Source organism: Paenibacillus shenyangensis, from assembly GCF_000346635.1.
GTDB lineage: Bacteria > Bacillota > Bacilli > Paenibacillales > Paenibacillaceae > Saccharibacillus > Saccharibacillus dauci.
In genome coordinates this window covers 115,344-173,014 of sequence record NZ_AOIG01000002.1, presented here as the reverse complement: position 1 = coordinate 173,014, position 57,671 = coordinate 115,344, and the positions used below count along the sequence as shown (strand labels likewise).

The following is a 57,671-nucleotide window of genomic DNA, read 5'->3' as shown; positions in this document are numbered from 1 at the left end:
CCATTGGCGGCAAGTTCGGAATGAACAGCCGCATGATCACCTTGTATATTCATGAGATTGAAGAACAGTGCTTTAATATGTTCGGTTCCCTTAGTCATGTGAATGACTATTTTGCGATTATTATGGCTCACGAACTGGGTCACGCCCAAGATCCAATGCTCGAACAGCTGGCAGACGATCTCGATGACTGTACGGATTCGCTGCTGCGCGCACGAATTGCGCTGCGAATTGAGGAAAATGCATGGGAATTCGCCCGCGCCCTTATTCCGGAAGTGAGCAGCTTTGTATTCGAACAGATTGTAGACCGTTCGCTGGAAGGCTATCATAATGCGATCAGCCGTGCGGCGGCACAGGGTACCGGTCTTGAAGTGATCGCCTGATGCATCACCCAGTCTATTTCTTTGCAGAAGCCGGCAGGACTATCCTACCTTATACGGAGTACAGAACCATGAAGATGATCCATTAGAAAACAGATTGCCTCGGAGACGATAAGGCAGTCTGTTTTTTGTTTTGGCGATATAAGTAAAAGGACTCATGGATTCGCACTTGGTGAACGGTACTGAATAGAGTATGGTAAAGGTACGAATAATGATGTAAAAATTATACAGATAATATGATCCATACAAGCAGACGAGAGGAGCATGGACATTATGGCAAACTATATCGGCTGGATTCGTTCACAAGTAGGCCAGGAGCACATCATTACTAATTTTGCCGGAGCGATTATTACCAATGACAAAGGTGAGATCCTACTGCAAAAGCGCCGGGATAACGGACAATGGGGATTTCCCGGCGGAGCGATGGAGCTGGGCGAATCGGCAGAGGATACGGTAAAACGCGAAGTCATGGAGGAGACCGGACATACGATCGAGATCCATTATCTTCAGGGAGTATACACCAAGTACGATTATACGTATCCGAATGGAGACCGGTCGCAGACGATGCTGGTTGCTTTTGTATGCCGGATTACCGGCGGAGAGCGGCTGCAGGAGAATGAAGAGACCCGGGAGCTGCGCTTTTTTGCACCGGAGTCGGCGCCGCCGCTGTTTAACCGGCAGAACGTGGATATGCTGGCCGATTTCCGCGAGGGCCGCAAAGGGGTATATCGTTAACGGATTCTTGTCAAAGTGACTGCAAAGTGAAATCGACCTGCTTGATAATATGATTATTTTTCTCAAAGCATACGGCATAGTCTCCTGATGGCCAGCTGCTGTTGTGAAGAGGAATCTCCTCGGCTGCGGTATCACTGCTTTCTTTCAAGGATTGCTCCTGTATAATGCGGCTGGTTGCTTTGGCAATAACATAGACTCTGGACATGGCAGCAGGCATTTTATCGTCGTTATCCGGATAAATGACAACAGCCCACAGCTGTTTATTATTCGGATAAATGGATTGTTGATCCAGAATGCCGGGATGCTCGAAGCTGCGTTCTTGCCCAACCTGCAGATCATAGGCAGGTGCATTTGTATGATGATACAGATAGGTAATCGGAATAGACAAAAGGACTCCGGCGCAGAGGAGTATGGCGGCGAGTTTTACTTTTATATTCAACAGGGAATCCTCCCAACCGGATATTTCGAATCACTGAATTATAAATGATGGTCTGGCAGGTAGAACACAGGTATATGGTTAGCGTAGCATAGATGGTATTTTTTGCAATATGTACATGGAAAGCAGTATTTCCAGGCTGTTAGAAAGCGATAACGATAGATGATGAACAAGAAAAGGACATTTCCGGTATGCCGAAATGTCCTTTTCTTGTTAGTTATTTTTCCAGCGATTCGATCAATAGTTGGGACTATTCGATGTCTGTATTCACAGAGCAGACAAAGCAGGTAGCATGGCACCTGAATCGGTCGGAGTCTGCCCCGAGTAGATCATCAGACCTGACTAGCTGAAATCGCCTGCTCCAGATCCTGAATCAGATCGCGGATATTCTCTGTACCGACAGAGAGACGGATCAACTCCGGATTCACACCGGCGGCGAGCTGCTGTTCTTCATTCAGCTGCTGATGGGTGGTACTCGCCGGGTGGATAATGAGCGACTTGGAATCGCCCACATTCGCCAGATGGGAGAACAGCTTTACATTACCGATCAGCTTCTGTCCGGCTGCTGCACCACCACGGATACCGAAGGTAAGAATCGCGCCCTTGCCGCGGGTGAGATACTTGTCTGCCAGCTTATAAGACGCATGACTGCTCAGACCGGGATAACTGACCCATTCCACATCAGGATGCTGTTCCAGGTATTCGGCGACCTGCTGGGCATTCTCGCTGTGACGTTCCATCCGCAGATGCAGCGTCTCCAGCCCCTGCAGCAGCAGCCACGCATTAAATGGGGAGATTGGTGCGCCCAGATCGCGCATCAGCTGCACACGGGCTTTGGTAATATAGGCAAGCGGACCGAGTGCATCGCTGTATACCAGTCCATGATAGCTCGGGTCCGGCTGGGTCAGGCCAGGGAACTTGTCATTCGCTGTCCAGTCGAACTTGCCGCCGTCGACGATTACACCACCGATCGATGTACCATGACCACCGATAAATTTGGTGGCGGAGTGTACGACTACATCTGCACCATGTTCAATCGGACGCAGCAAATACGGACTCGGGAATGTGTTATCCACGATCAGCGGAATTCCGTGCTCATGCGCAATCGCAGCGACCGCTTCGATATCCAGCACATTGCCGAGTGGATTGCCGACTGTCTCGGCATAAAGTGCTTTGGTACGCTCGTTGATCGCAGCGCGGAAGTTCTCCGGATCATCGGAATTCACGAATTGTACTTCAATGCCCAGCTTGGGAAGTGTATTGGCAAACAGATTATATGTACCGCCATACAGACTGGCTGCCGAGACGATATGGTCACCCGCTCCGGCAATATTCAGAATAGAAAAGGTAATCGCTGCCTGCCCCGATGCTGTCGCCAGTGCGCCGACTCCACCTTCCAGCGTAGCAATGCGCTTTTCGAATACATCGGTGGTCGGGTTCATGAGGCGAGTGTAGATATTACCGAATTCCTTGAGTGCGAACAGATTGGCGGCATGTTCGCTATCGCGGAATCCATACGAGGAGGTCTGGTACAGCGGTACCGCACGAGAGAAGGTAGTTGGATCAATCTCCTGTCCGGCATGAATCGCAAGCGTTTCCAATAGATAAGGGTTAGGTTCAGTCATGGTCAGTCTCCTTTGAACAAGATGAGATTGCGGTATAGCGGTCGTTCAATCCATCGTTAGACAAGTAATACCATGGTGTGTGAGAAATTGATTTGTATTATTCTCGCACGGGGCTGTTCAATATTCAAGCAGCAAACTACATTTCGTAAATATTCTATACTCTATAGAAAAAATGAATACCAAAACAGCCGCAGCGATGTAGGGCTGCGGCTGTAAAGCAGAATCTATTGTTCTTTTTTGGCAGGCTTGGCGTACTGTGCGTAGGCTTCCTGCAGAATAGGATAGCTTTTCTTCGGACGTTCGTGGGAGACCGGTTCGTTCCATGGTTCCCACGTATAGCTGCCAAACGCCGGTGCATTGACCGCTGCCTGGCTGTTTTTCGGTACAAGTACAGGAGAAGCTTTGATACCATCGGTTTTTTGCGGTGCTACACCTTTGGCTTGATATGGATTTTCCCAGACTGTCAGGGAACTTGGGTCCATAAATCCAAGCAGCATCCATGGAATCGCGAACTCGATCACATTATCCTTGGCATACCAGTCGGACAGATTATTGAACTCCGGACTGCTTGGATCGTTGATACCATGATGCAGCTTGCCGACTTCCAACTCTTCAAATGGCATAGTGACCTTGGTCTGCGGCAAATACAGTTCCCGGTTCAATGCCAGCTTCCATGGGAGGAAGTAACCGGCCGAGCCATCCGCATATTTGGGATCATACGGAATCTCTTTGCGGGAAGCGCCATACAGATACGTATGCTGGTCGTAGCCGCTGTTAATGTAGATATGACCGTCTTTGTCTGTATTGCCCTGAATACTGACCAGAAACTCAATCGGCTGGTTAAAAGTAACACCAGGCGCTTTGTCCGACTTGAGGCTGCCTTCACCATTCGTATCAAAGCCGATATACAAATTATTTTGGCTGAAATCCCAGTTTCCGTTTTTCTTTTCCAGTTTGACGTACAGATTGGCGGCATCATGTGTCATCTGCATCGTCATATCCGGATAGTCCTGGGTAATCGCGGTCTGATTCTTGGCCCAGTCTTCTGTCTTGCCATCCAGATGAATCATATCGTCCACACTGGCTTCCGGCTCGACAGCGATCACGCCAAAGTGCTCTTCATTGGTCAGCCGGTTGCGCCACATTGCTCGGCGGTCTGCCGGCTCCAGGTCAATCGTATTCCAGGTGAACTTGAACCATTCATCCTGCCATTCGAACAGCAGGGCGCCATCAAGGCCTTCATCGTAAATATCCTTGACCAGTCCGGCATCGAGCTTGCCCTGCTCCTCTTCGGTATGCATTCCTTGATTGCGTCCCAGCGGCCCGTAGTGAGCCATTCCGCGTGAACTTGGCATACCGAACTCGGCAACTACCAGCGGAATGCCCTTATGGTGTTCACGCATAGCATGCAGATAACCGGCATACGGATTTATGGTACCGTCCGCTTTTTTATACTTTTTGTATTCCGGTTGCTGACGCAGCAGATCCGGGTAGTACGGATAGATATGATAGGAAGAAAAATAGCCGGCTTGCCAGACGTTGGCTACAGGCTTGATATTCATCGGATCGACCGATACCAGATCTTCCTGTTCCAGCGGTTCATTCGGATGCTTGAGCGGATCGGTAGTCACCCAGTTGGTAAAAGACATCGGGTGCTGCCATCCATATTTCATATCGGCTTCTGCAGTTACATCGAGCATGCTGGCGACCCAGCTCTCAAAAGCCGTCGCATCCGCATCCGCGCTGAAATATTTGCCTTTGTAAGGTGGCTGATTCGGATGTGCCTTATCCGTTACATCCACTGCATAAGGAAACCACTCGGTTCCTACCACCCAGCCTAGCAAATACGGAGATACATCCGCTGTATACTGTCCATGCGCATGTCCGGGAGTCTCGTCAATCGTGATCTGTCCGTGAATCGCTCCGACGGCTTCCTGAATCTCCTTGGTAAAGGATTGGGTAATCTCCGGCGTATAGGCATCGCGGCCTCTGGAATCTTTGCCGATCAGCTCTTCCTCCGGCGACCACACCCCTTGCATCAGATATAGCGGCTCTTTTTGCGTCTCATTGTACTCCTTGAGCGCTTCATAGAAAAAAGGAGGCAGGATCGTATAAATCCGCAGTACCCGGATATTCATCGCTTTCATTTGCGGGAACCAGCGTAAATAATCTTCCTTGGTTGGACTCAGCTCTCCGGGATAATGACCCGGTGTAGTTGCCCCCAGGTTAATCCCTGCCCAGAAAGAAGGCTGCCATGTACTGCCATCATAGACAGCCAGCTGCTCGCCGACGACGGTGGAGGTACGCTTGATCCCATCCTTGTCGACAACAGGTACAGTATAGGAGCCGCCTTTGTCGGTGGGCGTATTATTGGCAGCAGGAGCACCTGCCGGACTTCCGCGCAGCAGCCAGAAGGAGAAAGCGGCGATAACGATAACCGCCGCTACAACAGTGACGATCAATGGACGTTTTAGACGTTGATGTGTTTTTTTTCGGGATCGCATATTGTCATCCTTTACTTCATAATGAGTTGCCTGTATTCATACAGTACCACAAAGGAACCATAATATATCATTAAAACCATTACCTTACATAAAAGTGTGTCTTATTGACCGTAAATCTGACAATTTTATTCAAATTAAGGCCAAACTGTTGTCACTGCAATTATAGAGGGTAAGTGCAACAGAGGAGGCGATACATCATGCGCAAACATCGTATTCACCGTTCCATAAAAGCACCGGTCAAAAGTCGCCGGATGCGGATACACAAGCCGGATTCTTACAAGCTGGCTGTGGAATTCAAAAAACGCCGTCTGGTTGCCGAGAACCGCTATGAGCTGATCAGTCTGCTGAATGATATGATTACGACGATTTGTTTTCTGGTGGGCAGTTATTTTTTCTTTACGAGTCAGACCAAAACAGGGACAATCATGTTTGTTATCGGTAATGCCAACACATTATTTAGAGCCATTCTCTCACTGGTACGCAAAATTCATGTGGAATGGATGACTGAACAGGGCCAGACTGCCGAGAAATAGCAGCTTTACCGCATTTCGGCATATATGTTTCAATAAATATGTATATATATAAAATATGTATATATAAAAACCCCGGCTGCAGCAGCCAGGGTTCATTTTTTATGTGCAGATTGCATTGGTTGATAGGAGAAGTCAGGACTTAATCTGCTTCAGCGGCTCGGTTGGCGGGCCTTCCAGTACTTCACCAGTGTAGCTGAATCGTCCGCCATGACAAGGACAATCCCAAGAACGTTCGGCTTCATTCCAGCCGACTTCGCAGCCCATATGGGTACATGTCGTGTCCACTACATGCAGCTTGCCTTCCGGGTCCCGATACGCTCCGGTCCGTTTGCCATGATGCCAGATAACGGCACCTTGATCCGGCTCCAGATCATCCGCTTTGCGCCGGTTGAAATCAAGCTTGCCGGTGACCAGTTCCTTGGCGACCGTCGCATTATGACTGACCGCAGTTTTGATCCGTTCCAGCAGCGGCATTTTGCGGGAAGGGGAGAACAGATCGGTATACCGGTTCTCCCGGCCCATGATCATATCGGTCATCATGATCGCTGCCAGTGTACCGGATGTCATTCCCCATTTGGCATAAGCGGTACCAACCAGAATATTGGGCTTGTCGCTGGTTACATAGCCAATACAGGGCATCCGATCCAGCGAATACAGATCCTGCGCCGACCAGCGATACGGAATATCCTTGATCCCCAGCAGCATACCGGAGAAGGTCTCCAGATCGGCGTAATGCATCGTTGTCTCTTCTTCCTGACCGGTACGGTGTCCTTTGCCGCCGACAATCACGTACTGCTGTCCATCAAAGGTAGCCGAGCGCAGGGAGTGCTTGGGCTCGTCGGCACTGAGATACATGCCACCCTCGAACGGTGTCTCCGCACGAATCGCCAGTGTATACGACCGCTCGGGCTGCAGGCGGGCAAAATAAAATCCGTTCTGATCGGTCACCGGATAATGCGAACCGGATACGACCTTGTCACAGGTTACGCCAAATTCCTGATCCTGGATCAGCAGCCGCGGACGATCGCCGTCTTCCACTTCCTCGATCATCGTATTCTCATACACCTGTCCGCCCATCACCCGGAATTCCATCAGCAGGAATTTCAGATACTGCACCGGATGGAAGCGAGCCTGTCCGGGCAGGGCTATAGCGCCTTTGACGCGCAACGGGATTGGCAGGGACTCTACCCATTCGCCGGGAATTCCCAGTTCACGATACGCTTCCATTTCCTTTTCCAGATTCTTGAACTCGTCATCATCCGATTCCACATAGACATACGCAGTCTCTTCCTGCCAATCACAGTCGATCTGGTTATCTTCTACAAGCTTCTGCATAAATCGCTTGGCTTCTTCGGCAGCTTCATAGTACAGAATTGCACTCTGGTCATCGGTATGCTTGCGCAAATGATCGTAGATCAGCCCGTGCTGGGATGTTACTTTGGCGGTGGTGTAACCAGTTGTGCCGTCCAGCACTTTGCCGGCATCGAACAGGGCAACCTGTTTGCCTTCCTTGGCCAGCAGGTAGGCAGCAGTGATCCCGGTAATGCCGGCACCTACTACAGCAATCTCTACATCCAATTCTTCACGCAGCGGGGGGAAAGAAGGCAGCTCTGTGGTGGCACGCCAAAAAGAGTGGGATTGATCCGGCAGTTCCGTTTCGGCAGCTTTGCGGGTGATATCCTTGTTCGTATCGTCTTTCATAAAGTCCCTCCTGTCAGATCGTAAGTTATAGGGTAACCAAACATACCCTTTCATTACCACTGGCAGCAGGGCGCTAATCGAAGAGATCAAATAGAGGAATTATCGGCGCAGCTCTGCTAGTGTCTCTTCCCAGCGGGAGAGTACATCATCCGGCTGAAGCAGACGAATCGTAATACCCGATGTCAGCTCCGCATACTTGGCGGTATCTTCCCGTACATGCTCCACAACAGCCTCGAAGCGTGCCCGTGGATAGACAGCATCTGTCAGCTCCGGCAGAGGAGTGCAGGAGAGTCGAAGTGCATAGGATACACCTTCCCACACAAAAGTAAGCAGTCCCTTGCCGCTGCGCAGTAGATTGCCTGTCGTCGTTGTTCCCTGCCAGAGCGCGAGTCGTACATGCTGTTCATCCAGCATTAGTACTTCGCCTGCACTCACCATCGCCTGATGGGGATAAAAGTCTTCTCCGATAGTTAACAGTGGCATTGCCAGATGCTGCTTGCTGTGCAGTTCCTGTCCATTCAGCAGCTGCATCAAAGAGGGTGTAAGTGTAGTATGTTCCATTGTTATTCACTCCATTTCCAGTCTTGTGATCGTATATGCACAGATATATAGCATAGTCTGTCTGTGATCCCGCCGATATGGCATTTTGCATAGAGGCAGGAGAAGCAGTTAAAATCATAATACCCATATATATCATATCACTGATGTATCGTATGGATGATGAACAGGCAGGAGGAATGATATGCTGATATTTGATATTCGATTCTGGATCGGTGGATTGATCCTGATTGCTTTGGTGCTCTTTGTTCTGCACCGTATATATCGCAAGGACGGGATGTATCTGCTGATTGCAGGCATTTTCGGGATATATATGCTGAATGTGATCCGCTATACCTTTTTCCCTTTTCCGGTAGACCCACAGCTGCTGACACTGATGCGCATGGCTGGCAGCGAACCGGGCATGGTGCGGTTCAACTGGATTCCTTTTCATTCCCAGTTTTACGATTCCATTCTGGATGACAAATCCAATTATCTCAATATTCTGATGACGGTTCCGTATGGACTGATGGTGCCATTTCTGATTCCCGTTCGGGAGAACCGGGCGAGAATGGTCTGGCTGGGATTGGGGATCGGACTGGTGATTGAGACGTTGCAGGGGATACTGAATCTGCTGCTTGGTTACACGTATCGCACTGTAGATATCAACGATATTATTTTTAATTTTACCGGAGCGATGCTGGGCTGGGGACTGCTGAGCCTGCTGCTGCATACATCAATCGGGCAGAAAAAGCTTGCCATCTGGCTGCCCGATGTGTTAAAAAGTAAATAATCACAACGAATCAGCGAATCCACCGCTCCCGGGAAGGAGCATGGGTCATTCCTGATCCGTTACAACCAAGGAGGTGAGGCAGGATGTTAACTTTCCCATTATTTATTACGCTGGAGCGCAGACCGCTGGGCAGCTGTAGTATTGTACATTCATTTCGTGAAGACGGGAGAAGTCTGTCCAAAAATGAATACTCGTACAATGGCGAAATGCCGCTCCTGCCTTCAGCCTCGGTCGGACATGTAGCATGATGATCAGCAGCCTGTGAGGGGTGTCTGTAATAGAGCATAAAGCTCTCTGCAGATAATTCTCTACAGCATGCTTGTTTCATGCGATCTACATCTCTGTGATCCGTATCGGCGCATGAAGCGTCTGTATCCAGAGATTCCCTTTAATCCGGGATTATCTTTTAACGTACAGCCGCAGGGACGTTTCCCTGCGGTTTTTTCTTATGTTCATATATCGGATGGATACATGAACATAGGGGTTTCCGGCAATTCCGCCGGGCTGACAGGCAGCAGCGCATTTCTCCTTCAAAAATACACACAGCTGCAGAAGCGAACAGATGGGTGAACAGAATAACAGGTATATCGAACAAACAGCCTATTATTCGTAAATATGCGTATGAAACAGGATTTTACCTCTTCCAATAGAGGAGAGCCATCATTACAATTCCGCTGATCGCTGGAAACGCCAATGAATATAATCTGGTTTCTGCAAACGAATGATGCAGTTCCTGTTCGTACCGTTCATCTTGATCTTCTCTGCAGCCTATAGAGGAGAATATACAATATGTCTATTATGATTGCCTGTCAGCAGGTTGAGCAATATTACGGGGCCCAGCAGGTCCTGTCCAGCGTCACCCTCGAAATTCACAGCGGCCGCAAAACCGGCCTGATCGGCCTCAATGGTGCAGGCAAAACCACCCTGTTCCGAATGCTGTCCGGCCAGGAACGTCCATATCAGGGCAGTCTGCACATCCAGAAAGGCGCTCGTGTAGGCTATCTGGCTCAGGTTCCTGCCTACGAAGAAGATACGACGATTCTGGATGTACTGCGCGGCAGCTTCCGGGAACTGCTCGCTCTACAGCAGCGGATGGAAGAGCTAACCGTACAGATGGCAGATAACAATCTGTCCGAACAAGATATGGAAAAAGTACTTCGTCAATACGGCGAAGCGATGGATCAATTTGAAGAAGCAGGTGGCTATGCCATGTCTGCCCGGATCGATGCCGTTGCCAATGGTCTTGGTATCGGAACGGATCGTTACGACCGTCTGTTCAACGGCCTGTCCGGCGGCGAGAAGACCAAGGTCTGCCTGGCTGCGCTTCTGCTCACCGACCCGGATATCTTGCTGCTGGATGAGCCGACCAACCACCTGGATATGGAAGCCGTGGTCTGGTTGGAGCAATTCATTACCGGATCACCTGCGACCGTCATCGTCATCTCGCATGATCGCTATTTCCTCGATCGGGTGGTGCAGGAAATTATTGAACTGGAAGATGGCGAAGCAGTTACCTACCCAATGAATTATTCCGCCTACAGGGAAGAAAAGCAGCGCCGACTTGTTCGCCAGTTCGAAGACTATCAGGAACAGCAAAAAGAGATTAAACGCATCCAGGAATCGATTAAGCGCCTGATTGAATGGGGTAATCGCTCCAATCCGCCCAACCCTGGATTCCACCGCCGAGCCGCTTCCATGCAAAAAGCATTGGATCGTATGCAAAAGGTCAAACGCCCGATAATGGACCGTGCCCAGATGGATCTGGACTGGCGCCAGCGCAACCGCTCGGGAGATCGGGTGCTGGTACTGGATCAGGTATGGAAAGCCTACGGTGACAAGATCCTGCTGCAGGAAGCCTCTGCGCTACTGCGTTATGGCGAACATGCTGCGATTATCGGTGGTAATGGAGCAGGCAAAACAACCCTGCTGCGCATGGTGCTCGGACAAGAAGATCCGGATGCCGGTAGCCTAACGCTTGGCTCCCGTACCGATGTCGGTTACCTGGCTCAGGAGGCAGCTCCGCCAGATCGCGGCGAGACCGTATTGGAATGGTTCAAGCTGGAAGCTCGAATGGAAGAAGGCCAGGCAAGAGGGCAGCTGGCGAAGTTCCTGTTTTATGGAGCAGATGTATTCAAGAAAGTATCGGGATTGTCTGGTGGCGAATGGAGCCGCCTGCGTCTGGCGATACTGATGCACCAGCGTCCGAATCTGCTGATTCTGGATGAACCGACGAATCATTTGGATATTTCCTCAAGAGAAGCATTGGAAGAGGCTTTAGAGGAATTCCCAGGGACGATTTTGACAGTTTCGCATGATCGGTATTTTATTAACCGGATTGCGGGCCAAATTTGGAGTCTGGAGGATGGGGAGTTGAAGGTGAGTTTAGGGAATTATGAGGATTATGTAGTTGAGAAAAGTATTAAGTTAAGAGTTTTGTGAAATAATTAAAATTACAGAAAAACTGCTGCTTTCTTTAATAACTTTAAAGAAAGCAGCAGTTTACAAAATGAATATTAAGTATTAACTCCATGTTCGAGAGTATTAACATCATTTATTCCAATGTTACCTTGAGTCGATGCAATTCCTCCATTAACTAACATAAGTAGTGCCATTACTACCAAAAATCTTTTCATTTTTATTAACTCCTCTCAAAATAGTTTCATATGCTTCAATTTGTTGCATTGAAGCATAACTTTTGAAATTCTCAAACAAGGAAATACAATCTAATATTCTATTTTTATTAAATGCCTTTACTGCAAGAGCAAGGCTTTGTAAAAGAATATCAGCGCCTGAATTATAGACTTTGTTTTTGAAAAAGTAAATTGATAATTGATAATAAAGCACCATATAACGACTAGTATAAACATCTGGATATAAATTTTTATCCAGATGTTTTTTTTGATAAATTACATCTTCAAACTTTTCAATAATAGAATCGATATTAAAATTATATTGGCTAGCTGCTTTAGTAATGATAAGCATACTAGGTAAAATTTCCTTGGGATTTTTTTCGATAAATTCTACATATTCTGTTAGATTTTCTATATTACCCATTAATAAATTAATACTATGAAGATTGGCATAGGCATATAATTTGAATTTTTCAACCTCTTGTTTACCAGTCTCGTTTAATCCTTCAAACCAACTGAGATCTGCGTACTCCATTATAAACTTTTTAGCTTCTTCATAGCGTCCAAGATGCTCTAAAGCTACAGCTTTGATCAATCTTCCTTGCCCATAATAGACTACTAACTCACGTTTAGTATCTAAAGATTGATATGGTTTACTATTATTCATTTTTTCTTTTTCCACATTGTAAATAGAAGTGCTTAAGGTAATTAATTCATCTGCACAATTTTCGAGAAGATTCCAGTCTTGAAAATTGTAATATACATTAACAAGTTGCAATAAGGCGTCTAAGATTAAATTTTCTGGTAATCTGTTACGATAAGGTTCAAAACGTATTACAGCTCTTAGGCTTTTTTCAGTATCATCACTAATAGAAGCCCTAAATACACGATAATGCGCAATAGCAAGTCTTTCAGAATGCTGGTGCTTTTCATTTTCTATTACACACTCATAAAAAGGTAGAGACTCTTGCGTCTTTCCCTCTTCATACAATTCTTCAGCCAAACCAAATACAGAAACTGTATTCGATAAATCCTCCATTAAGCGATCTAATACCGCCTGAATACAGTCATATCTACCAATTTCCGTACATCTTAACAAAAATGCTTTAATCCGCCGCCAGTCAGCCTTTTCATTGATAAAGCATTCATCCACATAATACTCATACATCCAGCCTTCAGGGTGGCCCAGTGCTTCGGCCATTAGATCCAGTTGGCGGATGGAAATCGATTTGGGCGGATTACCATTCAAAATTCCGCTGATAATCCCGCGGTTAATTCCAGCCAGCTTACCAAAACTGCTGAGTGAATGGCCCTTTTGTCGAATACCTTTTTCAATCTCAAGTCGTATGGTTGTGGTGTTGGTAATCATAACCGAACACACCCCTTTATTCCGAAAGTTTCCCGTTTGTTGCGCCCCAGTAAACCCATGATCTTCAAATTTATTACATTATATATTACGGTTTGAACTGCGGTCAATTACTTTTAATGGATTGATCCAAATTTAGGTATCATAAATGAAAAGCTGTCCTATCACGGAGGATAGACAGCTAGCATTAAATTGGCTATTTGGTTTCCATTTTAGGAATCGTACGCAGCTTGTGAAGTAGTGCAAGACAATCGACGATTCTGGAGTTGTTAAAGTTCTGAATAGTTGTTTCCAGTGCTGATAAAATAACATCCAACTGCTCCAGTGATTTATTGCGATTTAGATGATACAGAGCCAGCTGGTAGTAAATATGAACGTGACGATTCAAGTTGGCCTGAGCAGAATAAGATTGATATCCATTGATGCTCTCCAGCATATTAGCAGGATAGATGATATCTTTATAGGTATCCAGAATATCATCGATATTCCAGCAATGAATGTTGCTTGCTTTGAGCAAGATAAATAGGCTAGGAAGAATTTCAACAGGATACTTTTCCATCAACTTTATATAGCGTGGCAAAACATCCCGGTTACCTTGCAATAGGTCAATATTGCATTCATTAAATTCGGCATAAATGCTAAATTTCTGTACTTCTTTTTTCCCTTGTTCATCCAAACCGCGGAACCAATTCAAGTCTTTGAAAAATGCCAAATACTCTCGGGCTTCTTCGTATTTTCCTTCACGTTCAAAAGCACCAAAACGCAGCAGATAGCTCTGCGCATAATATGTCACCAGAGGACTGAGTAAGGAAGCGAGAAAATTTGTATCAGAGACGGGTTTCTGACAATAGTATTTATTATAGATGGCGGATGATAATTGATTCAGTTCAGATGCATACTTTTTAACGCGTTCCCAGTCCTCTAATATGTAGGAATGAAAAGCCAGTTTCAGTAGCGCGTCCAGCTTATAATGCTCAGGTAGCTTCTCGTAATGAGATTCAAATTGGATAGCTGCCCGATAATTATTTTCCAAATCGAGTCCAATCTCCATAAGAAAAATGCGGTAATGGCTGATGGCCAACTTCTCGGAATGATGGTCTTTTTCATGCCGGATAATGGTCTGATACAAGTCACGAACAGTTGTATAAGCGGACTCCTCATGCGCCATTTCCTCAGCTAGCTCAAATATATGATTGAGCTGACCTGGGATCGGAGCCAAACGCTGTAATATGCAATGAATATTATCGATTCTGTTCAGCTGTATACAGCGAATCAGAAAAGGCTTTAGTTTACGCCAGTTTATTTTAGCTTTGGTTAAAAAGTATTCTTCCAGAAATTCATCGTATAGCCAACCTGAAGGCTTTTTCAATGCGATACTCATTTGATCCAACTGCTGAATCGACATGGGCTTTGGTGAATGATCATTTAGCGTGGCACTGAGTACCCCTCTGTTAATTCCGGATATTTTGCTGAACTCGCTTATGGAAGAGAAGCCTTGTTGACGGATTTCCTTTTCAAGTACAGTTGCCAGACAATGCAAATGCTGCACAGTTCTCACCTCTGATCAATTCATTCTCTTTACTCCAAAGAAGAGCGTATGAACTCTTGTAGTAAAGATGTGATGTCCATCGTGCGTTTCATATTACATTTATTCAGCGAAGTTTCAAAATGGCTCAGCGTATACTTCAGTTGTTGGTTGGGCTTATTATGTTTGGCTTGGTAAAGTGCCAATTGATAGATAGTATTTGTATAATAAGCGTTTAATGCAAACTCCCTGTAGTGTTCATTAGGCTGAAGAAGGGAGTCAATATCCGAAGCAAATTGATCCAATACGTTATCGATATTGAACTCATATTTATTGGCAACCGTAAGAATGACGAGCAAACCAGGAATAATTTCGGATGTATGATTCTCCAGATAATTAACATACTGCTCTAACACTTCAAAATGCCCCAGATGCAAATTCATTCCATATATATTGCCCTCTGCAAATATCCGCAGCTTCTGAACTTCTTGTTGGCCTTCTGTATCCAATCCTTTCAAGTAAGAGAGATCATAGTATTTATGCGCATATTCCAATGCCTTGACATAATTGCCAGTATATTCATAAAATGTCCCTTTGATCAGGAGCGCTTGACCATAATAAACGACGAAAGATCTTTCTGTACCGATCGACAGCATAGCAGGAGGATTTTTTATTTCTGTATATTCCTGATATATGCGCTGCGTCATTTCAATTAGTCGATCAGCACAATACTCCATTTTATCCCAATGCTCTACCCAGTAATAGCTATTGGCACATCGATGGTAAGCCTCCAGTTGAAGAGGTAGAGGAAGATATTCAATAAAATCATGCAGTTTGAGTGCATAGACATAGCTATTTTCAGCATCCGAGCCGACGATATCTATAAACAGCCGATAGTGACTGATTGCCATGCGCTCGGAATGCGCACTACGTTCATATTTGATAATGTATTTATAGAGCATCATAACCAAGGGCTCTTTGGTCTGTCGCAGGCTCTCCGCTAATTGAAATAATTCATCGGTATACGATGGTGCTTCTAGAAGCAGATAAAGTGTACGCTCTAAATAATCGTTACGCTGTAATTCTACACAGCGTATAATGAGCGGACGAATACGACGCCAGTTGATCTTCTCATCGGCAGAGAAGCATTCTTCTATAAATAATTCGTACAGCCAACCTTCAGGTCTACCAAGAGCTGCGGTCATCTGATCCAGCTGGTTTACCGATATGGGCTTCGGTGGAGCGCTGTTTAGCGTAGCACTCAAGACGCCGCGATTTACACCGGAGATTCGGCTAAAACTACTAAGATTGTATCCCTGTTCAGCAATTTCTTTTTCCAGTTCGTGACGGACGGTTTTTAACTTTGTCATGGTGGCACCTCCTGCCGTCGCATATTGCAAAGTTTTCAGGTTTATTAGGCTTGATGGGTAAGTTCCCGCAGCTTCCTAAGGAGTTTTAGACAGTCCATAATGCGAGACTGATTATGTTTTTCAATGGTAACTTCCAGAGCTGATAATATATTAGCCAATTCATCACTATAGCGATTACGGTTGCAATGGTACAAGGCAAGTTCGTAATAGATATTGATATATCTACTAATAGAAGACTGCAGACTGTAGTATTGATTAGATAATATGTTGTCAATCATATCAGGAGGATAAATGACTGCAGTGTATTGTTGTAATAGATGATCAATATTCCAATCATGTATATTACTGGCCTTTAAGGCAATCAGGATAGTCGGTAATACTTCATCAGGGTATTGCTCCAATAGTTGAAAATATTCAGGCAGTAGCTTTTCATTTCCTTTTAATAAGTTCAGATTATAACGGTTGAACATCGCATATTTTTTTAACTTGCTTACTTCTTTCCAACCCTGTTCATCCAGGCCTTCAAACCAGCTGAGATCCGTAAAGCCCTCCAGATATTTCTCTGCTTCCTCGTACTGCTTTTGATGCTCCAATGAAATACATCTCATAAGATAGCTTTGTCCATAATAAGCGACCAGAGGGCGTTCGGTTTTGATCGGTGTACAGGCAGGATTTATTGTTCTTTTACGACATTCCTCTGCATAGATAGCCGTTACTAGCTGATGTAATGTTGTGCCATAATTTTGGATACGCGTCCAGTCTTGCATTACATAAGCATTACTCGCCAAATGCATAAGAGCTTCCATAACCAGAGGGGGAGGAAGATGCTGAAGAAAGGGTTCAAAACAGAAAGCGAGCTTCAAATTTTGCTCCAGATTATCCCCTATGGCAAATCGATACATCCGATAATGACTAATAGCGAGTCTTTCGGATTGGTAGTCTTTCTCATGCTCGATAATATGTGCGTAGAGAAGAGCAGAGCGGCTATTTGCAATATTTTCACTCAAGTCTTCAGCCAGTTTGAATATAGACGATAGGGAGGAAGAGTCTGCTGTCAGAATAGAAAGAATATGTTGAACCTGTTTTATATGATTTAATTCCAGACAGCGAACCAATAACGGTTTGACCCGTCGCCAATTGGGATTACCATGTTTGGGAAAGCAATTTTGTATAAAAGAATCGTATAACCAACCTTCTGGCTTTCCTAATGTTCGGGTCATCTGATCGAGTTGATTAATGGACATTTTTCTTGATGGATGACCGTTAAGGGTGGCACTAAGTACACCTCTGTTAATGCCTGAAGCTTGACTGAATGTATTTAAAGTATAGCCTTGACGGGTGATTTCCTGATTGATCGGTGTAATTAGTGTGAGTGCAGTCTCCAATTGTCATCCCCGCTTTTCTTCAAAATTCATTGTAAGTAGGCTTCAAATGAACTGAAAACTAAGTCCCTAAAGTTTTTAGTTCGTTTGTGTAGTAATTGATTAAAGTATATATTTCTAAAGAATAAGCCGTTTTCTTACTACGGCTGTATTCCTGGTTTGGATAACATCCATACAATAATTTAAATTATCGTAATTCACGTAATTTTTTGAACAGGTTCAAGCAGTCCATGATCCGTCCACGATTATATTTTTCAACGGTGGATTCCAGAGCATACAATACTTTTTCTAGTTTTTGATCATATACTTTACGATCACAATGATAAATCGCTAACTGATAATACAGATTGACATAACGGCTGATTCCGATAGGTACATCCTGATAATTATGTTTGGTATTCCGACCTTCAATCAAATAATCCATAATATCATCAGGATAGATAATATCATCATAATAAGTAAGAAAATGGTCAATGTCGTAACCATGTTTATTGGCAGCCTCTGTAATCATTAGCAGGCTTGGTAAAGCTTCTTTGGGATATTGTTTAAGAAGTTTAAAATAATCATTTAATTTTTGTTCGTTACCCATTAATATTTCCAGATTTAATGCATTAAACATGCCAAAAAAACTGAAAAAATCGATGTAATTCTGATTCTCCGGATGATCATCTTCAAACCACTGCAGATTAGCGAACTGTTCCAGATATATACGTGCTCGCTCATATTTTTCCTGATATTCATCAGCTACAAATTGCATTAGCAGGCTTTGCCCATAATAAAGAAGAAGAGGACGTTCTGGGGCAGGTAGCTTAAACGATTTATTACTCTTTTGAGCTTGCAGCTTTTGCTGATGAATATGACTGGATAAACGATATAATTCTATAGCCAAACTACGTGCGTTATCCCAGCTTTGGACAGTGTAGTTTATATTGATCAGCTTAAGCAGCGCATCCAGCTTCAAATAATCCGGCAACCGATGTCGAAACGGCTCAAAAGCCAGGGCGGCTTTCAGATTCTCTTCAATATTATGTCCCAGCGAAGCACGGAAAACCCGGTACTGGCTAACTGCCAGACGCTCCGACTGGTAATTACGCTCATTCTCAATTACACATTTATAAAAAGGAACCGTTTCCACTGTGGCGCCAGCTTGGACCTGTTCTTCAGCCAGCTCGAAGACGTGTCCAACATGATTGGGATCTTCCATCAGCAGATACAGGGTACGTTCAATCAAATCGTTTCGACGAATCTCCATACATCGCAGTAGCAGTGGCCGTATACGGCGCCAGTTGGCCTTGCCATGCTCGCTAAAGCTCTCTTCGATAAACTGTTCATACAACCAGCCTTCCGGCTTGCCAAGCGTAATAGACATCCTGTCCAGCTGGTTGATCGACATCGGCTTGGGGGGATTACCATTCAGGGTAGCGCTCAGAATCCCTCGGTTGATCCCCGAAGCTTTACTGAAGCTGCTTAGAGAATAACCCTGCCGGGCAATCTCCTGCTCCAGTTCGGTTCGTAATGTGACCAGATTATCCATACGGATCACCTCTTCTCCTGAATTAACGTAGATGTTTGTATATAAGAGCTGCCATTTATTGTACGGCCTATATGACCTTTTACGTAGTGACCGATCTAATACGTTCCAAAAATTATTTACCGAATTGGGTAATCTGTATATATTATGCTTTTATGTACAACCATGCATTGAAGCACAGATGCGTTATTAGCAGAGATATCCAGAGGTATTTCCCCCTGACTTTACCAAAAAAAGATAATTTTTATTATTATACAGGTTACTTAAAAGCTGCCGAGTTCGTTTTTGGTAACGTTACATAATCATGCAAATATCATGCGAATTAATTCCAGAATAGAATCATTACATGAAAAAAAAGGGAGTGATTACAAAAAAAATAAGTCGGTTTTTTGTAAACTGCTGCAATAATAGACATACAGGCGATCGTAATCAGGCAGCATACAGATAGAATTCTGATACTTTCGACTTGTCACTCTGTTTGCCGTAACGTTTCACCTGCCACTATGATTTCACCGCATTGGATCGATACCGCGGGGGCGGCAGAGGATGAACCACACAAGAACGCAGCTTTTTGACATAGCGGTGAAATTAGATTGTAGAGCAGTACTTAGCAAGTAGCAGCAAGACCATAGCAAGTATAGCAACTAAGCAGTACAAGTAGACTTACCACATAAGTAGTTCAGCAATTTATATCATAGAATACCAATAACATTTCCTGAATAATAGAGCAGTACCGAGTGAAGCCTGATCCTTGCGATCGGGCCTTTTCTTTTATATGGAAGAGGTTTCCTTCTTAACTGTATAGACGAACAGGCAGGAATAAACGTTTTTATTTTTTGTATAAACGCTGCCGTATGATAAAACTTATAAAAAATAGCAGATGAGGTACAACTGATATATGCAACTTTGCTTGTCTGGTAACATTTGCTCAGCAACAGCAACAGCAACAGCAACAGCAACAGCAACAGCAACAGCAACAGCAACAGCAACAGCAACAGCAACAGCAACAGCAACAGCAACAGCAACAGCAACAGCAACAGCAACAGCAACAGCAACAGCAACAGCAACAGCAACAGCAACAGCAACAGCAACAGCAACAGCAACAGCAACAGCAACAGCAACAGCAACAGCAACAGCAACAGCAACAGCAACAGCAACAGCAACAGCAACAGCAACAGCAACAGCAACAGCAACAGCAACAGCAACAGCAACAGCAACAGCAACAGCAACAGCAACAGCAACAGCAACAGCAACAGCAACAGCAACAGCAACAGCAACAGCAACAGCAACAGCAACAGCAACAGCAACAGCAACAGCAACAGCAACAGCAACAGCAACAGCAACAGCAACAGCAACAGCAACAGCAACAGCAACAGCAACAGCAACAGCAACAGCACACTATAAAAATAATAGCTGTTGATAAAATTTAAAAAACCGTTTTTTTGAAAACATCTGGCATAATCTTCTACAAGAGTAATTCCACGGAATAAGGCTCTGCCCGGTTACGCGCCCCAGTTTAACTGTGCATGCTTGTTTTCGTTGATAATAACCAAGCTTGTTTTTTGTCGTGACGTCCGTTCCCAGGCACTGCTGTGCCTTCATACAGTATCATTAGATATTACAAAAATAGGCTGTCGCCAGTTGCTGGAGCACTGGAGAGGGCCTGTTTGGTGTATCCCGCTTTTTTTCTGCTTAGATAGCTAAATTTCGACAGAAATTCAGTTGCGATTTGGTAAAATATACACTGTTTTTACAGGTTGAAATACATAATAATGAGGTTCTGCTACAAATATGCAGACGGCGATGGAATACCATTGCAAGCCCGGTGTACTGCGATGATCAAGAGAAGCGTAAAGAGTCAAACAAGTACGTAACAGCTGATTTAATATTTATTTTACATTTCCCTGTAAAAACCATTTTTTACTGTTTATACATTCATTATCCGGGGTAAATTAGATTCTGGAGCACATTACATCTTATGGAGGGTTCACCATGAATAGGCTGTTCATAGCCTTTGTTGCATTTTTGAAAAAGCGTCTGATTGGCAATGTCATTCCGGCGGTAGTTATCCTTTTATTCTGGTTTTACGGACTGCAAGCCAGTATGGAAGATTCGATTGGTACAGCGATTGTTGCTTTTATCCTGTTGTCGATCGGAGATATGGTGTCCCTATACTTTTTCGAAAATTCAGCCAAACACAAAAAGCATGTAGGTTAACAACCCGATTACCCGATACCGAATCATTACATGTCATCAGTCACACGGGCTGATTACCATACAGGAATACAACAAAAAGCACCTGCCTCTTATGGACAGGTGCTTTTTGTGTAGCTGCATAGATGCATAGCCATGCAGCTACGTAAATTAGATATAGCTGCTGCTTAGACCAAGCGAGCTGGAATAGGTGGAACATGGGCAGCATGCGGAATATCTGCCTGGTTCACTTTAAAAGCAGGCAGATATTTGTCCGGGTTGGTAATATGTTCCGGTTCCGTTGAGCGCCAGGTGAAAATACAGGTAGAGCACATATGCACAGTCCATACGCCAGCTACCGGAGAGGCAGCAACCTGTTCTGTATGCTGCGAGCCGCATCGTGGGCAAATATTCATGAGAATACACTCCTTGTTCGTAAAAGTAGTTGAATGGATATCAGGGATTACATAGATATTAATAGGAGCACGAGTGTGCTCCGTGGTAAACATCAGTGATCAGGACTGCTGACGGTTCAGCAGGTCGATAATTTTCTTTTCCCACTGTTCAACACCTGGAGGAGAATCCAGTGGTTGGGAATAGTGACCACGCTGCTCGGGTGCGAGCGGTGTAGTCGCGTCGAGAATCATCTTGTGTGTGATACCGGCGGGGTTGGAGCCAGGGTCCAGCGGCAGTACGGATAGATCCGGAATAATCACGGCATCATGTTTTGGATGCAGCTTGGTCGAGATAGCCCACATGACCTGTGGCAGGTTAAATGGATCGACATCTTCGTCGACGACGATAACCACTTTGCAGTATCCGAGACCGTGCGGCGTTGTCATTGCGCGCATACCGACAGCCTTGGCAAAGCCACCATACCGGCGTTTGGTCGAGATAATCGCGACCAGACCATGCGTATACATGGCATTGACAGCCACCACTTCGTTAGGGAAAGCTTCTTTGAGCTGCTGGTAGAGTGGCACACTGGTATTTACACCGATCATATAGTCGGTCTCGGTCCAAGGCATACCGATATACAAATGTTCAAAAATCGGGTTCTGACGGTGATATACACGATTGATCTGAATAACCGGCATACTGCGACCACCGGAATAGTGTCCGGTAAATTCGCCAAAAGGTCCTTCAAATTCACGTTCGCCGCACAAAATCTCGCCTTCCAGTACAACTTCAGCACCCCATGGAATATCGAGGTTGGCATCTTTGGCTTTGACGATCCGGTAGGGTTCGCCCTGGATAGCACCGGCCATTTCATATTCGGATTGATCATATTTGAGGGGAGTAGCGGCTGCCGTCGTAATCACAGGCTCGCAGCCCAGCGCGATAACGACAGGTAGATTGTGACCACGTTCTTCAGCCTGACGCAGATGAACCGCGATATCGTGCTGTGGCACCGGCTGGATACCGAGACGGTCTTTGCCTTTGACCTGCAGTCGATAGATACCTACATTTTGCTTGCCAAAATGCACGGGATCTTCCTGATCCCGTGAGATTACGCAGGCTTTGTCGATATAGAAGCCACCGTCTCCCTGATTAAGACGGAATAGAGGAAGGATATCGAACAGGTTAATATTCTCGGTCAGCTCCACTTCATGGAAGGGAGCCGTCTCTTCACGCTGTACCGGTACAGGAAACTGATCATACCGCCGGGCAAATTCGAAAAATTGCTCTTTGAGCGGTGTATTTTTGGGCATGCCCATCATAAGCGCATGATTCGGCCAGGAACCGATCACGTTCATGGCGATCTGTGTTTTATTTTTCTCGTAACCGTTGATATTGTTGAACAGCAGGGCAGGGGATTTATCTCCCAGATTGTTCAGTGCCCGTGTTGCTGCGGAAATATCGGGTTCCAGATTAACCTGCTCATCGACGTTTAGCAGTTGTCCTTCTTTTTGCAGTGTATTTAGAAAATCACGAAAGTCCTGGTAAGCCATTATGCATTGCTCCTTTGTATAGATGATATGGATGAAGATGAATTCCGTAAGTAGAACAGGGGTATGGAGTACCATCCCTGTATGATCCGTATTGGCCTTTTTATTTGGTAATCCCGTTCCAGCGCTTGGCTTCGTCCCGGTGAATGCCGAATTGATCCAGTGCGCGGTAGGCGATATGATCGACCAGCTCATCAATACTGGCTGGCAGATTATAAAAGGCGGGCATGGGTGGCATAATGATCGTACCCATGCGCGACAGTTCCAGCATATTTTCCAGATGAATATTGTTGAGTGGTGTTTCCCGTGTCAGAAGGAGCAGCTTTTTGCGTTCCTTGAGTACAACATCAGCCGATCGGGTCAGCAGATTGTCTGCCAACCCCATCCGGATCGAGGCGAGCGACTTCATACTGCAGGGAGCCACGATCATCCCGTCTGTCCGAAACGAACCGCTGGAGATCAAGGCTGCCTGATCTTTATAAGAATAATGGTGATCCGCCATCTGTTCGACGTCTTTGACCGAATAAGGTGTTTCCAGTTGAATAGTGGCAGCAGCCCAGGAGGACATTACCAGATGTGTTTCCACACCGGCTTCCTTGAGCATTTGCAGGATGCGTACGCCGAAGATGGCACCGGTCGCACCGGTAATGCCGACAATTATCTTCATTTTTGCATCTCCTTGTGTCATTGTTGTCATATTAATAGTGTAGGTTGAAGTGATATATATGTAAAATATATATAAGGTATAAAATGCATATCTTTTACATATGAATAATCTGTTCATATCCAAAAGGTATACTGTAGAGCATCCTAAGGTAGGCTTTAGAATAGTTAGGAAGTAGATAGAGGTTTACAGTTATATATAACTAATTGATGGGTAAATAAACATTTTAAGGAAGTAGGCGGAATGATGGATATTCGTCAGCTGCATTATTACTGCACTATTATAGAAGAAGGGCAAATTACCAGAGCTGCGCGAACCCTTCATATGGCGCAGCCGCCGCTTAGTCAGCAGCTGCGGCTGATGGAAGAGGAATTGGGCGTAGTATTGATTCACCGGGAAGGCAAGCGCTGGGAAGTGACACAGGCCGGACAGCGTCTATATGAGCGTGCCCGTCACTTACTGCGGGAGATGGAGAATATACAGCAGGAGATCAGTGATGTGGATCAGGGGCTGACCGGTTCGATTACGATCGGTACATCCTCAATCTGTATCTCGCGTGTATCCCGGCACATCAGTGAATTTCATCGGGATTACCCGGAGGTCTATCACAAAATTCTGTATGGAGATACTTCTCATCTTGAAGAGCTGCTGCATCAGCACAAGATCGATTTTGCTCTGCTGCTGCTGCCGGTAGAGGACGAGCGGGATTATGAGATCATGCCGCTGAGCGACGACCCTTTTGTGGCTGTCGTTCCGAGAGAGTGGACCGAATTATGCCAGACTGAATCGCTGACCCTGGAACAGATTGCCGAATATCCACTGCTGCTGGCTCGCAGGATGTCGGGAGAGGGTGCTTACGAGAACATTATCGGAGAATTTGAACAGCGTCAGCTGCAGCCGAGAGTCGTTCTGGATTGTCCGGATATATCAGCATTATTTTCCTTTGCTGCTGCCGGAATGGGGCTGACCCTGATACCCGAATCGGAAATACAGCAGGTGTATGCCGATCGTCTGTGTGTGATCCCCCTGCAGCAGGCGATCATCCGTACTCGTCCCGCGCTGGTCTGGCTTAAAAGCCGGTATATGAGCAAGGCAGCCAGGCAGTTGATCCAGCGTATAATTACCAGTTAATCCAGATGATGTATACTCAAAAGTCCATGATCTTCTTTTTACTAACGTGTGTGAAAATGGACTTGGTAATCCGCTGCGCGTTATAATACTAATGACCTAATAAATAAAGTTGGTCTCTATAAACTGAACCCTAATTAAGGTCATTTGAGTACAGCAAGGATCATAACAAGTAGAAAAATCAAAATTGATGAAACGTTCCGCACGCAAGCATAGTATTACATAGAAACACGAAGAGGAGGCTCTAATCCATTTATGAGTATTAATCTGGTCAAAGGACAAAAGATCGACCTGACAAAAGGCAGAAGTGGTCTTACCAAACTGACAGTTGGTCTGGGCTGGGACCCGGTAGAGACGAAGTCCCGCGGATTGTTCGGCATGAAAAAAGCCAAGGCGGATATCGACTGTGATGCTTCTGCTCTGATGCTGAATGAAAATGACAAACTTACCAAAAAAGGCAATCTGGTCTGCTTCTACAATCTGCGCAGCGAGTGCGGATCGGTAGAACACAGCGGTGATAACCGGACAGGTGAGGGAGATGGCGATGATGAACAAATCGCTATTGATCTGTCCAGAATCCCGGCAGATGTTCATAAAGTATTGGTTGTGGTTAACATTTATCAGGCAGAGCAACGCAAGCAGGATTTCGGCATGATTGCGTCCGCCTATATCCGGGTAGCCAATGCACAAAATGGTGAAGAGCTGGTACGCTTCAATCTGACAGATAATTATTCGGGCATGACCGCACTGATTACCGGTGAGATCTACCGCAATGGTTCCGAATGGAAATTCAATGCAATTGGTCAAGGCAAACAGGCAGCCCATGTTGATATCCTCGCGAATCAATATGTATAAGCCGGCATCCGGGAGGCAGTTACTGTCATCTCCGGGAGTCGAATAGATAACTCTAACCTATACTTATAACGAAAGAGGGAATTCACAATGGCAATTAACTTAAGCAAAGGTCAAAAAGTAGATCTGACAAAAACAAATCCGGGGCTGACCAAAGTAATCGTCGGTCTGGGCTGGGATACCAATAAATACGATGGCGGCGGAGACTTTGACCTCGACGTATCCATTTTCTGTGCCAATGCTGCAGGTAAAGTAGCAAGCGACAAAGACTTTATTTATTTCAACAACCCACAGAACGCCAATGGTTCTGTTGTGCATAGTGGTGACAACCGTACAGGCGCCGGTGATGGCGATGATGAGCAGGTAAAAGTAGATCTGCCATCCGTACCTGCTGAAGTAGAGAAAATTGCTTTTACAATTACTATCTATGAAGCTGATACCAGAAACCAGAACTTTGGGCAGGTATCCAACGCTTATGTGCGTATTCTGAGCGAGCTGAGTGGCGAAGAGCTGATTCGTTTTGACCTGGGAGAAGACTTCTCTATCGAGACAGGCGTAGTTGTCGGCGAACTGTACCGTCATGCGGGCGAATGGAAATTCAGCGCAATCGGTAATGGATACAAAGATGGTCTGGCAGGTCTGGTACGCGATTACGGCCTGCAAGCCTAATCGAAACTCAAACCGCATTTGACTATCATTTTTCCAAGCAGGAGGCGAACTTTTCATGACGATCAACCTGGCCAAGGGACAGCGTATCGATCTAACCAAAACCAATCCTGGACTGACCAAAGTCGTCGTCGGTCTGGGCTGGGATACTAACAAATACAGCGGCGGCACCGATTTTGATCTGGATGCCTGTGCTTTCCTGCTGCACGAGGATGGCAAAGCCAAATCCGAAGAAGACTTCGTATTTTACAATCATCTGATTGCTTATGGCGGAGGGGTTGCGCACACGGGTGACAACCGTACCGGCGAGGGCGATGGAGATGATGAGCAGATCATCGTTGACTTCAATCTGGTCCCACCGAATATTTCACGGGTAGGCATTACGGTGACTATTCATGAAGGAGATAGCCGCGGTCAGAATTTTGGTCAGGTCAGCTCTGCGTTCGTTCGGGTCGCCAATGAAGCAGACAGCAGGGAACTGCTGCGCTTTGATCTGGGCGAGGATTTCTCGACAGAAACTGCTGTTGTATTTTGCGAATTCTACCGGCATGGAAGCGACTGGAAATTCCAGGCGATTGGTAGTGGATTTACAGGCGGTCTGGCTGCACTTTGCCGCAATTATGGATTGGACGTTTAAGACTGAATAGAACGATGCAATGGAATACAGGGTGCATACCAGCCCTGTATTCCATTTTACAATCTGCCGATATTATGGTAGTTCCATGACAGATTCCAGGGAAGAGGTCCAAGGATGAGCGTATCCATAGTCAAAGGGCAAAAAACAGATGTTACCAAACTACATCCGGAATTAAGTCAGCTGAATATTGTGCTGGGCTGGCAGGCGCCGGCAGCGCTGGAGCTGGATACTTCCGCATTTCTGCTGCAGCAGGATGGACGGGTAAGTAGTGACAATGATCTGATCTTTTATGGTAATCCCCGCAATGCATTTATTACATACCAGGAGAACCCTGCAGGCCCGGATCAGCGTCAGTTTCAGGTTACGATGAGCGCGCTGCCGCAGAGCGTTCATAAAATCGCGGTCACCCTGACCATTTATAACAGTGATACCGGCAATTATACGTTCAGTCAGGCCAGCGGGATGTACCTGCGTGCTGTAGACGGGCGTACCGGGGCGGAGATTTTCCGCTATAATCTCGACAATCATTTCTCCAATGAGACGGCTATTGTTATTGGGGAATTCTATAGATATCAATCCGAATGGAAATTTTCTGCTGTAGGAGCTGGTTATTTTGGCGGTCTCAAAGAGCTGTGCGGAAGTTACGGCGTAGACGTGGAAGATACATCTTCGGCTGCCCCTTCACCATCTCCGCCGATATCGTCGCCACCCGTACAGCAGGCTCCTGTTCGGCAAGTTCCACCTTCAACGCCTGCTCCATCATCAGCGCCACCTGCTCCAGCTCCGCAGTCAGCACCGCTGAATCTGCGCAAAATCGAGCTTAAGAAAAAAGGCGATGTGATCAACCTACAGAAAAAGGCTGCGGGTACCCTGGGCGAGCTGCTGATCAATCTGAATTGGAACCGTGTACAAAAGAAAGGCTTCTTCAATCGGGGCAGCGGCGGCACGGATCTGGATCTGGGCTGTCTGTACGAGCTCAAGGATGGTACAAAGGGCGTCGTGCAAGCGCTGGGCAATAGATTTGGACATATGGACTACGAGCCGTATGTGGCGCTTGACGCGGATGACCGTACAGGCGCGCGCGCAGGCGGTGAGAATATGCGGATCAATGGCAACAAAATTGCACAGATTCAGCGTATTCTGGTCTTTTCCTTTATCTACGAAGGCATTTCGCGCTGGACAGAAGCGGATGGAGTCGTCACCATTTATCAAAAGGATGGCCCGGATATTATCGTGCGTCTGGATGAACATGATAACGGCAAGCCGATGTGTGCGATTGCCATGATTCAAAATGTAGGCAATGAGACATTTAGCATTGAGCGAATCGTGCAGTACTTTGCCGGTCATCGTCAGATGGATGAAGCGTTCCGCTGGGGAATGCGCTGGACAGCCGGAAGAAAGTAAACCGAAAAGCATGTGATTCACCTCTGTTATTGTGTGCGGTTCTAGAGCACCATTGTCGTCCCTCCTGCTGATTGATACAGGAGGGGCTTATTTTATCTGTAAGGTTAGCCGGATGATAACATCAGGCAGCCGGGGCATGGCCTATTCAGGAGGGGTGTTATGCGTTACTTTAATTATTTATCACAAGCGGAAGAAGAGGAATTGTTCTACTCCGTCCCGGTTCACTATGATAATTCTTCCGAGCGGGAGCTGCTGGCTTATGCGATCGGCCCGGCGCTGTACTGTCCGGCTACCCGGCCGACGATTGCCCGCGATATTCTGACGCAGCGGCACCGTGGCCTGACCTCCTGGGTATTCGATCTGGAGGATGCTATTGGAGATCAACAGGTGGAAGCCGCTGAACATTCGCTGGTGGAGCAGGTGCACTATTTGCAGGAAGTGATGGATAAGGACTCTTCTGTTCGGTCCCGTATTCCGCTGTTATTTATCCGGGTGAGAAGTGTGGAGCAATTGCAGCGAATTATCCGGTATATGGGAGATGGAATGCAACAAATCACTGGTATTATGCTGCCCAAGTTCAACGCTGTCATTGGCGAACAGTATCTGCAAGTCATAGTGGAATATAATCATGCCCGGCATGAAGGTGCTCCCATACTATATGGTCTGCCGATTCTGGAGACCGCTGCGGTCATTTACCGGGAGAGCCGTCTGGATGAACTGCTCTCGATTAAGCGGGTATTGGATGCCTATCAGGACTATGTGCTGAATGTTCGTATCGGAGCGACGGACTTCTCCAGCCTGTTCGGATTGCGACGCAGCTCGGATATGACAATCTATGATATTACGACGATCCGGGATTGTATCTCGGATATCATTAATCTATTTGGCCGGATGGAATCACCGTATGTGATCTCGGGTCCAGTCTGGGAATACTTTTCCAGCGGGGAACGGGTATTGAAGCCGCAGATTCGTCAGTCTCCATTCGAGGAAGCGCTGGGAGCCGATGGCCGCAAGCTGCGTAATGAATATATCAATCGTCATGTGGACGGGCTGATCCGCGAAGTCATCATGGACAAGGAAAACGGCATGATCGGCAAAACTATTATCCATCCGTCCCATATCGGGCTGGTTCAGTCGCTGTATACAGTCCGTCAGGAAGAGTATGAAGATGCACAGGGGATTATCGCCAACAATACGGGCGAGCTCGGCGTCTTCAAAAGCGGATATGCCAACAAAATGAACGAGATCAAACCACATCTTAACTGGGCCCGTCGCATTATGGCCCGATCACAAATATACGGGGTGCTGCATGAACAACAACATTTCATCTCTTTACTCTCAGAGCAAGAACGGCACGTATACGTATAACATTCTGGATGGATTGACGGTACATGTACAAGTGGACCATAATCCGTTCGGACTTCCCATGGAGCAGCTGTTTGAAATGGCTGCTCGTGTGAATCCCAAGCGCTCTTTTCTGTTTGTCAGTAAAGTGCTGGGCAAGCATCTGGCAGTTCGTCCATATCAGTCGCTGCTGAGCGGTGCAGCATTATCGCTGCTGCTGTATCGTGAAATGCAGACCGAGACCGATCCTGCCGTAGAGCAGCTGCTGCCGGAGATCATCGCAGCGCTGTCCTCGGGCGAGAACGTAGATCAAGCCTATCAACAGCTGATGAAGCTAAAGCTGACTACCCCTGTGCCGCTGGCTTTTATCGGATTTGCCGAGACAGCAACAGCACTCGGACACAGCATGTATGAGGCATTTAACCGGGGAGCTACCTATGTACATACAACCCGGCACCAGATTGTCGGACAGGAACCATTTATCCAGTTTGAAGAGGAACACTCCCATGCTGTCTCTCACCGCTGCTATGCGAGAGAAGCGCGGATGATTGCCGGAGAGCATCCGATTGTACTCGTAGATGACGAGATTACGACAGGCAAAACGGCGCTGAATATTATTCGCGCGATTCATGAACAGCATCCACGGCATGTCTATTATGTGGCTTCGCTGCTGGATTGGCGGAGTGAGGAGAATGTACGCCGATATGCGGAACTGGAGCTGGAGCTGGGAATTACCATCACGCCCATTTCGCTGGTAAAAGGTCAGATTGAGGTGGAAGGCAAGCCGGATCTCTCTCATCCCGCAGCCGTTCCTGCTGGTCTGACAGCCGAGACGCCGGTGAACCGGATCGAACTGGGACATTTGTTCGAACTACTGGAAGATCGTCATTCGGTCGATGGATCGGGAACCTTACATACCGCTCCATTTATTATGGGAACCGGCCGATTCGGTGTAGACGAGCAAGATAATCTTCGAAACACACACAGTATCCACCAGGCGGCAACATTGTTGCGTGAACAGCGGCAGGGCACACGTACGCTCTGTCTCGGAACGGAAGAATTTATGTATATCCCCATGAGGATCAGTGCAGAGCTGGGCGAGGGTGTCTTTTACCATTCCACTACGCGCAGCCCGGTATACCGGTCCAATGTACCGAATTATCCGATTCGTACGGGGCATTCCTTTGATTCGCCGGAAGATAGCAGTGTGACCAATTATGTATACAATCTCGTGCCAGGTGCCTATGATGAAGTATTCGTATTTCTGGAACGGCAGGTACCGGCAGGAGACCTGGATTCATTAATTCGCAGTCTGCAGGGCGGGTTGTTTGGACAGATTCATATCGTGATCTGTGGTCCGGAACAGGGAGGAACATCCATATGACAACCGAGATGCATCAGGCCTGGCAGAAGCCGAGGCTGGCTGATCCGGAGCCGCTGGGAAGCTACGCTCCTGCCGATGCCGTCTTTCTGCTGAAAGATCTGAGCGATGTGGATCTGGAGCGAGGAACGGAAGAGCGGGAAGAAGCGATTCAGACGGGTACCCATTATTCCGAAATGCTGCCGCAGGAATACCAGCCGACTGCCGAGTATGTCGATCTGTTCCAGCATACGCTGGCTGATTCCGCCGAAAAGGTCGCGCTGGCTGCAGGTGTCGTCAGTGAACTTATTCTGCGCAAGCGCGGCTCTCAGACGGTGCTGTTGTCTCTAGCCAGAGCCGGTACACCGGTTGGGGTACTGATCAAGCGCTATTTGCTGCACAAATACAAGCTGGATTTGCCGCATTACAGCATTTCGATTATCCGGGGCAAAGGGATCGATAATAATGCCCTTAAATATATTTTGCAAAAGCATGGCGTAGAGCAGCAGATCCAGTTTATTGATGGCTGGACAGGCAAAGGGGCTATTCGTAACGTATTGATCCAGTCCTGCCGCGAGTTCAACGAGCGATACGGGACTAATCTGCAGGATGATCTGGCAGTACTGGCCGATCCGGCAGGTTCTTCGGATACGTACGGTACCCGGGAAGACTTTCTGATTCCAAGTGCCTGTCTGAATTCAACGGTATCGGGGCTGATGAGCCGTACTGTACTGCGGGACGATCTGATCGGCGAAGATGATTTCCATGGATCAAAGTTCTATAGACATTGGCTGGATCAGGATCTGTCGAATACGTTTGTAGATCAGGTCAGCCGCTATTTCCCGGCAGTGGCGCAGCAAGCCGAGCTGCGTGCACAGGAACTGCTGGAGCATCCCGAGCCGGCAAACTGGCAGGGGATCGAAGATATCCGCTGGATTCAACAGGAATACCAGATTCATGACATTAATCTGATCAAGCCAGGTGTAGGCGAGACGACGCGGGTACTGCTGCGCCGTGTACCCTGGAAAATACTGATCGATCGGGAAGACAATCCAAATCTGCGTCATATTCTGCTGTTGGCCCGTGAGCGCCAGGCCCAGATTGAAGTATGTCCGCAGCTGACCTATTCCTGCTGCGGTATTATCAAGCCGAGAGAGGAGCATGCCTGATGCTGATCTATGCAAGTGATCTGGACCAGACCCTGATTTATTCGGAGCGTTCCCGCGGCATGGATGTGGACGATCGAATTATGATACCGGCTGAACAGGTAGATGGACGCGTAATTTCCCATATTTCTATTCGGGCTTTGGAACAGTTGAAGCAGATAGCCGGGGCGATTCCATTTGTACCGGTAACGACGCGAGTACTGGATCTGTATCATCGTATTCATATTTTCCGTGAACAGATTGTTCCCAAATATGCGATTACAAGCAATGGAGCACATATTCTGATCGATGGTCAGGTGAACAGGGAATGGCATGAACTGGTTATGCAGGATGTTCGTGATCAGGCAGCACCGCCGATTGAAGCAATAGCGGCTTTTCATCGGGTCTCCGATCCGTCATGGATTATCCGGGAAAGCTACTGGGAAGATACATTCTTCTCGGTACTGGTTGACCGGGATAGGATGCCGGATGAGCAGGTAATGGCAATCCAGCCGGAGCTGGAGCAGCTGGGCTGGGGATTGTCTATTCAGGGCAGAAAGGTATATCTGGTGCCTTTTCCGGTTAGCAAGAATCGGGCGATCGAGCATGTGAAGCTTCTGGCAGGAGCCGATCAGGTAATTGCTTCCGGTGATTCCCTGCTTGACCGCGGACTGCTGGATCAGGCAGATTACGCGATTGCTCCGGCACATGGAGAGTTGTACCGCGGATTCCGAAGCGGCGAGCTGCAGGGCAATTATGGATTTACGGCACAATCGGGCATTCAGGCAGCGGAAAATATTTTGCGATTTGTAATGGATATCATGAACAGGGAAGGAATCATGGACTATGAGCGGACGGAAAGTTAGAATCTGGTTCAACCGTAGCTTTGCGGTAGGATATCATTACATTAATGCAGTACGCCATAATGAAGACGGCATGGAATTCGAAATTTACGGTACACATCGCGATCCGGAGCATGTCTCGCTGCGTGCCTGCGACCATACGGAGGTGGAACCCGTATTAACAGGAGAAGCCTATGCAGAGTACTGTCTGGACTTTTGCCGTCGTCATCAGATTGAGGTGTTTGTACCGCGCTGGGGCATGCGTTATGTGGTAGCGGCGGCGGATGCTTTTGCGGAAATGGGTGTGAAGCTTGTCTGCTGCACAGATCGAGAGCTGCTTGACCAGGTAGAGGACAAAGGAAACTTCTTCCTGTCTGCAGAGGAAAACAATCTGATGATCGTACCGGAGTATCGTCTGGTGCATACGGCGGAAGAGTTCAAAGAGGCCTACGAAGAGCTGCGGGATATGGGGCTGAGCGTATGTTTCAAGCCGACACGTATGGAAGGCGGAGTAGGCTTCCGGATTATCGATCCCCATTACGATCCGCTAACGGCACTATTCGATAGCGTGAGCGCCAAGATGTCCTATGAACAGGCTTATCATGCACTGTCACAGACCGATACTTTTCCGGAAATTATGGTCATGGAACTGCTGGAAGGGTATGAATACAGTATCGACTGTCTGGCGACGCCGGAAGGCGAACTGCTGGCAGCCGTTCCAAGGCGCAAAGCCGGAGGGCGTTCCCGTCTTTTGGAAGAAGTACCTGAATTGCTGGAAATCGCCCGAAAAGTGGCACAGTTTTACAAGATTCCGTATAATTATAATCTACAATTGATTTATCAGGGGAATGTTCCCAAGGCGCTGGAGATCAATCCGCGTATGTCAGGTGGTCTGCATATGACCTGTCTGAGCGGAGTGAATTTCCCTTATCTGGCTGTCAAAATGGCGCTGGGTTACCCTGTAGCCCCGCAAACACCGGAATATGGATTATTAACCAGTTATGTTGAGCAGCCTGTTCTGATGCAAGGCCAGACTGCACAGTAAATAGATTCAGCTGGAAAGGCAGGTGAATATGGATGAGTAAAGGCAAAATGATCGGCAGAACGTTACTGGCTGGCGGTGCAGGTTATCTCGTCGGATGTGTGCTGGGTATATGGGATGTGCCTGAATATATTACGCTGTTGTTCCCGCTGGCAGGCTCTATCTACGGGATTGCACGGTCAGATCACAAAGCACGTCCGACTATGGAATTTACACAGCCAGAACCGCAGATTCGTCCGGAACGCAGCAATCCGCTGCCTGAACCCGGAAGAAACACGGTACCGGAACGTCCTGCCCGAAATGCTGCCCCGCCAACTCCTCAGCCTGCAGCAGCAGCTTCCGCCGCCGGCGTACCGGCTCAGGAACTGACGGACATTCCGCCGGTATTCCAGCCGGTGCTGGAGTATCTGAATGTGCTGGAAGAAATGATCATTTCGGAAGGGCAGAAGCATAATCTTGATAACGAAATCGTGGAGAAATCCTGCTCGTTGTTCCTGCGTCTGCAGCGTGTTATTCCAATGCTTGCTGAGATGCACAATGATGATATCAACCATACCGTCAAACGATTGGTGCTAAAAGATCTGAACAGCGTGATCAATCCGTTCCTGCGTCTAAGCGGCGAAGCCAAAACCAAAAACCGCCGTATCCTGCTCGACGGAATCAAAGATGTTGATAAACGTATTACTCAGATCGTTAAAACGATTGAACATAAAGACCTGATTGAACTTCAGTCCCGAGCGGAAATTATCCATCAGCGGTATTCCTGATATCTGAAATAAGTACCAGGAGTACTGTATGCGATGAATTGCTGAAATCGATGAAAGGGGAGAATGCGATGGCAACTCCACCGTTAAGTCTCAAAAAAGAAGATGAACAAAAGCTTACCCAGGAGGCAAGCGTCATTATCCAGAAAGTCGCACAGGCTGACAGCATAAGTCTGGACGTACTGATGGACGAAGTCGGCAAGCTCGGCATGCAGACGCAGGAACGTGCGACACAGACCCTGCAGATGCTGGATCGTCCGGTTAATGATCTGATGTCAGGCAAGTCCAAGCAGGTATCCAACCTGATCCTGTCCTTGCGTGATGAGTGCGAAGCGCTGCAGCAGAGCAAAAATGTTAGTCTGTTCGGCAAACTGCTGCGCAAGTCTCCGATCAAAAACTATGTCTACAAATATCAGTCTGTCAGCAAGAACGTAGACGCGATTGTACAGGGACTGCGTGACGGTAAGGACACACTGGAAGAGAATATGATCAGCATGCGTACGCTCAAACGCAATTCCCTGCAGGAGATCTATAATCTCCAGTACAAAATCGCTATGGGTGGCGAGCTGAAAACCCTTTTCGAAGCGGAGATCCAAAAGCCCGAAAATGAGCATCGCAAAGTATATCTGGAGCGTGGCCTGCGCAAAGTCGTTACCCGTATCCAGTCGATGACTGAAAATATTATGCTGTTCAACCAGGCGATTGCCGCAACTGATATCGTCAATGATACGAATGATAAACTGATTGATTCAGTCAATGACTCGGTCTACAAAGCAGCCAATCTGATCAAGATCTCGGCCATGATCGCACTGGCGATCGAAGATCAGGATCGGGTAGCCAATGCGGTAGAGAGTGTCAACCAGACGATCGAAGATCAGTTCAAGCGCAATGCCGAGATGCTGAAAACCAACAGCGAACGCTCTGCCGAACTGCTCAAAAAGCCGACCATGTCACTGGAATCGGTCAATCAGGCGATCTCCGATCTGATGTCTGCGCTGGATACATCCGAGCGTTCCAACCGTGAGATTATTAGCAGCTGTCAGGACTATACAGCCAAGCTGTCCACTATCAATGAACAGATGACCCGTCGTCTGGGGCTGGAAAAAGCAGAAGCTTCTTCTGGATCATCGGCGGCATTAAACAGCAGTGCTGCTGCGGCAGCATCACGTGATCCATTGGCTGATTTGCTGCGATAAGATGCGCATCATAGCATCATAATAAGCCTTACAAAATACCCTTTTGCTGATGCAAAGGGGTATTTTTCATGCTATTAATCTAGTAGGGAAGAAGCGTAGACGAGCAAACTCTTCTCATGTCCAGACTTTTGCGAGAGAGGTAACACCAGTAAAATCTTCACTAATTATTACGCTAATTATCACCTGACAATTCAACTTGAAAGGGCTTTCTTTTAGCAAAAGATTGCATTACCATAAAAATGTAGCAGTACGTAATCGATAGATAAAAACAAATTTTTGCTGAGCATCAAACTATATTTTCATTAATCTTAAAGGAGATATAACAATATGGAACAAACGACCAAATATCCTTTTCAGGACCATACGCTGGAGCTGGATCAACGGGTACATGATCTGGTGGACCGCCTGACTGAAGAAGAGAAAATAGAATCGATGCTGCAATACCAGCCAGCTGTAGAGCGACTGGGTGTAGGTGCGTACAAGCACGGTACCGAAGCTGCGCACGGTATTGCCTGGCTGGGCGAAGCGACCTTTTTCCCGCAACCTGTCGGACTGGCCTGTACGTGGGACAGCGAACTGATGCACCGAATCGGTAATGTGATCTCCGATGAAGCAAGGGTTATGTACAAGCGTAATCCGGCAATCAACGGTCTGACCCTATGGGCACCTACTGTGGATATGGAGCGTGATCCGCGCTGGGGACGCAATGAAGAAGCCTATGGAGAAGATCCTCGTCTGACGGGTGAACTGGCGACTCGTCTTGTACAGGGAATTCAGGGTGATCATCCTACATATCTCAAGGCTGTAGCGACGCTGAAGCATTTTCTCGGCAACAATAATGAAGTCGATCGGGGCAGCGGCTCCTCCAGTATTGATCCGCGCAATATGCGGGAATACTATCTCAAAGCGTTCGAACAACCTTTTACCGAGGGCAAAGCCCAATCGATGATGACCGCCTACAATTCGATCAATGGTACACCTGCACTGCTGCACCCGCTCGTGCAGGAAGTAGTCAAAGGCGAGTGGGGAATGGATGGATTTATCGTCAGTGATGCCGGCGATGTGATGGGCATTATGAATGACCATGGCTATTATGATTCGCATACTCCCGGCGTCGCCGAATCGGTCAAAGCAGGTATTGACAGTATTACCGATGATGCAGACCTGTCCAAAGCAGCACTGCGTGAAGCCCTGGAACAGGGATTGCTCAGCTGGGAAGATATTGATCGCGCCTTGTTCCATACGTTCCGCGTTCGCTTCCGGCTGGGAGAGTTCGATCCTGCCGAGCTGAATCCGTATGCTGCAATTGGGGAAGAATCGATGATGACCGAGGAAGCCAAAGCTGTTGCAGCAGAAGCCGTACGCAAATCGATTGTCCTGCTCAAAAATGACAATGGCATGCTTCCATTATCCAGCCAGGGGACCGATGATGTGGCAGTGATCGGCGAACTCGGCGATATCGTGTATCGGGATTGGTACTCTGGTACACTGCCATATGCCGTGACTGGTCTGCAGGGCATAGAAGCCAAAGTAAAAGGAAAAGTACACTATCATGACGGCAATGACCGGGTGAGCTTCAAATCTGCAGGGCAGGGTGGAATACTGTCTGTCCAACAAACCGAATCGGAAAAAGAGAAGGCGACTGTTGGGGTAGATCGGAGCGCAGACTCCTCATTGCCATCTGATCCTGCAAATGCTGTAGAAGCGCTGAGTAAGAACACGAACAGCGTGTTCACCGTATCCGATTGGGGATTTGGCAGCTATACGATCCGTTTGGCAGAGAGCGACAAGTACTGGACAGCCGATGATGAAGGTCAGCAGATTACAGCTTCTGCCGACGAAGCGTATGGATGGTTTGTCAAAGAAGTATTCGGTCTGGATCAGCAGGATGACGGACGCATAGCAATCAGCACGTGGAATGGACGCGCGGTGTATCCTTCGGGTACGGAAGGAAATCTGGCTATTGCGGAAGAGCAGACAGTACCGGGGGAAGAAAGACTTTTTGAGAAGATGGTATTGGAAAATGGGTTGGAACAGGCGGTGGCAGCAGCCCGTGCAGCGAAGACAGCGATTGTATTTGTCGGCAACAATCCGCTGATCAACGGTAAGGAAGAGAATGACCGTCCAAGTCTGGAGCTGCCAGCCTCCCAGCTGAAGTTGATTCAGGAAGTATATGCAGCCAATCCCAATACTGTTGTTGTGGTAGTCGGCAGTTATCCATTTGCTATGGAATGGGTGGAAGAGCATATTCCGGCAATTCTATATCTGTCTCATGCCGGTCCGGAATTGGGCAATGCAGTAGCGGATGTGCTATACGGAGATTACGCTCCGGCTGGGCGCCTGAATATGACCTGGTACCGTTCGGAAGAGCAGCTCGGTGATCTGAGGGATTACGATATTATCCGCTCGGAACGCACGTATCAGTATTTCAGAGGTCAGGCGTTGTATCCGTTTGGTCATGGGCTCACCTATGCACCGATGGAGTACAGCAGTCTGGAACTGGAAGCTGAAGAGGTAGATGCAGAGGATACAATCCGTCTGTCGGTTACGATTCGCAATACCGGAGCGATCGATAGTGATGAAGTGGTGCAGCTGTATACGAAGCTGGATCAATCGCGTATCCAGCGGCCGCTGCGTACTCTGCAAGCCTTCCGGCGCATTCATCTGGCAGCCGGTCAGTCAAGTGTCGTTACGTTCGAGCTGCCAGTGAACGAGCTATCCTGCTGGGATGTAACACGTAGCCGTTATTGTGTCGAGACGGGCAGCTATACTCTGATGGTCGGTCGCTCTTCTGCGGATATTCAGCTGCAGTCCAATGTTCAGGTAAATGGCGAAGTGATCCCTCCCCAGGAACTGACCAAACCGGTACTGGCCGAGAACTATGACGACTATCGTCAGGTGCATCTGGTAGAATCCAGTGAAGGCGGTGCGGCTGTGGAAGCGCTGGGCGATGGAGCGTGGATTCTGTTCAGCGATGCGGAATTTGGTGAAGCAGGTACAGGGACATTCCAGGCACGGACTGCATTTGCCGGCGAATCCGGTGAAGTACAGATTCGTCTGGATGCACCGGATGGAATATTGATCGGTACACTGGAACTGAATGGCTCTGCGGGTATAACCAACTGGCAGAATACCAGCGTGAATATACAGTCGGTGAATGGACGTCATAATGTATATCTGGTGCTTCGTCAGGGCACTCGTATTCGTGAATTCCGGTTTGGACAGTAAGTATACGATTTGATATAGTAAGTATCCGATTGATTTATTGATTAAATGGAAGTGCAGAGTAGGCAATGTGATGGTTCGGAATGTACAATCAAGCATCAAGCAGCACACAATTAAAAGGGCAGCTTTCCTCAGTGGAAGCTGCCCTTTTACATTTTAATCTTTCAAGAGGAGGATATTGTTCAGCGCTAGGGCTTCTGTCCATATGTACCAAGGCGCCATATATATTCGATCGGTCCCATAGCAAAGCGACTTAGCCACCAGCTGCTGAGAATCATCTGAATAATCAGAATAAATAGGGCAGTAATCATCAGTACAGTAATATGTACCTGAGACGGCCAATGCAGCAGATAAGACAGTAGTAGAATCACAGCCGTCTGTGATACATAGTTGGTTAAGGCCATACGTCCAAGATTGCCGAGCGGTGTCAGCAGACGCTCGATACGCGGATGACGCAGCAGCAGGATCAATGTTGTGACATAGAATACACTCACCGGCAGTCCGCTTAACATGGAGGAGATATCCACCAATCCGAATTGATCCAGAATCCGGTTACCTGCCAGATGCAGTGGCCAGATGAGCACGAGGGCTGCAATTTGTGTAATCCGCAGTCCTTTGCGATAGCGTCCTGGCTCGGCGAATAACCTGATCTGGCCAGCCCATTTGCCCAGGAAAAACATGCCCAGTGCCTCCAGCTGAGCGATACCCAACCAGCCCACACTTATGCTGATAATGAACAATGCCATCAGCAGACTCACCCACGGCTTGACCCGGTAAAAAGGAATCAGAAAAAATCCGAGTATCGCGTATACCAACAGCGCCTCTCCAGGCTGAAAATAATGATGGATCATACCAATCACGAGTAAAATAAGCAATCTGCGAGTAAAGCGGAGACGCGGACGGTCGCCACGTGCCTCGGCCCGGCTCATAAAAATATGAAAGCCTACTCCGAATAGAAATGCAAAAATAACATAAAAACGCTGCTCCACAGCAAAATACAGAAATTGCAAAATCCCCTCATCGAGTGGAGTCCGGTCCATATTGTAATGTACCAATTGCATAATATTAATCAGGATAATTCCACACAATGCGAATCCGCGCAGAATATCCAGGTTAGCCAAGCGTTTCAAAATAATGCCTCCTTATATGTGAATATCTAATAGCTATAGGAAAGACCGATCAAAGAGCCAATATATTTCCTCTCTGTTCATCATGCGGAGTCTCTCCATATATTCAGCATAAAAGAACCATCCGGATGGTACTATCGATTTACCTTACGAAAAGCTTACAGTGAAGAAAGGTGGATCTAATGGATAAATCAATGAGTAAAACATTCTGATCTATTTATGCTAAGAAGTCCAATCCTGCAGTCTGTTCAACTTTTGTCCAAGCCTGGCCTGATCCATGCACGATAGTCAACAGTCAAATGAACTATCGTACAAAGCTAACATACAAAAAAAGACGCTTCATCCGAAGCGTCCCATAATGTATTCCTGTGTAGAATTTTTCTCGGGGTTGGTGAAGATTTTGTTCGTCTCTCCGTGTTCCACCAGATTACCCAGATAAAAGTAAGCGGTATAATCGGATACCCGTGCTGCCTGCTGCATGTTATGAGTGACGATAACGATACGCAGATCACTTTTGAGTTCGGAAATGAGTTCTTCGACTTTGCCGGTGGATACCGGATCGAGTGCGGAAGCCGGTTCATCCAGCAGCAGAATCTGCGGATTGACCGACAATGCGCGGGCGATACACAGACGCTGCTGTTGACCGCCGGACAGGGAAAGTGCCGACTCTTTCAGCCGATCTTTGACTTCGTCCCAGAGAGCGGCACGGCGCAGACTGGTTTCGACGATTTCGTCGAGTTTTTTGCGATTTTTGATCCCATAGTAGCGTGGACCAAAAGCAATATTCTCATAAATGGATTTGTAAAATGGATTCGGACGCTGCCATACCATACCGATCCGTTGCCGAAGCTTGATAACATCTGTAGAAGGAGATGCAAGATCGATGCCGTCCATCCAGATATGGCCAGTACTGCGCGCTCCGGCGATCTCATCATTCATCCGGTTGAGTGAGCGCAGGAATGTGGATTTCCCGCATCCCGATGGGCCGATCAGCGCAGTGACCGTTTTGGCGGGGAAACCAAGACTTATATTTTTAATGGCTTGATACTCGCCATAGTAGACACTTAGATCTTCTGTACTGAAAGGCATTGCCATAGTATAAAATCCTCCTTGAGTAGACTGCCATAGGGACAGAAAGGATCTGTCCCATAATGATCCTGGGAAAATTAGTTCATGCGTTTGGAAGCAGTCATATAACGATACAGTGTACGACCGCCCCAGCGTGCGAGCAGATTGAAAATCAATACCATGATTACGAGCACAGCGGAAGCGCCGGCAGCAATCTGTATCGCATCCGGTGCTAGACCTTCACTGTTGACTTTCCAGATATGGGTAGCCAGTGTCTCGGCCGGGCGCAGCGGGTTCAGTGGTGAACGCGGATGCAGCGGATTCCAGTCCGAGAAGTTCAGCGGAGGCGTCGTCATACCGGACGTGAACAGCAGAGCTGCTGCTTCACCGAATACACGGCCTGCTGCCAGAATCGTACCGGTAACGAGCGAAGGAATTGCTACCGGAAGCATGATAGAAGTGATGATTTTCCATTTGGATAATCCCAGTGCCAGACCGGCTTCTTTTTGCTCACGGGGTACGGAAGCAAAAGCCTGTTCTGTAATCCGTACCATGAGCGGCAAGTTGAAGATGGTCAGTGCCAATGCACCTGCCAGCAGGGAGAATCCCATACCCATAGTGTTGACAAAGACCAGGAGACCGAACAAACCGATAACGATCGACGGGAAAGAGGACAGTACCTCTACAACCAGTCGGATAAAGCCAGTGATTTTGCCGGGTTTGGCATATTCGGACATATAGATCCCGCCGCCGAGACCAAGCGGAATTGTAATAATCATTGTCAGTACGAGCAGGTACAGGGAGTTGAACAGTGGAGGCCCTATTCCGCCGCCTTCACGAATCGTCTGTGGCTTGGACGTCAGGAAATCCCAGCTAATATGTCCCAGACCACGGAACAGGATGAATCCGAGCAGGCCGATCAAAATGGCTACAATGGAGAGCGCAAGAGCGACAATAATAACCGTAGCGATTTTGTCTGCATTTCTGGCCCGTGTTCTGGCTTTGGTGTTTACGGTTTTAGTTGTCATACCCGGTTTCTCCTTTCGAGCAGGCGGATGATGAGGATGAAGACAAATGTCATCAGCATCAGTACGAGTGCCATACTCCACAATGCATTATTCTGAATAGAACCCATTGCTGTATTCCCCATGCCGAGTGTAATAACACTGGTCAGCGTGGATGCGGATTCCAGCAGGGACGTTGGAATATAAGGGGCATTACCGATAACCATCTGTACGGCCAGTGCTTCACCGAATGCACGAGCCATACCGAGTACGATACCGGTTAGCAGTGCAGGCAGAACAGTGGGCAATACTACACGGTAAATGGTCTGCCAGCGTGTAGCACCGAGTGCATACGAAGCTTCACGCAGACCACGCGGTAGGGAAGCCAGGGCATCTGCAGCTACGCTTGTAATTGTCGGCAGGATCATAATCGACAGTACCAGTGCACCGGCACCTACACCGATACCCTGTCCGCCTACATGATCACGCAGGAAAGGAACAATCAGGGTCAGACCGATAAATCCGTATACAACCGAAGGAATACCGGACAGCAGCTCAATCGCCGGTTGCAGGATGCGTTTACCGAAAGTGGGCACGATCTCGGTCATGAACAGCGCTGCCGCAATACTCAGCGGACTTGCGATCAGTGCAGCCAGCAGGGTAACCATAAAGGAACCCGAGATTGCCGGTAATGCGCCAAATGAAGGTTCAGCTGCATCCGGAGCCCAGTGGGTACCGAAGAAGAATTCAGTCAGGCTGACACCATTTACTGCAAAGGTAGCAACGCCTTTGGAAGTAACAAAATACACAATGGATACGATGACCGCAATCAGAAAAACAACACACACCGATGTGTAAATTTTGCCGATCCAGTCTTCCAGACGGTGCTTCTCAAGCGGCAGCCTGCGACGCTGTGCTTCCCGTGGAGTAACTTTGGAATGCTCCATAAGTAATAACCTCTTTTCTTCATGCTTTGAATAAATGACATGCCGTTATCTCAACAATTCAAGGGAGAATGATGATGAAATCGTCGTTCTGTATAAAAACGTGAAAAGAGAGGCGGGGTCCCCGCCTCTTCGAGCCATGGCGATCGAGCCAGCAGCTGCATCTTTTCATCTGTTATATTCGATTCAATGCTTATTTCTGGCTAACTTTACCTTCTGCATCACGTTGTACCTGCATGCCGGACATTGGGATATAACCCAGTTCTGTTACATCGCTTTGTTGAACATCTTCGCTCAGCATGTAATCCAGGAACGCTTTGGTAGAAGCATCTGGCTCACCTTTGGTATACATGTGCTCGTAAGCCCAGATTGGGTATTTACCAGCTTCAACATTCTCTACCTTAGGTTCTACGCCGTCATAGCTCAGTGCAGTTACACTGTCATCCAGGTAAGACAGTGCCAGGTAACCGATAGCGCCTGGAGTTTCAGCGATCAGCTTTTTAACCGTACCGGAAGAATCCTGTTGGATCGAACCTGCTGGATCTTCTGTTTTCTCACCCAGTGCGTACTTCTCAAAAGTAGCACGAGTACCGGAGCTGCTTGGACGGTTGATAACGACGATCTTTTGATCGGCACCGCCAACTTCTTTCCAGTTCGTTACTTTACCAGTGAAGATATCCACCAGTTGTTGTTTTTTCAGGTCTTTTACGTTAGCGCCTTTGTTGGCAACAGCTGCCATAGCGACTACCGCTACTTGATGATCGACCAGCTCAGCCGCTTTGTCAGCGTCCAGCTTTTCTTCTGCGAATACGTCGGAGTTACCGATATTGGCTTGACCTTCGGATACCTGAGTCAGACCCGTACCGCTACCGCCGCCCTGTACTTGCACAGACACGTTAGCATATTTGGAATCTGCCATAAACTTTTGAGCGACTTGATCAACCAGTGGTTGCAATGCTGTTGAACCTACAGCCAGAATAGAACCGCTAAGCTCGGAAGAATTTTCTCCTCCTGTGCTGCCAGTATCTGTACCGGCATTCGATCCCGAAGTAGTTCCGCCGTTTGATCCGCAGGCAGCAAGCACAAGGACCATCGTCAGCGTAAGAAGCATGATTGGCAGTTTTTTAAACATTTGTAAAGTCTCCTCCCCCTAATTAAAGGCGCAATACTTTTATGTGTTTTGTCTTACATGACTTATTCTAGGGGCGCAGTGTTAGAGTTAAGTCTTAGTTTTGTAAACTCTGTATTAAAATTTCGCGAAATTGTTTGAGGAATGTAAGCGAAGGGAAAGAGGTAGGGAAAAGAAGGAAATGCTCAATTCCGGATATTCTCTTATTGAATAGAAGAAGACCATAATAGAGGAACGTGGACACAGCAAAAATGCCCCATCTTCGGAAAAGAACACCGAAGTTGGGGCATCATTAAATGAAAATGTATGATTTTATAAGCTGCATCGTGGCAGCCGTATCAGGCAAGTTACATGGTAGTTGGGCCGCTGCCTGTACTGTTATGGGACTGTTTGAAGCCTTGGATCTCGGATTTCACATCGCCTACTGCTGATTGTGCTTCGGTTTTGAAGTCTTTGGCAGTACTGAGTGATTCCTTGATTACGCCGACTACTTCCTGGCCTTTTTCGGCGATCTCGTGACCTTTTTCATTAATCATTGGGCCTTTTTCTCTAACCAGTTCGGTAACCTCAGCCAGTTTGGCACGTGCTTTTGCACCTTGCTGCGGGGCGACCAGAACAGCTACACCTGCACCTACCAGCGCACCTGTTACTGCACCGATAGCTAACGTTTTTGTTGTCTCTGTATTCATGTTCATTACTCCCTTCGTAGTGAAGTGCTTGTTTATTATTACCCACATTCATGAAATTATCCCAGCTGATAGCAGTAATCGGGTCGATTATTTTTATCTATTGGATATAGATCATACGGATAACTATCCTATATTCCCGACGTGCTATCATCGTGGATCATAGCAGATAGCAGTTATTGCCGGTGATAATAAAGCCCTGCCTGAATCAGCAGGGCTTGTTGCCTTATTTACAAATCTGCCTCTAGAGCAGAATCTTATTTACTCAGTGTACCTACATTGACGATACTTGGCGCCTGATCTGCACGGGAATGCATAAAGTCCGGAGCCGGCTTCAGAATCGGTGCCTGACCATAGGCTTTTGGTTGCTGCACATATTCGAAGTCACCTGTGCCATCCATTGCAGGACCGCTTGCCCAGCGTCCGGCTGCACTTTCTTCGCCCTGGGAGAAGTTCATGAATTGGTGAACCACTTCACGTTTCTCCAGTTCTGGAGGGAAGGAAGCCGGTGTGATCGGACCTTGCTTGGCTTCGATTTCGGCAATTGCTGCGAGCCACTGATTCTGGTGCATCGTATCGCGGGCAATCATAAAGGACAGCATATCGCGGATACCCGGATCAGTCGTTTGTTCATACAGGCGGATAACCTGCAGACGTCCCTGGGATTCAGCATTCAGGTTGGCACGGAAATCAGCCAGCAAATCGCCACTTGCGACGATATAACGGGAATTCCAAGGATAGCCTACGCTGTCGGATGGCAGTGCGCCCAGACTGGATACAATCGCATGCTGCGGGTTCATGCCGCCCAGTACTGCGCCAATCGCAGGGTCTTTGGCCATTTGCTCCACTTGATCCAGTGGGGCATCGTCGAGCAGTTGTGCAATCATGGTTGCCAGCATTTCCACGTGACCGATCTCTTCGGTACCGATATCAAGCAGCATATCTTTGTACTTGCTCTCTGCACGGGAATTCCATCCCTGGAACAGGTACTGCATCATAACGGACATTTCGCCATATTGTCCGCCGAGTACTTCCTGCAGTTTTTTCGCATAAATCGGATCCGGCTTGTCTGGCTTAGCTGTATACTGTAACTCTTTAATGTGAAAGAACATAATGTAACGCCTCCTTTAATGTGTGAGAAAACTAGACTGGGATACATAGGGATTCGTAATTTCTGTACATATTCACTTCAAGTTAAGTAGTCTCACTTTGCATATGACTCATCCAGTAAATAATGCAGATGAATCTACTACTCTATAGCAGCAGAACCATATGAAAAGTGTCCCGAAGAATACGATGGCCATCGCAAACAACTATTAACCAATTCAGATTGGATATAACCTTTTTCCTCCTAATAAAATGACAAAATTGTTATTTATCTAGCATTAATAATACCATTTTCTATCCATTAATTGGTAAATAAAAACAGATCAGGGTATGTTAACTTCACATATCCCTGATCTGCCACATGGTAAGGCAATCCTATACTGATAAATATATTTAAATGAAATTTTAATGAATATGAATCTGTCTACTGGAAATCGCTGCCGATTTTCTGCTTCAGATACATACGGTAAATGTGTACGATCGTAATTTTGACCGCCATGTAGATCGGAATAACAAGCAGCATGCCGAGAATACCACCCATATCTCCACCGACCAGCAGGAGAACAATGATTGTAAATGGATGAATATCGAGCTGATTACCAAAGATAATCGGCTCCAGCAGATTGTTCTGAATCAACTGGGCGACAATAACGATCACAATCGACCAGATCCCCATCATCGGCGATTCAATAAATCCGACAATCGCTACCGGTACCGCTGACAGAATCGCCCCGATATAAGGAATGAAATTCAGGAAGAAAGCCAGGAACACGAGCAGCAGGGAATAAGGCAGATCGATAATCAAAAATCCGATATACAGCAGTACGCACAGTGCGAAGTTAACAATAACGCGTCCGGCGATAAAGCTGCTGAGTGAATCGTCAATCTCTCCAAGCATTAGCTTGCCATCTTCACGGAACTTCTGCGGAAATAACAGTACCAGACGCTCGGACAACTTTTTGTCGTCTTTGAGCAGGTAGTACAGCATAATCGGAACCGTAGCAATAACCAGCACGATATTGGATACAAAAGAAAACATGCTGGAAATATGATCCGACAGCCAGGTAAAGACGGTGTTCAGATATTCGGTCAGACGTGACAGCATATCCGTGTTGCCGCCCTGGTTAGGCAGATACTGCTGAATAAATGAATTGTGCTGCAGCGCATCGATCTGCTTCACAATACTGTTAGTGAATTCAGGTGTATTCTGTACAAAGCTGGTCACCTGATCACGCAGCGTCGGCCAGCCGATCATGGAGAAAATAACCAATGCCAGAATAATGACCACATAGATCATCAGGATAGACATGGACCGCTTGACCTTGCGTTTGCGTTCCAGCCAGTTAACCAATGGACGCAGTGGATAGTAGATAAAAGCAGTAATTAACAGAGGTACAATGGTGAGGCTAATCAAAGAGCGGATAGGAACAAAGATAAAATCAACCAGTGTTCCGAGATAGATGATCAGCAGTACGAGCGCGATGCCCGCGCCAATACGAAAAAAGCGGTTTTGTATCATAGGCAGGTTTCCTCCCGGAGAATAGTCTGACTCTAAGCTGCTTAGTTGCTTATATGTATGGCAGTCCAAGTAACTTAGCTATTAAAAGAGCTGATAACTGTATATAAACGCTATTATAGCCTACTCAATCGTTATGCTTCATTTTTCATACAGTTGGGACAAGCAAGTTAGCAAAAGCTACAAACGGATAACTTTTACAATAAATATTTGGAAGCGGATTCTTATAGCGATATAATGGGAGCTAGGTGTTCCGGTTCGGATAGATATACGGCGATGAATCCGCTGATCTGCCCGAGTGACAAGGCACATGATACATACCATGAGGAGGCTGTAACCGATGACGATGAATTACCGCAGACTGGGTGGAAGTGGGCTAAAAGTAAGTGAGATCAGCTTGGGAAGCTGGCTGACGTATGGAGGATATGTGGAACGGGAGAATGCTGTAAATTCGATACGTGCCGCATATGATCTGGGCATTAATTTCTTCGATACAGCCAATGTCTATGAACGTGGAGAAGCCGAGAAGGTAGTTGGCGAGACCCTGAAATCGTATCCGCGTGAATCGTATGTACTGGCAACCAAGGTATTCGGCAATATGGGCGACGGCCCCAATGATAAAGGATTATCCCGCAAGCATATTATGGAACAATGCCATGCCAGCCTGAAGCGGCTGGGGCATGATTATATCGATCTGTATTACTGCCACCGCTTCTCTCCGGAGACACCAATCGAAGAGACACTACGTGCACTGGACGATCTGGTGCGCCAGGGCAAGATTCTGTATGTCGGTGTCAGCCAGTGGACAGCTGCCCAGATGCAGGCGGCTGTCGGTGTAGCCGACCGTTACCTGCTGGATCGGATCGTCGTGAATCAGCCGATCTACAATATGTTCGAACGTTATATCGAAGAAGAAGTCATTCCGCTTGGAGAAAAATACGGCATCGGTCAGGTCGTGTATTCGCCGCTGGCACAGGGTCTGCTGACTGGTAAATACACCTCAGGTGGTCAGATCCCTTCCGATAGCCGCGCCGCCAAACTCGGTTGGGACGAGAAAAAGCTGGATGAACAGCGTCTGGGTCAGGTACAGCAACTGCAAAGTATCGCAGACGAAGCCGGATTATCGCTGACCCATCTGGCGCTGGCATGGATTCTTCGTCAGGACAACGTCTCCAGCGCCCTGGTCGGCGCGAGCCGTCCGGAACAGATTCAGCAGAATGCGGGAGCCGCAGGTGTGAAATTGAGTGAAGATGTACTGACAGCAATTGAAGATGTGTTGAAGAAGTAAAAAGGTAGGCAAAAGCCCTTCTGTAATATATAGATACAGAAGGGCTTTATGTCTTTGCAGAGAATGCAGATGAGCTCTGAAAAGAGCAGAAGGAGAATACATAGTGCCGAGACTACAGTTTAAACATCTTGTTCGAGAACCATTGGAAGAAGAAATGCCGGAGCATAGTGTATGAAAGATCAACAAGATCATTGTAAAAGGAGGCGGAATGTTGGATAAAACAAATGTAATGGTTGAATTTATTATTACTGGAGAGCAACTCGATTTAAATAAATTAACAAATGTAATCGGAATATCTCCTTCAGAAAGTTGGCTTAAAGGAGATCCAATTCCTGATAAGAAAACTGCCAGACCTGATTCATGTTGGATATTATCTACAGGGTATGAAGAATCTCTTGATATTAACGATCAGTTATATAAGATGATGAGTCGAATAAGCAGTAAGATTGATATTCTGAATGACCTTAAACAAGAGGATAGCTTAAAATTTGTTGTTGCTATTGTTATTAATGTTGAAGAAGATATAAAGCCAGCAATGCACTTTGAAAAGCAATTTATTGAATTCGCTTATAATCTTAAGACCGAGTTTTATATTGAGCTCTATAATTACAGTTAACTATTTATTAAAAAGGATGATTACATTGGACATTGTTTTTAAATCTTCCTCTTACGGTATGATTAAATATAATGAAATACACGAGGATCTTTCTATGATTTTGAGTTTGTTTTTAGTAGGAAACTCGAGCGTACTTTTTTCCTTTTATGAAAGAAACCTGCACCTTTATAATGTGACTACACAAGATTTCATCTTGAACAGATGTGTGTTTGTAAATTCTGAATGGGTTCTACCCTGGGCAGAAACGATACCTCATTGGGATGAGTTGAATACACCGCCAAAAATCATTTGGTTTTCAGTGACAAAAAAAGAAGATATCCTTCAAGCTATCAAAATTGATCATCTGTTTAGATGTGTAGTCATTGAGCAAGGAAAAGATTTTCAGCAGCATTCAAATGTTCTTTTTCATGAGGAATATTATTCTACAGGGGATGAAGACTATGACTATTATTTAGGATTTACAAATAAGCATGATTTCCTGAATAAGACGCTTCCTAAAATCAAAGAGAATTTCAACGTCTCTATAAGTTAGTTGAATATCTAAATAAAAGGAGGAAATACTTAATATGAACCACAAATTGCCTGAGAGTAAAGATGATTTCGCTAGTATAACCGTGTTACAACAATTGGAATTCGTCCAGATCACTGCGCTTATTCCCGACCTTTTAATCTGGATTCAAGATGGTAATTGGCCTATCTACCAATCGATCAAGGAGTTATTGTTGCCTCAACAGGAAAATCTGATTGAACCGTTAAAAGAAATATTGAATTCGAACGACTCATCTTGGAAATACTTTTTATTAAATGACTTTATTCCCTTTCTAAGAACAGAAGTTATACAGAAACTTATCGAGGAATTGAGTATGCTTAGTAATCATCCCACTTTTGCAGATCAAAGCGAGGAGGTTGATTTGCTGGCACAAAAAATTCTGGAATCTGCTAACAAATAAAGCTAATGACCAGGCTTGATGCAATGAAAGGAGTCTCTAAAAATAGATTAAAATGAAAGCCTACATAAATTAGAAATTTCCTGAAACATTGAGGAGAGCAATACGAATAGTCAAATATTGAAAAGTATAATCAAAGAAAAGTATGGGAGGATAATCAGTTAGAAGGATATCAATCTCAAATAACAATTATTCAGTTTTGAGGCTTATAAGGCAATATCTACATCATTGTTCGATGAATAAAAGAGTGGGGTGATCGCTTGACTAAGAAAATAACTCTAATCATTAATGACTGGAATCCTATTGAGATTTATCCTTTGCTTGATATTGAGTATGATAGTGAAGTGAAGCAGATATATGAACTATTAACTCTTAACGATACTAAATCTGAGTTGGCTGAAAAGATATATCAGGTATTCGAAAAAAAATTTGGGAAACTATTTCAAAATACACTTATTGAGTGTGAAGTTATAGCAGAAAAGATACTAAACGCATTAAATAATTGATGATAAAGACTTTGAGGACTATAATCCTCAAGGCTTTTTTTTACGCGTACCCAGTGTAAGGTAAATCGTTAACATGATCTAAAAATATGTAAGAACGTGAATATTTCCAAAGTTAGGAGGGAACTCAATGTCATTATCTGATTATTTAAGAAAAAATAAATTGGAATGTAAAAATTGTAATCAAGAACTTAGTGTTGTTGGTTTTGGAAGTGGCCTAGATAAACTTAAATGTTTTCACTGTGATATATATTACGAATATATGATACAAACTAAAATTTTAGTTCAAGATCCAAGGTATACTGAGCTGGTTGAAAAATGGGATACTGGCAGTGGGGAGTGGCCAGGTATACCTAGTAGTGAAATATATAGCCCATGGTATTTAAAGAAAATAGTAAGGATGATTAATAAAAGAATGTAAATGGTATTATCTTCAAATCATAAATGATTTAGAACAAGAGAGAAAAAGGAATGAGACCTAAGAGTTTGGCCCATTCCTTTTTTCATTAAATTAAGTTGTATAAAGCAAACTTGCTACAATCCTAACTCGTCACACTCATCTCAAAGATGCAGCAGTCTCTGCGCATGCTGATACAGTTCAGCATACTTTGCCACGATATCCTTTTCCGCATTTCCTCGGAACCGCTCAAACAAATTCGTACACTTTAGCAGCAGCAGATTGTAATTCCATCGTTGTGCCTGCTCCATACACTCCAGCAAATACCCAAATCCCTGATCATATTGTCCACGCTCCAGATAATACAATGCCAGTTCATATAGCAGCCGGGCATAGCGCTCTAAGTTCAGCTGCAGTGTATACAGCTCATCATCCAGTGTCTGTGCTTCCAGATCGTCGATTTCGTGCTTGAACTTTGGCAGCACGGTACTCAGGTCCAGTCGGTGCCGGTTGGCTGCAGTGACCACATTTAATAGAAATACGAGCAGTTCCTCCGGCCGCTGTTCTACATACTCCACATATTCCTCTAGCACATCCGGCTCACCCGCATACAGTCTCGCCGCGTAGCTGTTGGCACGAGCCCATTCTTCAAACCGGTTTTTCCATAATAACGTATCATCGTCCTCTTCCTGTACCCAGTCTAGTTCGGTGGTCAGCTTGAGGTAATGAGCGACCTGTTCATAATCCTTGTATTCCTCATTCGCATGAGCACGCAGCAGATACGCATACGCTATGTAAAAGAACCATGGTTTTTGCGGCTGGCGATCAGTCGGCAGCTCTCCAGCCTGTTTGCGATCGTACAGAAGTCTGGCTTTATCCAGCAGAATCTCGGCGATCTTTTCGACTTTTTTCCAATTGCGCAGCGAGCGATACGTGTTCGCCAGATCGGTATAGGCATCCAGCTGCTCTACTTCATTCAATCGCTCCACAAATGGCTCGAACCGGATGGCCAGCTGATAGTTCTGTTCCTGGTCATCTCCCTGCCTCGCCATGAACAGCCGGTAATGGCAGATCGCCAGTCTTTCGGAATGCTGCTTGTTCTCGCTCTCTGCTACGCTTTCATACAGCATGCTGGCGGCTTCCTTTTTATCTTCCCGGAAAAAGTCTTCTGCCGTCTCGAACAGAAATCCAGGATACTGGGACTTGCCTGCGAGCATATGTACAATCTTCTGAATGCAATCCAGTTTGTCCAGCTCGACACAGCGATACAGAAACGGCTTGATCCGCCGCCAGTCCGGTGTCGCATCGTTCAGATACTCATTGATGTACTGGTCGTACAGCGCGCCCTTCTCCAGCTCCAGAATCTCGGTGATTTTGTCGAGCTGCTCGATACTGAGCACCCGGTTACCGTTGAGGATGGAGCTGATAATACCTACATTGATATTGTGTTGCTTGGCAAAACGGCTCATGGAAATCTCTTCTTGCTGGATACGCTGTTCCAGTCTGTCACGAATGAGTAGTGGATGGTCCAAAGGGCACACCTCCTTTATGAAATTAAGCAGATTGCTTGTGCGATGCGCAGATGGTTATGAACCACATGGTTATGAGGTCTACAAGAACGATGCTTTGTCTATACAAATATACAAAAGATTACAGGTTGTAAGGTTTTAAATAAAATATAGCGGATACAGACAGGGGGAGCAATCCATTTTACAGCGGATAACCAAAATTTATAACGAACATGGATATTACAGAACAGCGAAGAAATGCCGAAAAGCATGCCTTTCAGATGCATGCAGCCTATTCTGTAGAGCAAGGTATGCAGCATATAACAAAAGAACACGATACCCTGAACATGTCGATCGTTGTCCACGAATGACTTATCCTACATTATACGACAGGATAAAAGAGCTGTTCACGGACAAAAGAACCGTTTAATACTTAATAGTATGACAAATATTCAAAATTGGTGAGAATGATTCTCGTATTATTCGCAAACCTATTGACCGACATTTGAAATGGATTTATACTTATTCTAAAATCAAATTAAGGGAATGATCCATGTGAAAACTATCAATCTGACGACGCAGCGCAAAGCTGTTTACGAAATCGTCTGCAACGCCGAGGATCACCCGACTGCCGCTGACGTAATGAACCGGTTGGTAGAGCGTGGTCATAATTTCGCTTATGGTACTGTATATAACTCGCTGCGATATCTGTCCGATAACGGGCTGATCCGTGAACTCAAGCTTGGTGAGACCGCCAGCCGTTACGATGGCAAAATGGATGATCACCAGCATATTGTATGTGAATCCTGTGGACGTGTAGATGAAGTCATGACCGATGCACCGCTGCAATGGTACGCTGATGTAGCAGAGGAGACCGGGTACGATGTCCATCATGCACATGTTGTATTTAAAGGAGTGTGTACCGAATGCAAAAACAAATCGAAAAAGTAATTGAGAATGATTATCTTTCTGACTCCACTTCGTCGATGAACTGGGCACCGGACAATAGCACTTATGAAGAGATGGAGACCATGATTCAGGCTTGTCCGGTCACACGCCGTGTCGTCATTATTAGTCCGGCTCCGAGCCGTATTCATGAATTGACTCGGATGCTGTCGGACAGCTGCTTTGATGTTATGGTATTTCATCGCTGGGAAAATAATGGTGCAGGTGCGATCAGTGCCGACCTGTATATTTTTGATATGATTACCGCTGCAGGCAGCAGTGAGATCGAGCTTGCCAAGCTGCGCATAAATGATAATGATTCTCATGTACCATCTATTTTCCTGGTGCGCGAGGAGATGCTGGCTCTCGGAATGAAAGAATGGACCGAAGAAGAACTGCTCGTATGGCCGATGCGTCCGCAGGAAGGGCTGTATCATGTAGAGCGTGTTATTCGTTCCAATGCGAGCCGTCCGGCAGCACCGGCAGCAGATGAAGATGCCCAGCACCGGATCGTATTCAAGGATCTGTGGATCGACCGCAAGAAAATGACTGTTCATCGCGGACAGCAACGTGTAGAGCTGACCAAAACCGAGTATGATCTGCTGCTCATGCTGATCGAAGGCGAAGGCAGCGTATTATCCCGTGAACAATTAATGAGCGAAATCTGGGGTACACAGTTCTTCGGCGGCAGTAATGTCGTAGATGTCCATGTCAAAAGTCTGCGTAAAAAGATCGGCGATAATGCTTCTGCACCACAGTATATTGCGACTGTACGCGGTGTGGGTTATCGCTTGGCTGATTGATTCATTTGACATAATAATAGGCAAATCAAATTTTATTGAGAATATAGGATTATAGATAAGTTGTACATTCATAATATGAACAATCTATTCACGTCTTCTTCATGCAAGGCTCATCCAAGACTCATGCGGAGCTCATGAATGTACCTGGTTGGCGATGTTAGAATAATTCTAAACTTACGGATTTTGAATTAAGTCTAATTACAAGTCTAATTCATTCACTTTCAGATGAATGTACTGTTAGGAATGATAGATGATGTGAAAAGACTTGAGACCGTCCGATTTGAAAGGATGATTCTAACGATGGACAACCGTCTTACTACCAACCAGGGTGCTCCTGTAGGAGATAACCAGAATTCCAGAACAGCAGGACGCAGAGGACCGGCACTGCTGGAGGATTATCACCTTATTGAGAAGATTGCCCATTTTGACCGTGAACGTATTCCCGAGCGTGTTGTGCATGCCCGTGGTGCAGGTGCCCATGGCGTATTCCGCACAGCAAGCAGTATGAAGAAATATACCCGGGCTGCTTTTTTGCAGGAAGAGGGACTTGAGACACCGGTATTTGTACGTTTCTCCACTGTTATTCATGGAGTAGGCTCTCCGGAGACGGCACGCGATCCGCGCGGTTTCGCCGTGAAATTCTACACGCCGGAAGGCAACTATGATATTGTGGGCAACCATCTGCCGGTATTTTTTATCCGTGATGCGATCAAATTCCCGGATATGGTTCATTCCCTCAAGCCGGACCCGCAGACGAATATTCAAAACCCTGGTCGTTACTGGGATTTCATGACCCTGACACCGGAATCTACACATATGATGACCTGGTTGTTCTCGGATCATGGGACACCAGCCAATTACCGTGAAATGGACGGATTCAGCGTCCATGCTTTTAAATGGATCAATGCCGAGGGCAAAGTGACTTACATTAAATACAAATGGGAATCCAGACAGGGTGTCCGCACATTCTCCGCGGATGAAGTGCGCGAACAGCAGGGACGGGATTTCAACCATGCGACACGCGATCTGTTTGACCATATTGAACAAGGGAAATTCCCGGAGTGGGATTTGAAGGTTCAATTTATTCATCCGGAAGATATCGACAGTTATTCCTTTGATCCACTCGACCCTACCAAAGTATGGCCGGAAGAGCAGTTCCCGTTCCATCTGGTCGGCACGATGACACTGAACAAGAATCCGGAGAATTTCTTTGCCGAAGTAGAGCAGTCCGCATTCTCTCCAAGTGCGCTTGTACCGGGTATTGAACCATCCGAGGACAAGCTACTGCAGGGTCGTCTGTTCTCCTATCCGGATACACAGCGTCATCGTCTGGGACCGAACTATTTGCAGATTCCAATCAACTGCCCGTATGCGCCGGTACGCAATCACCAGCGTGACGGTCTGATGAATGTGCATCAGGATAACTCCCGTTATAACTACGAACCGAACAGTTATACCGAGGGACCAGTCGAAGATCCTGCCTACCGCGACAGTGAAGTAGAACTGCAGGGCAAGGTGACTCGTCAGCAAATCGAGAAAACCGATGACTTTACCCAGGCGGGTGAACAATATCGTTCTTATAATGCGCAGCAAAGAGATAATTTACTTCAAAATCTGGTTAATGATTTACAGGGAGTGAAAAAGGATATTCAACTGCGTGCGATCTGTAACTTTATCCGCGCAGATCGTGAATACGGCATGCGTCTCGCTCAGGGACTCGGGGTAGATATCAGCGAATTCATGTCCCAGATGCGCTCCTGATCTATGCATTACCGCTATCCAGCAGCCTGTCTTTTACAGCCTAAAGGGGTATGAATCCCTGTAATCTTACAGGCAGGATGCTTTTATATACAGCCTGTTGAATCGCTCTACACGATGCAGATGATACGGAGCTGTTCAACAAGCTCATATTTTTCACTGTCTGCGGCGCACTCAGCCGGGAAATAACGCAGGATGACGGGCCACCGTACATGCTGCCTGAACCCGTAAGCCGCAGCGGACAAGGCCGCCAGGCCATTATATATACAGTAGAGGGAAGCAATGCTATGAGCAGGATATAGTGTGTGCTTCCTTCTGTCTTATTCTCCTTCCGTAATACCCTGCTGCCTGCCGGGATCTATTCCATCCAGAGAGATACACGTGGAAAGGAAATAATGGTGAAGACCATACTTTGCCGGAATGCTGTAAGCCCAAGAGTACGATTGCAACAGCAAAGGAGAGGTGTATCATGAGGAAATTATGGAGCCTGGGGATATGCGGTATGGTAGTCATGTTTATGGTGATCGGTTTGTGGAATACGGCAGGTTATGTGTCGGCAGAACCTGCATTGACAGGAATTCAGCAGCGCCCTCTGAATCTGCCGGCCAGTTTCCCTGTTCCGGATGATGCGCTGACGGTAACGGCAGTACAGAACAGCAGCGACGAGGAGAAATTCGTCCTGTTTACTTTCCAGACCCGGTTGAGTATGGAGACATTGGCCAAAACCTACAGCGAGTACTTCCGTGAGCATGATATGAAGGATGCGATCGATATGCTGAGCGAGCAGAAAATGGTCATTCAGGGAACCAATGAAGTTTCCCGGCAGAGCTGGATTCTGACAGCTGTACCGGCAGCAGATACGAATGATC

General features: G+C 46.6%; 54 protein-coding genes (2 of these 54 cut by a window edge). 31 read left to right on the top strand and 23 right to left on the bottom strand.

The features are described 5' to 3' along the window. Both H065_RS0100790 and H065_RS0100785 read left to right on the top strand, forming a co-directional pair. Positions 1 to 380: the 3' portion of a hypothetical protein gene (locus tag H065_RS0100790; RefSeq protein ID WP_017811094.1), read on the top strand. Its footprint begins 106 nt before the window's first position; only the last 380 of its 486 coding nucleotides appear in the window; its start codon lies off the left edge, out of view; it ends in the stop codon at positions 378 to 380. 270 nt (positions 381 to 650) lie between these two features. Next, entirely contained in the window at positions 651 to 1,112 is a 462-nt protein-coding gene (locus H065_RS0100785; protein ID WP_017811093.1) for an NUDIX hydrolase, read from the top strand. Between the two features lie 10 nt (positions 1,113 to 1,122). On the opposite strand, the gene H065_RS0100780 is transcribed toward H065_RS0100785, so the two are convergent. From H065_RS0100780 to H065_RS0100770, 3 genes are all read right to left on the bottom strand, one after another. Continuing rightward, entirely contained in the window at positions 1,123 to 1,551 is a 429-nt protein-coding gene (locus tag H065_RS0100780) for a hypothetical protein (RefSeq protein ID WP_152425764.1), read from the bottom strand. A 329-nt stretch (positions 1,552 to 1,880) separates the two neighbouring features. Beyond that, positions 1,881 to 3,173, bottom strand: coding sequence for a homocysteine synthase (locus H065_RS0100775; protein WP_017811091.1), 1,293 nt, complete (start codon positions 3,171 to 3,173; stop codon positions 1,881 to 1,883). Positions 3,174 to 3,397: 224 nt separating this feature from the next. Continuing rightward, positions 3,398 to 5,677: a hypothetical protein gene (locus H065_RS0100770; RefSeq protein ID WP_017811090.1), complete on the bottom strand. Its 2,280-nt coding sequence runs from the start codon at positions 5,675 to 5,677 to the stop codon at positions 3,398 to 3,400. A gap of 197 nt (positions 5,678 to 5,874) precedes the next feature. On the opposite strand from H065_RS0100770, the gene H065_RS0100765 reads away from it, so the two are divergent. After that, positions 5,875 to 6,210, top strand: a complete 336-nt coding sequence (locus H065_RS0100765; protein WP_017811089.1) for a YrhK family protein — start codon at positions 5,875 to 5,877, stop codon at positions 6,208 to 6,210. Positions 6,211 to 6,342: 132 nt separating this feature from the next. On the opposite strand, the gene H065_RS0100760 is transcribed toward H065_RS0100765, so the two are convergent. Both H065_RS0100760 and H065_RS0100755 read right to left on the bottom strand, forming a co-directional pair. Next, positions 6,343 to 7,911, bottom strand: coding sequence for an FAD-dependent oxidoreductase (locus H065_RS0100760; RefSeq protein WP_017811088.1), 1,569 nt, complete (start codon positions 7,909 to 7,911; stop codon positions 6,343 to 6,345). A 99-nt stretch (positions 7,912 to 8,010) separates the two neighbouring features. After that, the gene (locus H065_RS0100755) at positions 8,011 to 8,472 is read right to left on the bottom strand and encodes a hypothetical protein (RefSeq protein ID WP_017811087.1); all 462 of its coding nucleotides are present in this window, start codon (positions 8,470 to 8,472) and stop codon (positions 8,011 to 8,013) included. Positions 8,473 to 8,653: 181 nt separating this feature from the next. Between H065_RS0100755 and H065_RS0100750 the strand changes: the two genes are divergently transcribed. From H065_RS0100750 to abc-f, 3 genes are all read left to right on the top strand, one after another. Continuing rightward, positions 8,654 to 9,241, top strand: coding sequence for a VanZ family protein (locus H065_RS0100750; RefSeq protein WP_017811086.1), 588 nt, complete (start codon positions 8,654 to 8,656; stop codon positions 9,239 to 9,241). 83 nt (positions 9,242 to 9,324) lie between these two features. Next, the gene (locus H065_RS27780; protein ID WP_017811085.1) at positions 9,325 to 9,489 is read left to right on the top strand and encodes a hypothetical protein; all 165 of its coding nucleotides are present in this window, start codon (positions 9,325 to 9,327) and stop codon (positions 9,487 to 9,489) included. A 541-nt stretch (positions 9,490 to 10,030) separates the two neighbouring features. Continuing rightward, positions 10,031 to 11,680 (top strand): ribosomal protection-like ABC-F family protein, encoded by a 1,650-nt coding sequence (gene abc-f, locus H065_RS0100740; RefSeq protein ID WP_017811084.1) that lies wholly within the window; start codon positions 10,031 to 10,033, stop codon positions 11,678 to 11,680. A 150-nt stretch (positions 11,681 to 11,830) separates the two neighbouring features. Here abc-f and H065_RS0100735 read toward each other — a convergent pair whose 3' ends face one another. The 6 genes from H065_RS0100735 to H065_RS27775 all read right to left on the bottom strand — a co-directional run bounded on the left by H065_RS0100735 (position 11,831) and on the right by H065_RS27775 (position 20,436). Then, a complete protein-coding gene (locus H065_RS0100735) occupies positions 11,831 to 13,240 on the bottom strand; it encodes a hypothetical protein (RefSeq protein ID WP_017811083.1) in 1,410 nt (469 codons plus the stop codon). Between the two features lie 193 nt (positions 13,241 to 13,433). Further along, on the bottom strand, positions 13,434 to 14,786 hold the full coding sequence (locus H065_RS0100730) for a hypothetical protein (RefSeq protein WP_017811082.1): 1,353 nt from the start codon (positions 14,784 to 14,786) through the stop codon (positions 13,434 to 13,436). Between the two features lie 29 nt (positions 14,787 to 14,815). Next, positions 14,816 to 16,132: a hypothetical protein gene (locus H065_RS24865; RefSeq protein WP_017811081.1), complete on the bottom strand. Its 1,317-nt coding sequence runs from the start codon at positions 16,130 to 16,132 to the stop codon at positions 14,816 to 14,818. Positions 16,133 to 16,176: 44 nt separating this feature from the next. Then, on the bottom strand, positions 16,177 to 17,517 hold the full coding sequence (locus tag H065_RS24860; RefSeq protein ID WP_017811080.1) for a hypothetical protein: 1,341 nt from the start codon (positions 17,515 to 17,517) through the stop codon (positions 16,177 to 16,179). 184 nt (positions 17,518 to 17,701) lie between these two features. Beyond that, positions 17,702 to 19,048, bottom strand: coding sequence for a hypothetical protein (locus H065_RS24855; protein ID WP_017811079.1), 1,347 nt, complete (start codon positions 19,046 to 19,048; stop codon positions 17,702 to 17,704). A 689-nt stretch (positions 19,049 to 19,737) separates the two neighbouring features. Then, on the bottom strand, positions 19,738 to 20,436 hold the full coding sequence (locus H065_RS27775) for a hypothetical protein (protein ID WP_238557855.1): 699 nt from the start codon (positions 20,434 to 20,436) through the stop codon (positions 19,738 to 19,740). Between the two features lie 601 nt (positions 20,437 to 21,037). On the opposite strand from H065_RS27775, the gene H065_RS0100705 reads away from it, so the two are divergent. Further along, positions 21,038 to 21,262 (top strand): hypothetical protein, encoded by a 225-nt coding sequence (locus H065_RS0100705; RefSeq protein ID WP_017811077.1) that lies wholly within the window; start codon positions 21,038 to 21,040, stop codon positions 21,260 to 21,262. A gap of 164 nt (positions 21,263 to 21,426) precedes the next feature. On the opposite strand, the gene H065_RS0100700 is transcribed toward H065_RS0100705, so the two are convergent. The 3 genes from H065_RS0100700 to H065_RS0100690 form a co-directional block, all read right to left on the bottom strand. Continuing rightward, the gene (locus H065_RS0100700) at positions 21,427 to 21,654 is read right to left on the bottom strand and encodes a non-oxidative hydroxyarylic acid decarboxylases subunit D (RefSeq protein WP_017811076.1); all 228 of its coding nucleotides are present in this window, start codon (positions 21,652 to 21,654) and stop codon (positions 21,427 to 21,429) included. 99 nt (positions 21,655 to 21,753) lie between these two features. Further along, positions 21,754 to 23,190, bottom strand: coding sequence for a non-oxidative hydroxyarylic acid decarboxylases subunit C (locus tag H065_RS0100695; RefSeq protein WP_017811075.1), 1,437 nt, complete (start codon positions 23,188 to 23,190; stop codon positions 21,754 to 21,756). 100 nt (positions 23,191 to 23,290) lie between these two features. Next, positions 23,291 to 23,884, bottom strand: coding sequence for a non-oxidative hydroxyarylic acid decarboxylases subunit B (locus H065_RS0100690; protein WP_026135961.1), 594 nt, complete (start codon positions 23,882 to 23,884; stop codon positions 23,291 to 23,293). Between the two features lie 210 nt (positions 23,885 to 24,094). On the opposite strand from H065_RS0100690, the gene H065_RS0100685 reads away from it, so the two are divergent. The 13 genes from H065_RS0100685 to H065_RS0100625 all read left to right on the top strand — a co-directional run bounded on the left by H065_RS0100685 (position 24,095) and on the right by H065_RS0100625 (position 39,459). Further along, positions 24,095 to 24,982 (top strand): LysR family transcriptional regulator, encoded by an 888-nt coding sequence (locus H065_RS0100685; protein ID WP_017811073.1) that lies wholly within the window; start codon positions 24,095 to 24,097, stop codon positions 24,980 to 24,982. A gap of 252 nt (positions 24,983 to 25,234) precedes the next feature. Further along, positions 25,235 to 25,834, top strand: a complete 600-nt coding sequence (locus tag H065_RS0100680) for a TerD family protein (protein WP_017811072.1) — start codon at positions 25,235 to 25,237, stop codon at positions 25,832 to 25,834. An 87-nt stretch (positions 25,835 to 25,921) separates the two neighbouring features. Next, the gene (locus H065_RS0100675) at positions 25,922 to 26,500 is read left to right on the top strand and encodes a TerD family protein (RefSeq protein WP_017811071.1); all 579 of its coding nucleotides are present in this window, start codon (positions 25,922 to 25,924) and stop codon (positions 26,498 to 26,500) included. A gap of 55 nt (positions 26,501 to 26,555) precedes the next feature. Then, the gene (locus tag H065_RS0100670) at positions 26,556 to 27,134 is read left to right on the top strand and encodes a TerD family protein (RefSeq protein WP_017811070.1); all 579 of its coding nucleotides are present in this window, start codon (positions 26,556 to 26,558) and stop codon (positions 27,132 to 27,134) included. 114 nt (positions 27,135 to 27,248) lie between these two features. Further along, positions 27,249 to 28,538, top strand: coding sequence for a TerD family protein (locus H065_RS0100665; RefSeq protein ID WP_017811069.1), 1,290 nt, complete (start codon positions 27,249 to 27,251; stop codon positions 28,536 to 28,538). 159 nt (positions 28,539 to 28,697) lie between these two features. Further along, a complete protein-coding gene (locus tag H065_RS0100660) occupies positions 28,698 to 29,906 on the top strand; it encodes an HpcH/HpaI aldolase/citrate lyase family protein (protein WP_017811068.1) in 1,209 nt (402 codons plus the stop codon). Beyond that, on the top strand, positions 29,848 to 31,266 hold the full coding sequence (locus tag H065_RS0100655) for a phosphoribosyltransferase family protein (protein WP_017811067.1): 1,419 nt from the start codon (positions 29,848 to 29,850) through the stop codon (positions 31,264 to 31,266). Before H065_RS0100660 ends, H065_RS0100655 begins: the two co-directional genes overlap by 59 nt. Next, entirely contained in the window at positions 31,263 to 32,411 is a 1,149-nt protein-coding gene (locus H065_RS0100650) for a cysteine protease StiP family protein (RefSeq protein ID WP_017811066.1), read from the top strand. Before H065_RS0100655 ends, H065_RS0100650 begins: the two co-directional genes overlap by 4 nt. Beyond that, the gene (locus tag H065_RS0100645) at positions 32,411 to 33,253 is read left to right on the top strand and encodes an HAD family hydrolase (RefSeq protein WP_017811065.1); all 843 of its coding nucleotides are present in this window, start codon (positions 32,411 to 32,413) and stop codon (positions 33,251 to 33,253) included. The genes H065_RS0100650 and H065_RS0100645 overlap by 1 nt, the downstream gene beginning before the upstream one ends. Continuing rightward, a complete protein-coding gene (locus H065_RS0100640; RefSeq protein ID WP_017811064.1) occupies positions 33,234 to 34,274 on the top strand; it encodes an ATP-grasp domain-containing protein in 1,041 nt (346 codons plus the stop codon). The genes H065_RS0100645 and H065_RS0100640 overlap by 20 nt, the downstream gene beginning before the upstream one ends. A gap of 32 nt (positions 34,275 to 34,306) precedes the next feature. Next, entirely contained in the window at positions 34,307 to 35,038 is a 732-nt protein-coding gene (locus tag H065_RS0100635; RefSeq protein ID WP_017811063.1) for a hypothetical protein, read from the top strand. A gap of 68 nt (positions 35,039 to 35,106) precedes the next feature. Continuing rightward, positions 35,107 to 36,231, top strand: coding sequence for a toxic anion resistance protein (locus tag H065_RS0100630; protein WP_017811062.1), 1,125 nt, complete (start codon positions 35,107 to 35,109; stop codon positions 36,229 to 36,231). Positions 36,232 to 36,558: 327 nt separating this feature from the next. Beyond that, positions 36,559 to 39,459 carry a glycoside hydrolase family 3 C-terminal domain-containing protein gene (locus tag H065_RS0100625; RefSeq protein WP_017811061.1) on the top strand — a complete coding sequence of 967 codons (2,901 nt, stop codon included), beginning with the start codon at positions 36,559 to 36,561 and terminating at the stop codon, positions 39,457 to 39,459. Between the two features lie 185 nt (positions 39,460 to 39,644). Here H065_RS0100625 and H065_RS0100620 read toward each other — a convergent pair whose 3' ends face one another. The 8 genes from H065_RS0100620 to H065_RS0100585 form a co-directional block, all read right to left on the bottom strand. Beyond that, positions 39,645 to 40,586: a DUF418 domain-containing protein gene (locus tag H065_RS0100620; RefSeq protein ID WP_017811060.1), complete on the bottom strand. Its 942-nt coding sequence runs from the start codon at positions 40,584 to 40,586 to the stop codon at positions 39,645 to 39,647. 336 nt (positions 40,587 to 40,922) lie between these two features. After that, positions 40,923 to 41,678, bottom strand: a complete 756-nt coding sequence (pstB, locus tag H065_RS0100615; protein ID WP_017811059.1) for a phosphate ABC transporter ATP-binding protein PstB — start codon at positions 41,676 to 41,678, stop codon at positions 40,923 to 40,925. Positions 41,679 to 41,749: 71 nt separating this feature from the next. Further along, on the bottom strand, positions 41,750 to 42,679 hold the full coding sequence (gene pstA, locus H065_RS0100610; RefSeq protein ID WP_017811058.1) for a phosphate ABC transporter permease PstA: 930 nt from the start codon (positions 42,677 to 42,679) through the stop codon (positions 41,750 to 41,752). Further along, the gene (gene pstC, locus H065_RS0100605) at positions 42,676 to 43,602 is read right to left on the bottom strand and encodes a phosphate ABC transporter permease subunit PstC (protein WP_017811057.1); all 927 of its coding nucleotides are present in this window, start codon (positions 43,600 to 43,602) and stop codon (positions 42,676 to 42,678) included. The genes pstA and pstC overlap by 4 nt, the downstream gene beginning before the upstream one ends. A 190-nt stretch (positions 43,603 to 43,792) precedes the next feature. Continuing rightward, a complete protein-coding gene (locus H065_RS0100600; RefSeq protein ID WP_017811056.1) occupies positions 43,793 to 44,731 on the bottom strand; it encodes a phosphate ABC transporter substrate-binding protein in 939 nt (312 codons plus the stop codon). A gap of 344 nt (positions 44,732 to 45,075) precedes the next feature. Beyond that, complete coding sequence (locus tag H065_RS0100595; protein WP_017811055.1) at positions 45,076 to 45,417, bottom strand: YtxH domain-containing protein; 342 nt, start codon at positions 45,415 to 45,417, stop codon at positions 45,076 to 45,078. 254 nt (positions 45,418 to 45,671) lie between these two features. After that, positions 45,672 to 46,526 carry a manganese catalase gene (locus H065_RS0100590; RefSeq protein ID WP_017811054.1) on the bottom strand — a complete coding sequence of 285 codons (855 nt, stop codon included), beginning with the start codon at positions 46,524 to 46,526 and terminating at the stop codon, positions 45,672 to 45,674. Between the two features lie 419 nt (positions 46,527 to 46,945). Then, the gene (locus tag H065_RS0100585; RefSeq protein ID WP_017811053.1) at positions 46,946 to 48,040 is read right to left on the bottom strand and encodes an AI-2E family transporter; all 1,095 of its coding nucleotides are present in this window, start codon (positions 48,038 to 48,040) and stop codon (positions 46,946 to 46,948) included. A 343-nt stretch (positions 48,041 to 48,383) separates the two neighbouring features. Between H065_RS0100585 and H065_RS0100580 the strand changes: the two genes are divergently transcribed. From H065_RS0100580 to H065_RS0100555, 6 genes are all read left to right on the top strand, one after another. Beyond that, on the top strand, positions 48,384 to 49,325 hold the full coding sequence (locus H065_RS0100580; RefSeq protein WP_026135956.1) for an aldo/keto reductase family protein: 942 nt from the start codon (positions 48,384 to 48,386) through the stop codon (positions 49,323 to 49,325). 208 nt (positions 49,326 to 49,533) lie between these two features. Then, positions 49,534 to 49,941 (top strand): DUF4279 domain-containing protein, encoded by a 408-nt coding sequence (locus tag H065_RS0100575; RefSeq protein WP_017811051.1) that lies wholly within the window; start codon positions 49,534 to 49,536, stop codon positions 49,939 to 49,941. Positions 49,942 to 50,113: 172 nt separating this feature from the next. Then, complete coding sequence (locus H065_RS0100570) at positions 50,114 to 50,473, top strand: hypothetical protein (RefSeq protein ID WP_238557854.1); 360 nt, start codon at positions 50,114 to 50,116, stop codon at positions 50,471 to 50,473. 34 nt (positions 50,474 to 50,507) lie between these two features. Further along, the gene (locus H065_RS0100565) at positions 50,508 to 50,891 is read left to right on the top strand and encodes a DUF5071 domain-containing protein (protein ID WP_017811049.1); all 384 of its coding nucleotides are present in this window, start codon (positions 50,508 to 50,510) and stop codon (positions 50,889 to 50,891) included. 257 nt (positions 50,892 to 51,148) lie between these two features. Then, a complete protein-coding gene (locus tag H065_RS0100560; protein ID WP_017811048.1) occupies positions 51,149 to 51,394 on the top strand; it encodes a DUF1871 family protein in 246 nt (81 codons plus the stop codon). A gap of 127 nt (positions 51,395 to 51,521) precedes the next feature. Then, on the top strand, positions 51,522 to 51,812 hold the full coding sequence (locus H065_RS0100555; protein ID WP_017811047.1) for a hypothetical protein: 291 nt from the start codon (positions 51,522 to 51,524) through the stop codon (positions 51,810 to 51,812). Positions 51,813 to 51,952: 140 nt separating this feature from the next. On the opposite strand, the gene H065_RS0100550 is transcribed toward H065_RS0100555, so the two are convergent. Then, entirely contained in the window at positions 51,953 to 53,320 is a 1,368-nt protein-coding gene (locus H065_RS0100550; RefSeq protein WP_017811046.1) for a hypothetical protein, read from the bottom strand. Positions 53,321 to 53,529: 209 nt separating this feature from the next. Here H065_RS0100550 and H065_RS28085 point away from each other — a divergent pair, with 209 nt between their 5' ends. From H065_RS28085 to H065_RS0100525, 5 genes are all read left to right on the top strand, one after another. Then, the gene (locus H065_RS28085) at positions 53,530 to 53,667 is read left to right on the top strand and encodes a hypothetical protein (protein ID WP_017811045.1); all 138 of its coding nucleotides are present in this window, start codon (positions 53,530 to 53,532) and stop codon (positions 53,665 to 53,667) included. A gap of 184 nt (positions 53,668 to 53,851) precedes the next feature. Beyond that, complete coding sequence (locus tag H065_RS0100540) at positions 53,852 to 54,247, top strand: Fur family transcriptional regulator (RefSeq protein ID WP_017811044.1); 396 nt, start codon at positions 53,852 to 53,854, stop codon at positions 54,245 to 54,247. After that, complete coding sequence (locus H065_RS0100535) at positions 54,223 to 55,044, top strand: winged helix-turn-helix transcriptional regulator (RefSeq protein WP_017811043.1); 822 nt, start codon at positions 54,223 to 54,225, stop codon at positions 55,042 to 55,044. The genes H065_RS0100540 and H065_RS0100535 overlap by 25 nt, the downstream gene beginning before the upstream one ends. 300 nt (positions 55,045 to 55,344) lie before the next feature. Then, positions 55,345 to 56,805 carry a catalase gene (locus H065_RS0100530; RefSeq protein WP_017811042.1) on the top strand — a complete coding sequence of 487 codons (1,461 nt, stop codon included), beginning with the start codon at positions 55,345 to 55,347 and terminating at the stop codon, positions 56,803 to 56,805. Positions 56,806 to 57,271: 466 nt separating this feature from the next. Beyond that, on the top strand, positions 57,272 to 57,671 hold the 5' portion of the coding sequence (locus tag H065_RS0100525) for a hypothetical protein (RefSeq protein ID WP_017811041.1). It continues 38 nt past the right edge of the window; 400 of the gene's 438 nt are visible here — the first part of the coding sequence; its start codon is at positions 57,272 to 57,274; the stop codon falls past the right edge of the window.

Coding starts and splice junctions, on each gene's coding strand:
- H065_RS0100785 (WP_017811093.1), top strand. CDS start 651: ATGGCAAACTATATCGGCTGGATTCGTTCACAAGTAGGCCAGGAGCAC.
- H065_RS0100775 (WP_017811091.1), bottom strand. CDS start 3,173: ATGACTGAACCTAACCCTTATCTATTGGAAACGCTTGCGATTCATGCC.
- H065_RS0100770 (WP_017811090.1), bottom strand. CDS start 5,677: ATGCGATCCCGAAAAAAAACACATCAACGTCTAAAACGTCCATTGATC.
- H065_RS0100765 (WP_017811089.1), top strand. CDS start 5,875: ATGCGCAAACATCGTATTCACCGTTCCATAAAAGCACCGGTCAAAAGT.
- H065_RS0100760 (WP_017811088.1), bottom strand. CDS start 7,911: ATGAAAGACGATACGAACAAGGATATCACCCGCAAAGCTGCCGAAACG.
- H065_RS0100755 (WP_017811087.1), bottom strand. CDS start 8,472: ATGGAACATACTACACTTACACCCTCTTTGATGCAGCTGCTGAATGGA.
- H065_RS0100750 (WP_017811086.1), top strand. CDS start 8,654: ATGCTGATATTTGATATTCGATTCTGGATCGGTGGATTGATCCTGATT.
- H065_RS27780 (WP_017811085.1), top strand. CDS start 9,325: ATGTTAACTTTCCCATTATTTATTACGCTGGAGCGCAGACCGCTGGGC.
- abc-f (WP_017811084.1), top strand. CDS start 10,031: ATGTCTATTATGATTGCCTGTCAGCAGGTTGAGCAATATTACGGGGCC.
- H065_RS0100735 (WP_017811083.1), bottom strand. CDS start 13,240: ATGATTACCAACACCACAACCATACGACTTGAGATTGAAAAAGGTATT.
- H065_RS24865 (WP_017811081.1), bottom strand. CDS start 16,132: ATGACAAAGTTAAAAACCGTCCGTCACGAACTGGAAAAAGAAATTGCT.
- H065_RS24855 (WP_017811079.1), bottom strand. CDS start 19,048: ATGGATAATCTGGTCACATTACGAACCGAACTGGAGCAGGAGATTGCC.
- H065_RS0100705 (WP_017811077.1), top strand. CDS start 21,038: ATGAATAGGCTGTTCATAGCCTTTGTTGCATTTTTGAAAAAGCGTCTG.
- H065_RS0100700 (WP_017811076.1), bottom strand. CDS start 21,654: ATGAATATTTGCCCACGATGCGGCTCGCAGCATACAGAACAGGTTGCT.
- H065_RS0100695 (WP_017811075.1), bottom strand. CDS start 23,190: ATGGCTTACCAGGACTTTCGTGATTTTCTAAATACACTGCAAAAAGAA.
- H065_RS0100690 (WP_026135961.1), bottom strand. CDS start 23,884: ATGACAACAATGACACAAGGAGATGCAAAAATGAAGATAATTGTCGGC.
- H065_RS0100685 (WP_017811073.1), top strand. CDS start 24,095: ATGATGGATATTCGTCAGCTGCATTATTACTGCACTATTATAGAAGAA.
- H065_RS0100680 (WP_017811072.1), top strand. CDS start 25,235: ATGAGTATTAATCTGGTCAAAGGACAAAAGATCGACCTGACAAAAGGC.
- H065_RS0100675 (WP_017811071.1), top strand. CDS start 25,922: ATGGCAATTAACTTAAGCAAAGGTCAAAAAGTAGATCTGACAAAAACA.
- H065_RS0100670 (WP_017811070.1), top strand. CDS start 26,556: ATGACGATCAACCTGGCCAAGGGACAGCGTATCGATCTAACCAAAACC.
- H065_RS0100665 (WP_017811069.1), top strand. CDS start 27,249: ATGAGCGTATCCATAGTCAAAGGGCAAAAAACAGATGTTACCAAACTA.
- H065_RS0100660 (WP_017811068.1), top strand. CDS start 28,698: ATGCGTTACTTTAATTATTTATCACAAGCGGAAGAAGAGGAATTGTTC.
- H065_RS0100655 (WP_017811067.1), top strand. CDS start 29,848: ATGAACAACAACATTTCATCTCTTTACTCTCAGAGCAAGAACGGCACG.
- H065_RS0100650 (WP_017811066.1), top strand. CDS start 31,263: ATGACAACCGAGATGCATCAGGCCTGGCAGAAGCCGAGGCTGGCTGAT.
- H065_RS0100645 (WP_017811065.1), top strand. CDS start 32,411: ATGCTGATCTATGCAAGTGATCTGGACCAGACCCTGATTTATTCGGAG.
- H065_RS0100640 (WP_017811064.1), top strand. CDS start 33,234: ATGAGCGGACGGAAAGTTAGAATCTGGTTCAACCGTAGCTTTGCGGTA.
- H065_RS0100635 (WP_017811063.1), top strand. CDS start 34,307: ATGAGTAAAGGCAAAATGATCGGCAGAACGTTACTGGCTGGCGGTGCA.
- H065_RS0100630 (WP_017811062.1), top strand. CDS start 35,107: ATGGCAACTCCACCGTTAAGTCTCAAAAAAGAAGATGAACAAAAGCTT.
- H065_RS0100625 (WP_017811061.1), top strand. CDS start 36,559: ATGGAACAAACGACCAAATATCCTTTTCAGGACCATACGCTGGAGCTG.
- pstB (WP_017811059.1), bottom strand. CDS start 41,678: ATGGCAATGCCTTTCAGTACAGAAGATCTAAGTGTCTACTATGGCGAG.
- pstA (WP_017811058.1), bottom strand. CDS start 42,679: ATGACAACTAAAACCGTAAACACCAAAGCCAGAACACGGGCCAGAAAT.
- pstC (WP_017811057.1), bottom strand. CDS start 43,602: ATGGAGCATTCCAAAGTTACTCCACGGGAAGCACAGCGTCGCAGGCTG.
- H065_RS0100600 (WP_017811056.1), bottom strand. CDS start 44,731: ATGTTTAAAAAACTGCCAATCATGCTTCTTACGCTGACGATGGTCCTT.
- H065_RS0100595 (WP_017811055.1), bottom strand. CDS start 45,417: ATGAATACAGAGACAACAAAAACGTTAGCTATCGGTGCAGTAACAGGT.
- H065_RS0100590 (WP_017811054.1), bottom strand. CDS start 46,526: ATGTTCTTTCACATTAAAGAGTTACAGTATACAGCTAAGCCAGACAAG.
- H065_RS0100585 (WP_017811053.1), bottom strand. CDS start 48,040: ATGATACAAAACCGCTTTTTTCGTATTGGCGCGGGCATCGCGCTCGTA.
- H065_RS0100580 (WP_026135956.1), top strand. CDS start 48,384: ATGAATTACCGCAGACTGGGTGGAAGTGGGCTAAAAGTAAGTGAGATC.
- H065_RS0100575 (WP_017811051.1), top strand. CDS start 49,534: ATGTTGGATAAAACAAATGTAATGGTTGAATTTATTATTACTGGAGAG.
- H065_RS0100565 (WP_017811049.1), top strand. CDS start 50,508: ATGAACCACAAATTGCCTGAGAGTAAAGATGATTTCGCTAGTATAACC.
- H065_RS0100555 (WP_017811047.1), top strand. CDS start 51,522: ATGTCATTATCTGATTATTTAAGAAAAAATAAATTGGAATGTAAAAAT.
- H065_RS28085 (WP_017811045.1), top strand. CDS start 53,530: ATGGATATTACAGAACAGCGAAGAAATGCCGAAAAGCATGCCTTTCAG.
- H065_RS0100535 (WP_017811043.1), top strand. CDS start 54,223: ATGCAAAAACAAATCGAAAAAGTAATTGAGAATGATTATCTTTCTGAC.
- H065_RS0100530 (WP_017811042.1), top strand. CDS start 55,345: ATGGACAACCGTCTTACTACCAACCAGGGTGCTCCTGTAGGAGATAAC.